Origin of the sequence: Streptomyces sp. NPDC086147, assembly GCF_040702165.1 — a bacterium.
GTDB lineage: Bacteria > Actinomycetota > Actinomycetes > Streptomycetales > Streptomycetaceae > Streptomyces.
Window position 1 is genome coordinate 1 of record NZ_JBFBJO010000026.1, and the last position, 56,644, is coordinate 56,644.

General features: G+C 73.6%; 51 protein-coding genes and 1 pseudogene (1 of these 52 cut by a window edge). 19 read left to right on the forward strand and 33 right to left on the reverse strand.

Annotated features, from left to right (window positions below; translation table 11 throughout):
- Positions 1–317: 317 nt before the first annotated feature.
- The gene (locus AB0398_RS31165; RefSeq protein ID WP_366379013.1) at positions 318–1,322 is read right to left on the reverse strand and encodes a helix-turn-helix domain-containing protein; all 1,005 of its coding nucleotides are present in this window, start codon (positions 1,320–1,322) and stop codon (positions 318–320) included.
- Positions 1,323–1,397: 75 nt separating this feature from the next.
- On the opposite strand from AB0398_RS31165, the gene AB0398_RS31170 reads away from it, so the two are divergent.
- Positions 1,398–1,994: a cysteine hydrolase family protein gene (locus AB0398_RS31170; protein ID WP_366379014.1), complete on the forward strand. Its 597-nt coding sequence runs from the start codon at positions 1,398–1,400 to the stop codon at positions 1,992–1,994.
- Positions 1,995–2,012: 18 nt separating this feature from the next.
- On the opposite strand, the gene proC is transcribed toward AB0398_RS31170, so the two are convergent.
- The 5 genes from proC to AB0398_RS31195 all read right to left on the reverse strand — a co-directional run bounded on the left by proC (position 2,013) and on the right by AB0398_RS31195 (position 5,543).
- Complete coding sequence (gene proC / locus AB0398_RS31175; protein WP_366379015.1) at positions 2,013–2,822, reverse strand: pyrroline-5-carboxylate reductase; 810 nt, start codon at positions 2,820–2,822, stop codon at positions 2,013–2,015.
- A gap of 88 nt (positions 2,823–2,910) precedes the next feature.
- Positions 2,911–3,648 (reverse strand): ABC transporter permease, encoded by a 738-nt coding sequence (locus AB0398_RS31180; RefSeq protein WP_366379016.1) that lies wholly within the window; start codon positions 3,646–3,648, stop codon positions 2,911–2,913.
- Positions 3,645–4,526, reverse strand: a complete 882-nt coding sequence (locus tag AB0398_RS31185; protein ID WP_366379067.1) for an ABC transporter ATP-binding protein — start codon at positions 4,524–4,526, stop codon at positions 3,645–3,647. The genes AB0398_RS31180 and AB0398_RS31185 overlap by 4 nt, the downstream gene beginning before the upstream one ends.
- 101 nt (positions 4,527–4,627) lie before the next feature.
- The gene (locus AB0398_RS31190; protein ID WP_366379068.1) at positions 4,628–5,080 is read right to left on the reverse strand and encodes a hypothetical protein; all 453 of its coding nucleotides are present in this window, start codon (positions 5,078–5,080) and stop codon (positions 4,628–4,630) included.
- A gap of 136 nt (positions 5,081–5,216) precedes the next feature.
- Positions 5,217–5,543 (reverse strand): SH3 domain-containing protein, encoded by a 327-nt coding sequence (locus AB0398_RS31195; RefSeq protein ID WP_366379017.1) that lies wholly within the window; start codon positions 5,541–5,543, stop codon positions 5,217–5,219.
- Between the two features lie 166 nt (positions 5,544–5,709).
- On the opposite strand from AB0398_RS31195, the gene AB0398_RS31200 reads away from it, so the two are divergent.
- On the forward strand, positions 5,710–7,983 hold the full coding sequence (locus AB0398_RS31200) for a protein kinase (RefSeq protein ID WP_366379018.1): 2,274 nt from the start codon (positions 5,710–5,712) through the stop codon (positions 7,981–7,983).
- Positions 7,984–8,067: 84 nt separating this feature from the next.
- Here AB0398_RS31200 and ilvD read toward each other — a convergent pair whose 3' ends face one another.
- The 4 genes from ilvD to AB0398_RS31220 all read right to left on the reverse strand — a co-directional run bounded on the left by ilvD (position 8,068) and on the right by AB0398_RS31220 (position 12,762).
- Positions 8,068–9,921 carry a dihydroxy-acid dehydratase gene (gene ilvD, locus AB0398_RS31205; RefSeq protein ID WP_366379019.1) on the reverse strand — a complete coding sequence of 618 codons (1,854 nt, stop codon included), beginning with the start codon at positions 9,919–9,921 and terminating at the stop codon, positions 8,068–8,070.
- Between the two features lie 143 nt (positions 9,922–10,064).
- Positions 10,065–10,793 carry a TetR family transcriptional regulator gene (locus AB0398_RS31210; RefSeq protein ID WP_366379020.1) on the reverse strand — a complete coding sequence of 243 codons (729 nt, stop codon included), beginning with the start codon at positions 10,791–10,793 and terminating at the stop codon, positions 10,065–10,067.
- Between the two features lie 16 nt (positions 10,794–10,809).
- The gene (locus AB0398_RS31215; protein WP_366379021.1) at positions 10,810–11,643 is read right to left on the reverse strand and encodes a sugar phosphate isomerase/epimerase; all 834 of its coding nucleotides are present in this window, start codon (positions 11,641–11,643) and stop codon (positions 10,810–10,812) included.
- Between the two features lie 186 nt (positions 11,644–11,829).
- Positions 11,830–12,762: a Ppx/GppA phosphatase family protein gene (locus AB0398_RS31220; RefSeq protein ID WP_366379022.1), complete on the reverse strand. Its 933-nt coding sequence runs from the start codon at positions 12,760–12,762 to the stop codon at positions 11,830–11,832.
- A 94-nt stretch (positions 12,763–12,856) separates the two neighbouring features.
- Between AB0398_RS31220 and AB0398_RS31225 the strand changes: the two genes are divergently transcribed.
- Complete coding sequence (locus AB0398_RS31225; protein ID WP_366379069.1) at positions 12,857–13,663, forward strand: hypothetical protein; 807 nt, start codon at positions 12,857–12,859, stop codon at positions 13,661–13,663.
- 1 nt (position 13,664) lies between these two features.
- On the opposite strand, the gene AB0398_RS31230 is transcribed toward AB0398_RS31225, so the two are convergent.
- Positions 13,665–15,467: a hypothetical protein gene (locus AB0398_RS31230; protein WP_366379023.1), complete on the reverse strand. Its 1,803-nt coding sequence runs from the start codon at positions 15,465–15,467 to the stop codon at positions 13,665–13,667.
- A 186-nt stretch (positions 15,468–15,653) separates the two neighbouring features.
- Between AB0398_RS31230 and radA the strand changes: the two genes are divergently transcribed.
- Positions 15,654–17,057 carry a DNA repair protein RadA gene (gene radA / locus AB0398_RS31235; RefSeq protein WP_366379024.1) on the forward strand — a complete coding sequence of 468 codons (1,404 nt, stop codon included), beginning with the start codon at positions 15,654–15,656 and terminating at the stop codon, positions 17,055–17,057.
- A 370-nt stretch (positions 17,058–17,427) separates the two neighbouring features.
- The gene (gene disA / locus AB0398_RS31240; protein WP_366379025.1) at positions 17,428–18,552 is read left to right on the forward strand and encodes a DNA integrity scanning diadenylate cyclase DisA; all 1,125 of its coding nucleotides are present in this window, start codon (positions 17,428–17,430) and stop codon (positions 18,550–18,552) included.
- 36 nt (positions 18,553–18,588) lie between these two features.
- Here disA and AB0398_RS31245 read toward each other — a convergent pair whose 3' ends face one another.
- A complete protein-coding gene (locus AB0398_RS31245; protein ID WP_366379026.1) occupies positions 18,589–19,443 on the reverse strand; it encodes a hypothetical protein in 855 nt (284 codons plus the stop codon).
- 223 nt (positions 19,444–19,666) lie between these two features.
- Between AB0398_RS31245 and AB0398_RS31250 the strand changes: the two are divergent.
- From AB0398_RS31250 to cseC, 6 genes and pseudogenes are all read left to right on the forward strand, one after another.
- Positions 19,667–20,290 (forward strand): annotated as a pseudogene (locus AB0398_RS31250) (phosphatase PAP2 family protein); the annotation flags it as partial.
- A gap of 469 nt (positions 20,291–20,759) precedes the next feature.
- On the forward strand, positions 20,760–21,686 hold the full coding sequence (locus tag AB0398_RS31255) for an A/G-specific adenine glycosylase (RefSeq protein WP_366379027.1): 927 nt from the start codon (positions 20,760–20,762) through the stop codon (positions 21,684–21,686).
- Between the two features lie 202 nt (positions 21,687–21,888).
- Entirely contained in the window at positions 21,889–22,461 is a 573-nt protein-coding gene (locus AB0398_RS31260) for a SigE family RNA polymerase sigma factor (RefSeq protein ID WP_366379028.1), read from the forward strand.
- Entirely contained in the window at positions 22,449–23,201 is a 753-nt protein-coding gene (locus tag AB0398_RS31265; protein WP_366379029.1) for a hypothetical protein, read from the forward strand. Before AB0398_RS31260 ends, AB0398_RS31265 begins: the two co-directional genes overlap by 13 nt.
- A 102-nt stretch (positions 23,202–23,303) precedes the next feature.
- The gene (gene cseB / locus AB0398_RS31270; protein ID WP_366379030.1) at positions 23,304–24,005 is read left to right on the forward strand and encodes a two-component system response regulator CseB; all 702 of its coding nucleotides are present in this window, start codon (positions 23,304–23,306) and stop codon (positions 24,003–24,005) included.
- On the forward strand, positions 24,002–25,321 hold the full coding sequence (gene cseC / locus AB0398_RS31275; RefSeq protein ID WP_366379031.1) for a two-component system sensor histidine kinase CseC: 1,320 nt from the start codon (positions 24,002–24,004) through the stop codon (positions 25,319–25,321). Before cseB ends, cseC begins: the two co-directional genes overlap by 4 nt.
- Positions 25,322–25,430: 109 nt before the next feature.
- Here the strand turns inward: cseC and AB0398_RS31280 are convergent, their stop codons facing one another.
- Positions 25,431–27,008 (reverse strand): MDR family MFS transporter, encoded by a 1,578-nt coding sequence (locus AB0398_RS31280; RefSeq protein ID WP_366379032.1) that lies wholly within the window; start codon positions 27,006–27,008, stop codon positions 25,431–25,433.
- A 103-nt stretch (positions 27,009–27,111) separates the two neighbouring features.
- Here AB0398_RS31280 and AB0398_RS31285 point away from each other — a divergent pair, with 103 nt between their 5' ends.
- Positions 27,112–27,669, forward strand: coding sequence for a helix-turn-helix domain-containing protein (locus AB0398_RS31285; RefSeq protein ID WP_366379033.1), 558 nt, complete (start codon positions 27,112–27,114; stop codon positions 27,667–27,669).
- A 21-nt stretch (positions 27,670–27,690) separates the two neighbouring features.
- On the opposite strand, the gene AB0398_RS31290 is transcribed toward AB0398_RS31285, so the two are convergent.
- On the reverse strand, positions 27,691–28,395 hold the full coding sequence (locus AB0398_RS31290) for a M23 family metallopeptidase (RefSeq protein WP_366379034.1): 705 nt from the start codon (positions 28,393–28,395) through the stop codon (positions 27,691–27,693).
- 572 nt (positions 28,396–28,967) lie between these two features.
- On the opposite strand from AB0398_RS31290, the gene AB0398_RS31295 reads away from it, so the two are divergent.
- Positions 28,968–31,622 (forward strand): NACHT domain-containing protein, encoded by a 2,655-nt coding sequence (locus AB0398_RS31295; RefSeq protein WP_366379035.1) that lies wholly within the window; start codon positions 28,968–28,970, stop codon positions 31,620–31,622.
- A 76-nt stretch (positions 31,623–31,698) separates the two neighbouring features.
- On the opposite strand, the gene AB0398_RS31300 is transcribed toward AB0398_RS31295, so the two are convergent.
- Positions 31,699–34,221 (reverse strand): ATP-dependent Clp protease ATP-binding subunit, encoded by a 2,523-nt coding sequence (locus AB0398_RS31300; RefSeq protein ID WP_366379036.1) that lies wholly within the window; start codon positions 34,219–34,221, stop codon positions 31,699–31,701.
- Between the two features lie 486 nt (positions 34,222–34,707).
- On the opposite strand from AB0398_RS31300, the gene AB0398_RS31305 reads away from it, so the two are divergent.
- Positions 34,708–35,298, forward strand: a complete 591-nt coding sequence (locus AB0398_RS31305; protein ID WP_366379037.1) for an SCO3374 family protein — start codon at positions 34,708–34,710, stop codon at positions 35,296–35,298.
- Here AB0398_RS31305 and AB0398_RS31310 read toward each other — a convergent pair.
- From AB0398_RS31310 to AB0398_RS31355, 10 genes are all read right to left on the reverse strand, one after another.
- Complete coding sequence (locus tag AB0398_RS31310; RefSeq protein WP_366379038.1) at positions 35,277–35,612, reverse strand: Lsr2 family protein; 336 nt, start codon at positions 35,610–35,612, stop codon at positions 35,277–35,279. The two genes, AB0398_RS31305 and AB0398_RS31310, sit on opposite strands and share 22 nt — an antisense overlap.
- A gap of 212 nt (positions 35,613–35,824) precedes the next feature.
- Entirely contained in the window at positions 35,825–36,370 is a 546-nt protein-coding gene (locus AB0398_RS31315; protein WP_366379039.1) for an amino-acid N-acetyltransferase, read from the reverse strand.
- A gap of 9 nt (positions 36,371–36,379) precedes the next feature.
- The gene (locus AB0398_RS31320; RefSeq protein WP_366379040.1) at positions 36,380–36,811 is read right to left on the reverse strand and encodes a BlaI/MecI/CopY family transcriptional regulator; all 432 of its coding nucleotides are present in this window, start codon (positions 36,809–36,811) and stop codon (positions 36,380–36,382) included.
- A gap of 171 nt (positions 36,812–36,982) precedes the next feature.
- Entirely contained in the window at positions 36,983–37,162 is a 180-nt protein-coding gene (locus tag AB0398_RS31325; RefSeq protein WP_062754418.1) for a hypothetical protein, read from the reverse strand.
- A 14-nt stretch (positions 37,163–37,176) separates the two neighbouring features.
- Positions 37,177–37,749, reverse strand: a complete 573-nt coding sequence (locus AB0398_RS31330; RefSeq protein ID WP_366379070.1) for a hypothetical protein — start codon at positions 37,747–37,749, stop codon at positions 37,177–37,179.
- A 165-nt stretch (positions 37,750–37,914) separates the two neighbouring features.
- Positions 37,915–38,721: a type III pantothenate kinase gene (locus AB0398_RS31335; protein ID WP_366379041.1), complete on the reverse strand. Its 807-nt coding sequence runs from the start codon at positions 38,719–38,721 to the stop codon at positions 37,915–37,917.
- Positions 38,721–39,755, reverse strand: a complete 1,035-nt coding sequence (nadC, locus tag AB0398_RS31340) for a carboxylating nicotinate-nucleotide diphosphorylase (RefSeq protein ID WP_366379042.1) — start codon at positions 39,753–39,755, stop codon at positions 38,721–38,723. The genes AB0398_RS31335 and nadC overlap by 1 nt, the downstream gene beginning before the upstream one ends.
- A 61-nt stretch (positions 39,756–39,816) precedes the next feature.
- Entirely contained in the window at positions 39,817–41,493 is a 1,677-nt protein-coding gene (locus tag AB0398_RS31345) for an L-aspartate oxidase (protein WP_366379043.1), read from the reverse strand.
- Positions 41,490–42,770 carry a pantoate--beta-alanine ligase gene (gene panC, locus AB0398_RS31350; RefSeq protein ID WP_366379044.1) on the reverse strand — a complete coding sequence of 427 codons (1,281 nt, stop codon included), beginning with the start codon at positions 42,768–42,770 and terminating at the stop codon, positions 41,490–41,492. The genes AB0398_RS31345 and panC overlap by 4 nt, the downstream gene beginning before the upstream one ends.
- Complete coding sequence (locus AB0398_RS31355) at positions 42,767–43,741, reverse strand: DUF2520 domain-containing protein (RefSeq protein WP_366379045.1); 975 nt, start codon at positions 43,739–43,741, stop codon at positions 42,767–42,769. The genes panC and AB0398_RS31355 overlap by 4 nt, the downstream gene beginning before the upstream one ends.
- Positions 43,742–43,865: 124 nt before the next feature.
- Here AB0398_RS31355 and AB0398_RS31360 point away from each other — a divergent pair, with 124 nt between their 5' ends.
- Positions 43,866–45,053 carry a beta-eliminating lyase-related protein gene (locus AB0398_RS31360; protein ID WP_366379046.1) on the forward strand — a complete coding sequence of 396 codons (1,188 nt, stop codon included), beginning with the start codon at positions 43,866–43,868 and terminating at the stop codon, positions 45,051–45,053.
- 19 nt (positions 45,054–45,072) lie between these two features.
- On the opposite strand, the gene AB0398_RS31365 is transcribed toward AB0398_RS31360, so the two are convergent.
- Positions 45,073–45,750, reverse strand: coding sequence for a response regulator transcription factor (locus tag AB0398_RS31365; RefSeq protein ID WP_366379047.1), 678 nt, complete (start codon positions 45,748–45,750; stop codon positions 45,073–45,075).
- A 22-nt stretch (positions 45,751–45,772) separates the two neighbouring features.
- The gene (locus AB0398_RS31370; RefSeq protein ID WP_366379048.1) at positions 45,773–46,978 is read right to left on the reverse strand and encodes a sensor histidine kinase; all 1,206 of its coding nucleotides are present in this window, start codon (positions 46,976–46,978) and stop codon (positions 45,773–45,775) included.
- A gap of 96 nt (positions 46,979–47,074) precedes the next feature.
- On the opposite strand from AB0398_RS31370, the gene AB0398_RS31375 reads away from it, so the two are divergent.
- The gene (locus AB0398_RS31375; protein ID WP_366379049.1) at positions 47,075–48,076 is read left to right on the forward strand and encodes an SAM-dependent methyltransferase; all 1,002 of its coding nucleotides are present in this window, start codon (positions 47,075–47,077) and stop codon (positions 48,074–48,076) included.
- A gap of 66 nt (positions 48,077–48,142) precedes the next feature.
- Positions 48,143–49,285 (forward strand): NADH-quinone oxidoreductase subunit D, encoded by a 1,143-nt coding sequence (locus AB0398_RS31380; RefSeq protein WP_366379050.1) that lies wholly within the window; start codon positions 48,143–48,145, stop codon positions 49,283–49,285.
- A gap of 101 nt (positions 49,286–49,386) precedes the next feature.
- On the opposite strand, the gene AB0398_RS31385 is transcribed toward AB0398_RS31380, so the two are convergent.
- The 5 genes from AB0398_RS31385 to AB0398_RS31405 form a co-directional block, all read right to left on the reverse strand.
- Entirely contained in the window at positions 49,387–49,878 is a 492-nt protein-coding gene (locus AB0398_RS31385) for a GNAT family N-acetyltransferase (RefSeq protein WP_366379051.1), read from the reverse strand.
- Positions 49,875–50,918: a hypothetical protein gene (locus tag AB0398_RS31390; RefSeq protein ID WP_366379052.1), complete on the reverse strand. Its 1,044-nt coding sequence runs from the start codon at positions 50,916–50,918 to the stop codon at positions 49,875–49,877. Before AB0398_RS31390 ends, AB0398_RS31385 begins: the two co-directional genes overlap by 4 nt.
- A 130-nt stretch (positions 50,919–51,048) precedes the next feature.
- Positions 51,049–52,032: an ABC transporter substrate-binding protein gene (locus AB0398_RS31395; RefSeq protein ID WP_366379053.1), complete on the reverse strand. Its 984-nt coding sequence runs from the start codon at positions 52,030–52,032 to the stop codon at positions 51,049–51,051.
- A gap of 5 nt (positions 52,033–52,037) precedes the next feature.
- Entirely contained in the window at positions 52,038–52,736 is a 699-nt protein-coding gene (locus AB0398_RS31400; protein WP_366379054.1) for an ABC transporter permease, read from the reverse strand.
- 1 nt (position 52,737) lies between these two features.
- Positions 52,738–53,424: an ABC transporter permease gene (locus AB0398_RS31405; RefSeq protein WP_366379055.1), complete on the reverse strand. Its 687-nt coding sequence runs from the start codon at positions 53,422–53,424 to the stop codon at positions 52,738–52,740.
- A gap of 144 nt (positions 53,425–53,568) precedes the next feature.
- On the opposite strand from AB0398_RS31405, the gene AB0398_RS31410 reads away from it, so the two are divergent.
- Positions 53,569–54,534 (forward strand): ABC transporter ATP-binding protein, encoded by a 966-nt coding sequence (locus tag AB0398_RS31410; RefSeq protein WP_366379056.1) that lies wholly within the window; start codon positions 53,569–53,571, stop codon positions 54,532–54,534.
- An 18-nt stretch (positions 54,535–54,552) separates the two neighbouring features.
- Here AB0398_RS31410 and AB0398_RS31415 read toward each other — a convergent pair whose 3' ends face one another.
- On the reverse strand, positions 54,553–55,665 hold the full coding sequence (locus AB0398_RS31415; protein WP_366379057.1) for an alpha/beta hydrolase-fold protein: 1,113 nt from the start codon (positions 55,663–55,665) through the stop codon (positions 54,553–54,555).
- 165 nt (positions 55,666–55,830) lie between these two features.
- On the opposite strand from AB0398_RS31415, the gene AB0398_RS31420 reads away from it, so the two are divergent.
- Positions 55,831–56,644: the 5' portion of a phosphatidylglycerol lysyltransferase domain-containing protein gene (locus AB0398_RS31420; RefSeq protein WP_366379058.1), read on the forward strand. Its footprint extends 1,031 nt past the window's final position; the window shows 814 of its 1,845 coding nt (coding positions 1–814); the start codon lies at positions 55,831–55,833; the stop codon falls past the right edge of the window.

A 56,644-nucleotide genomic window follows, 5' to 3' on the forward strand; every position in this document is an offset into this window, starting at 1 on the left:
GGGCCCTTCCGGCGGTTCCGACTCTATCAGATCCTTTCGGCGTCTGATTCCCGGTCAGCGGGAGTTGTCTTTCCGGCTGTTGGGCCGTTCCGACGAGTGAGACTTTAGCGGATTCCCCGCCTCCGACGCTAATCGGGGGCCTGCGCTCAAACCTTCGAACGCGGATTCCTCATTTCGCAAAAACGCGCGGAAAGCACGACGGCACGGCAAAGCGCTGTCGGCTTCTGAGGTTCTTGCGGAATGGCTGTCCGGGGCCGACCGGGGTCGGTGCTCACGTCGGACAACTCGGAGAACACTACGGATCCGGTCAGGGCGTGTCAACCCCGGTCCGGGGCCCGGTGGCGGAAGGCGTTCCGGTAGGCGCGGGGGCTGGTGGAGAGGTGGGAGGCGAAGTGCTGGCGCATGGTGACCTCGCTGCCGAAGCCGGCGCGGCGGGCCACCTCGGGGAGGGGGTGGTCGGTGAGCTCCAGGAGCTTCTGGGCCGCGGCGACGCGCTGGGTGATGAGCCAGTGCAGGGGGGTGGTGCCGGTGGTGGCCTGGAAGTGACGGGCGAAGGAGCGGGGGGACATGCCGGCGACGGCGGCCAGGCTCGCGACCGTGTGGGGTTCGGAGAGGTGGGCCAGGGCGTGGGCGCGTACGGCGGCGAGGGCGTCGGCGTCGCGGTCGGCGCGGGGCGTCGGGTGCTCGATGAACTGGGCCTGGGTGCCCATGCGGAAGGGGGCCGTGACCATGGAGCGGGCCACGGTCGCCGCCGCTTCGGCACCGTGGGCCGTACGGACGAGGTGGAGGCAGAGGTCGATGCCCGCCGCGGTGCCGGCCGAGGTCCAGATGCCGGAGTCCTCGACGAAGAGGGCGTCGGGTTCGACCCGTACCGCCGGGTGGCGGGTGGCGAGGGTCCGGGCCAGGTGCCAGTGGGTGACGGCCCGGCGGCCGTCGAGGAGTCCGGCGCGGGCCAGGACGAAGGCGCCCGCGCAGAGGGAGGCGACCGGGACGCCGGCGGAGTGGGCGCGGCGCAGGGCGTCGAGGACCGGGGACGGTACGTCGGCGTCCGGGTCCTCGATGCCGGGGACGATGACGAGGTCCGTGGGCGTGAGGTCGTCCAGCCAGGTCAGGGGGCGGTCCGGGGTGAGGGTGAGGCCGCCTCGGAGGGGGACGGGGGCGTGCGGGTCGGCGGCCGCCCGGTGGAGTGCGAACCGGGGGACGCCCCGGAGGGTGCGGTCGCTGTCCCAGACCTCGGTGATGACGGAGACGTCGAAGGCGCGGACCCCCGGGAAGACGAGGAGCGCGATGCGCTGGGGGCGGGTTTCCGGGGGCGGCACCATGGTTGGCAGTAAACCATCGGTCGGTGGCATGCGGCCCTCTGGGACCGGGGGGTCCGCAGCGGAAGGATCGTGACCATGGAGATCGCGGAGAACGCAGCGCTCGTCGTCGTCGACGTACAGAAGGGCTTCGAGGAGGAGTACTGGGGGAAGCGGAACAATCCGGATGCGGAGCGGAACATCGCCGTGCTGGTCGATCTGTGGCAGGAGACCGGGCGGCCGGTCGTCTTCGTGCGGCACGACTCGGTGGAGGGGTCGCGGTCGCCGCTGCGGGCGGGGCACGTGGGGAACGACTTCAAGGACTTCGTGGAGGAGCGGCGGGGGAAGGGCTCCGGGCCCGAGCTGCTCGTGGTGAAGTCCGTGAACTCGGCGTTCTACGGGGAGCCGTCCCTGGACGCGTGGCTGCGGGGGCGGGGCGTCGGGCAGATCGTGGTCGTCGGGATCCAGACGAACATGTGCAACGAGACGACGGCCCGGATGGGCGGGAACCTCGGGTACGACGTGGTGTTCCCGCTGGACGCGATGCACACCTTCGACCTGGAGGGGCCGTACGGCTGGACGGCGAGCGCCGATGAGTTGACGCGGGCGACGGCCGTCTCCCTGCACGGGGGCGGGTTCGCGGAGGTGGTGGCCACGGAGGACGTGGTGCGCGGGGCCTCCGCCGGGGCTCGGTGACCCCGGCGGCGCGGGCCGTCAGCCGTTGCCGGAGGCCAGTTCGCGGCTGCGGTCGCGGGCCGCTTCGAGGGCGGCGATGAGGGCGGCCCGTACGCCGTGGTTCTCCAGCTCGCGGATGGCGCTGATGGTGGTGCCGGCCGGGGAGGTGACGGCCTCGCGGAGCTTGACCGGGTGCTCGCCGCTGTCGCGGAGCATCACGGCGGCGCCGATGGCGGCCTGGACGATGAGGTCGTGGGCCTGGGCGCGGGGCAGGCCGAGGAGGATGCCAGCGTCGGTCATGGCCTCGACGAGGAAGTAGAAGTACGCGGGGCCGGAGCCGGAGAGGGCGGTGGCGGCGTCCTGCTGCGACTCGGGGACGCGGAGGGTCTTGCCGACGCCGCCGAAGATCCCCTCGGTGTGGGCGAGGTGGTCGGGGGTGGCGTGGCTGCCGGCCGAGATGACGGACATGCCCTCGTCCACGAGGACGGGGGTGTTCGGCATGACGCGGACGACGGGGGTGCCGGTGGTGAGGCGCTCCTCGATGAAGGAGGTGGGGATGCCGGCCGCCGCGCTGATGACGAGGCGGTCGGCGGCGACGTGCGGGGCGAGCTCGTCGAGGAGGCGGCCCATGTCCTGGGGCTTGACGGCCAGGATGAGGGTGTCGGCGCGCTTGGCGGCCTCGGCGTTGGTGACGGTCTCGACCCCGTAGCGGGTGCGGAGCTCCTCGGCGCGCTCGGCGCGGCGGGCGGTGACCAGGAGGTCCGCGGGGCGCCAGCCGGCGCGGATCATGCCGCTGAGGAGCGCTTCACCGATCTTGCCGGTGCCGAGGACTGCGACGGTCTGGGTCATGGCTCTGTTCACCTCGCCGGAGGGGGGTACGTCGTGCGGTCATCCTCGCACCGGGGGCGCGGTGGTGCGGCGGGTGTCCGAGGGGCGGTCAGGCCGTGCGGCGGCGGAGGGTGGCGGCGCCGAGGGCGAGGACGAGGAGGGCGCTGCCGGCGACGACGAGCACGTCGCGGACGAAGTCGCCGGTGACCTCAGGGTGGCGGAGGACCTCGTTCATGCCGTCGACGGCGTACGACATGGGCAGGACGTTCGAGACGGCTTCGAGGGCGGGGGCCATGCGGTCGCGCGGGGTGAACAGGCCGCAGAGGAGGAGCTGCGGGAAGATCACGGCCGGCATGAACTGGACGGCCTGGAACTCGGACGCGGCGAAGGCGGAGACGAAGAGGCCGAGGGCGGTGCCGAGGAGGGCGTCGAGGAGGGCCACCAGGAGCAGGAGCCAGGGGGAGCCGACGACGTCGAGGCCGAGGAACCGGAGTGCGAGGCCGGTGGCCAGGGCGGACTGGACGACGGCGAGGAGTCCGAAGGCGAGGGCGTAGCCGGCGATGAGGTCGGCCTTGCCGAGGGGCAGGGCGAGCAGGCGTTCCAGGGTGCCGGAGGTGCGTTCGCGCAGGGTGGCGATGGAGGTCACCAGGAACATCGTGATGAGCGGGAAGATGCCGAGCAGCGAGGCGCCGATGGTGTCGAAGGTGCCGGGGCTGCCGTCGAAGACGTACCGGAGCAGGAAGAGCATCGCGCACGGCACGAGGAGCATGAGCGCGATCGAGCGCGGGTCGTGGCGCAGCTGGCGCAGGACGCGGGCGGCGGTGGCGAGGGTGCGGGCGCTGCTCATGGCCGGGGCTCCTGGTTCTGGTTCTCGTTCTGCTCCTGCTGCTCCTGCTGCTCCTGGTCCTGTTTCCGGTGGGCGTTTCCGGGGTGGTGCTCGTCGCGGGCCGCGGCCGCGTCGACGAGGTGGAGGAAGGCCTCTTCGACGGTGGGGGTGTCGTTGCGGCGGCGGAGGGCCTCGGGGGTGTCCTCGGCGAGGATCTCGCCCTCGCGCATCAGGAGGAGCCGGTGGCAGCGCTCGGCCTCGTCCATGACGTGGGAGGAGACGAGGAGCGTGGTGCCGCGGTCGGCGGCGATGCGGTGGAAGAGGTCCCACAGGTCGCGGCGGAGGACGGGGTCGAGGCCGACGGTGGGTTCGTCGAGGACGAGGAGTTCGGGGGTGCCGAGGAGGGCGACGGCGAGGGAGACCCGGCTGCGCTGGCCGCCGGAGAGCCGGCCGGCGAGGGCGTCGGCGCGGGAGGTGAGGTCGACGTCGGCGACGGCCCGGTCGACGGCGGCGCGGCGCTCGTGGCGGCGGGCGCGGCCGGGGAGGAGGACGGCGGCGAAGTGGTCGAGGTTCTGGCGGACGGTGAGGTCGTCGTAGACGGAGGGGGCCTGGGTGACGTAGCCGATGCGGGAGCGGAGGGCGGGGTCGCCGGCGGGGCGGCCGAGGACGGTGAGGGTGCCGCCGACCTTGGCCTGGGTGCCGACGATCGCGCGCATGAGGGTGGTCTTGCCGCAGCCGGAGGGGCCGAGGAGTCCGGTGATGCGGCCGGCCGGGAGGGCGAAGTCGAGGCCGCGCAGGACGGTGCGGTCGCCGCGGACGGCGGTGAGGGCGCGGGCGGTGATCGCCGCGGGGGCGGCGGTGCCGCCTCGGTCCCCGTTCCCGTCCGCCGAGTAATTCATCATGTGATGAATAGTGCGCCTGGGGGTGCCGACCGTCAAGCCTCCGGAAGGTGTGGGGGTGCTCGCCGCGCCCGGGCTGCTCGCCTTGCTCGGGCTGCTTGTTACTTGCCGCGCTTGGGCTTCTTGCGGGCGGCCGGGTTGCCCGTACGGGAGCCTCGGCGCTTCTCGTAGCGGGCGAGGGCCGTCTCGTACTCGGCGCGGCGCAGCTTCTCGCCGGGCGCCTCGGTCAGGCAGCGGGCGGCGTACGCGAGGAGCGAGCCGATGAAGCCGATCGCCTTGAGGCTGCGCAGGGAGTCCTCGCGGCCCGGGTCGTCCGGGCGGCGCTGGAAGCCCTCCCAGGTCTTGCGGCAGGCGATGGCGCTGCAGACCGCGAACATGACGATCACCAGGCCGTTGACCAGGCCGCCGGTCTCCGCGATCTGGAGGCCCTGGAAGGCGAAGCGCAGCACGAAGCAGGCCGCGACGGCGGCGGCGAGCGAGCCGACGGCCAGGCCGGCGCGGCGCAGCGCGTAGTGGCCGGTGTGGTCGACCCAGGTCGTGCCGAAGAAACGGATCTCCTCGGGGCGGGGGCCGCCGACGGTGCCGTCGGCCCTGCCCGCGGTCCTGCCGTCCGCCGTGCCGCCTGCCGTACGCGGGGTCTGCTCGTCGTCGCTCACGAGGTCGATTATCCCCGGGCGACGACGGAGCGGGTCAGGCGCAGCGCGGTGCCACGAAGCCGTCGCTGCCCGTGCGCACGTAGGAGTCGGAGACGTACTCCCCCGGTCCGATGCTGTCCCAGACCCGGGTGGTGCCGTACGGGCCGGTGACCGACTCGCCGTACTTCTGGCAGGAGATCGCCACCGTGGCGCCCAGGGGCAGGGAGCGGACGATCGGGTACTGGGTGCTCGGGCCCGAGCGCACGTTGAGGCGGTGGCCCGGGGCGACCGGGTAGCGGGTGGCGTTCGCCGCCGTCACCGCCACCGCCGCCCGGCCCTCCGCCGCGGTGCCGTTCGCGTCCGGCGTCTCCGTCGTGTTCATGGTGTCCATCGTGTTTCCCCCCTTGGCGCACAAGCGCTCCGCCGAGATTCACTCTCCGCGACGCGCAGGCTAGCAAGCCCCACCGACATCGGAGGTGCCATCGACTAGGCTCCGTCGGGTCGCGCACGCGAGCGCGAGGTGACGGGGAATCACACGGGGGTGGGCGATGCCACCGTTGCGCGGTACCGGTGCCGACCGGGAGGCGGAGGGGCCCGAGTACGCGGGCGACTACCGCCTCCAGGCATGTCTGGGCGCGGGCGGGATGGGCGTCGTGCACCTCGCCTCCTCGGCCTCCGGGCTGCGGCTCGCGGTCAAGGTCGTGCACGCGCGGTACGCGGAGGATCCCGAGTTCAGGGCGCGTTTCCGCCAGGAGGTCGCGGCCGCCCGCCGGGTCAGCGGGGCCTTCACCGCCCCGGTCGTCGACGCCGACCCCGACGCCGTGCGCCCGTGGATGGCGACCCTCTACGTCCCCGGTCCCACCCTCGCCGACCAGGTGAAGCGGAACGGCCCGCTGTCCCCCGCCGAGCTGCGCCGGCTCACCGCCGGGCTCGCGGAGGCGCTGCGGGACATCCACCGCGCCGGGGTCGTGCACCGGGACCTCAAGCCCAGCAACGTCCTGCTGACCGACACCGGGCCCAAGGTCATCGACTTCGGCATCTCCCGGCCCGTCGACAGCGACCTGCGCACCGAGACGGGCAAGCTCATCGGCTCGCCGCCGTTCATGGCGCCCGAGCAGTTCCAGCGGCCGCGCGAGGTCGGGCCCGCGGCGGACGTCTTCGCGCTCGGCTCGGTCCTGGTGCACGCGGCGACCGGGCACGGCCCGTTCGACTCCGACAGCCCGTACGTCGTGGCGTACCAGGTCGTCCACGACGAGCCCGATCTGACGGGCGTCCCCGACGAGCTGGCGCCGCTCGTGGCGCGCTGCCTCGCCAAGGAGCCCGGGGAGCGGCCGACCCCGGGCCAGATCATGCGGGCGCTGCAGCCGCCCTCGTACGCGGCGGAGGCGTTCATACCGGCCCAGCGGCGGCGGCCCGCGCTGCCGGGCGGCGGGGACGACGGCTCGGGCGGTGCGGGCGGTGCCGGTGGCGGGTACGGCGGTGACGAGCCGGGCCACGCGCCCGCGTGGGACGCGGACACGCCGGTACGGGCTCCCGCTCCGGCCCCGGCCCGCCGGCGTCCCCGGGCCGGTGGCCGGATCGGCGGGCGGATCCGGCCGCGTCCGACGATCGCCGTCGTCGCCGCGCTCGCGCTCGCCGGGGCCGGTCTGTACGCGGCCCTCGGCTCCGCGCCGGGCGGCGGTCCCGAGACCGTGCCGCCGCGTCCGGACAAGGTGGCCACCGCCTTCGCGGGCTGGCGCACCGAGCTCCAGAAGCGGGGCCCGGAGGCGGCCCCCGCCTGCACCGCCGGCGGGGACGCGCTGTACTGCGCGGCCCGCGGCGTCGGTCTGGCCCGGCTCGATCCCGTGACAGGGAAGGTCCTGTGGTCGCGGGCCGGGACCGTCGAGGAGGAGGCGCCACGCGCGCCCGTGCTCCTTGGAGACGGCGGGAACGGTGGAAGCGGTGCTGCCGGCGCACCGGTCGGGGCCGCCGCGCCGACCGGTCCGCTGGGGGCGTACGCGGGCGGGGACGGCGCGCCGCTCTGGACCGCCCGCTCGGGCCTCCCCGAGGTCTACCGGCCGGCCGGTTCCGCCGTCGTCCTGACGGACGGGGTCGGCGGGGTCCGGGCGGTCGACGCGCTCGGCGGGAAGGAGCTGTGGCGGCGCGGCCTGTCCGGCTTCGAGGCGCCGCGCACGGGACCGTACGACGCCTCCTCCGGTCTGCTCGTGGTCTCCGAGATCTCGGCCGACGGGACGCACACGCGCGTGGGCGCGGTCGAGCCCCGGACCGGCCGGGTGGTCCGGCAGCGGAACCTGACGGGCGACCTCGAACCGCTGGGGCACGCCGGGGACGGGTCGCTGGTCCTCGCCTCCCGGTACGAGGGCGCCCTGACGGACTCGCTCGTCCTGCTCGGCCCCGGCGGCGGGAAGGCCGGTCCCGTGCGCGAGCTGGCCCTGCCGCACCGGTTCGACCTCCGGGGCGCCGTCGTGCGCGGCACCGTCGTGTACCTGCTCGACGTGGACGGACACGTGACCGCCTTCGACACCGCCGCGGAGAAGGGGCGGGTGCTGTGGGACCTGGAGACGGCCGCGAAGAACGTCTCCGAGCCGGTCCTCGGCCCCGGCGGCCGGCTCTACTTCTCCGTCCAGGACGGGCGGCTGCTCGCCGTCGACACCGCGCGCGGGGCGCTCGCGGGACAGACCCGGCCGCGCCTGGCGAACGGACGGCTCAGCGGGTACGTGTCCCTGGTGCCCGCGCCGGTGGCCGCCGGGGACCGGGTGTTCGGGACGGCTCCGGACGGTTCGGTCTTCGCGGTGGACGCGCGCGACCCGGCGTCCTGGTGAGCGCCCGGTAGGCCCTCGTACGCGCACGCGTGAGGGGGCCCGGGGCTTCGAAAGCCCCGGGCCCCCTCACGTACGTCTCCGGGCTCAGCCCAGCTTCGTCACGTCCCGGACCGCGCCCTTGTCGGCGCTCGTCGCCATCGCCGCGTACGCCCGCAGCGCCGCCGAGACCTTGCGCTCGCGGTTCTTCGGCGCGTACACCCCGCCGAGGGCCTCGCGGCGGGCGGCGAGGACGTCCTCGCCGACGAGGAGGTCGATCGAGCGGTTCGGGATGTCGATGCGGATGCGGTCGCCGTCCTCGACGAGGGCGATGACGCCGCCCGAGGCCGCCTCCGGGGAGGCGTGGCCGATGGAGAGGCCCGAGGTGCCGCCGGAGAAGCGCCCGTCGGTGACCAGGGCGCAGGTTTTGCCCAAGCCCCGGCCCTTGAGGAAGGAGGTCGGGTAGAGCATCTCCTGCATGCCGGGGCCGCCCTTGGGGCCCTCGTAGCGGATGACGACCACGTCGCCGTCCGTGACCTGCTTGTTGAGGATCTTCTCGACGGCCTCGTCCTGCGACTCGCAGACGACCGCCGGGCCCTCGAAGGTCCAGATGGACTCGTCGACGCCGGCCGTCTTCACGACGCAGCCGTCGGCGGCGAGGTTGCCGTGCAGGACCGCGAGGCCGCCGTCCTTGGAGTACGCGTGGGCCGCGTCGCGGATGCAGCCGTTCGCCGCGTCCGTGTCGAGGGCCTCCCAGCGCTCGGACTGGGAGAAGGCGGTCGCGGAGCGGACGCAGCCGGGGGCCGCGTGCCACAGCTCGACGGACTCCTCGGACGGGGAGCCGCCGCGCACGTCCCAGGTGTCCAGCCACTCCTTGATGGAGCGGGAGTGGACGGAGTGGACGTCCTCGTTGAGCAGGCCGGCGCGGTAGAGCTCGCCGAGGATGGCGGGGATGCCGCCGGCGCGGTGCACGTCCTCCATGTAGTACGTGCGGTCCTTGGCGACGTTCGGGGCGACCTTGGCCAGGCAGGGGACGCGGCGGGAGACCTCGTCCATGTCGGTCAGGCCGTAGTCGAGCTCGGCCTCCTGGGCGGCGGCGAGCAGGTGCAGGATCGTGTTGGTGGAGCCGCCCATGGCGATGTCGAGGGCCATGGCGTTCTCGAAGGCGGCGCGGGTCGCGATCGCGCGGGGCAGGACGGAGGCGTCGTCCTCGTCGTAGTACCGGCGGGTGATGTCGACGACGGTGCGGGCGGCGTTCTCGTACAGCGCCCTGCGGGCGGTGTGGGTGGCGAGGACCGAGCCGTTGCCGGGGAGGGAGAGGCCGATGGCCTCGGTCAGGCAGTTCATCGAGTTGGCGGTGAACATGCCGGAACAGGACCCGCAGGTCGGGCAGGCGTTCTCCTCGATGCGGAGGATGTCCTCGTCCGAGATCTTGGGGTTCACGGCGTCGGAGATCGCGTCGACCAGGTCGAGCGTGCGGACCGTGCCGTCGACGAGGGTGGCGCGGCCGGACTCCATGGGGCCGCCGGAGACGAAGACCGTCGGGATGTTCAGGCGCAGGGCGGCCATCAGCATGCCGGGGGTGATCTTGTCGCAGTTGGAGATGCAGATCAGGGCGTCGGCGCAGTGCGCCTCGACCATGTACTCCACGCTGTCCGCGATCAGGTCGCGGGAGGGCAGGCTGTAGAGCATGCCGCCGTGGCCCATCGCGATGCCGTCGTCGACGGCGATGGTGTTGAACTCGCGGGGGATGGCCCCGGCGGCCGTGATGGCCTCGGAGACGATCCGGCCGACCGGCTGGAGGTGGGTGTGGCCGGGGACGAACTCCGTGAAGGAGTTGGCAACCGCGATGATCGGCTTCCGGCCGATGTCCGCGCCGGGTACACCGGAGGCGCGCATAAGGGCGCGTGCGCCCGCCATGTTGCGGCCGTGGGTGACAGTGCGGGACCTCAGCTCGGGCATCGTCGCTCGCTCCTCGTGACGGGTGTGCTTGCTTTCGAGCGTACGCCGCCGGACCAAGATCTGGACAGCGCGTCCGCATGCCGGACGGGCTGTTCAGCTTTCGGTCAGGTGTCCGGCCGCTGCCCTCGGGGGGCCGGGCCCGGTCAGCTCTCGGTCAGGTAGCGCTGGAGGGACGGGGCCACCTGGGCGACGATCTCCTCCGGATCGGCGGAGGCCAGCGGCTCGACCCGGATCACGTACCGCAGGATCGCGATCCCGATCATGTGCGAGGCGGCCAGCTCGGCGCGGAACTTCGGGTCCGGCACGTCGAGCTCGGCGGCGATCCGCTCCAGGAGCCGCCGCAGCACGAAGGTGCGGAGGACCGCGGCCGCCGCCTCGTGGGTCAGGGCGGAGCGCACGATCGCGAGGAGCGGGGCGCGGCTGGCCGGGTTCTCCCAGACGCCGATGAAGAAGCGGGCGAGGCGCTCGCCGATGGCGTCGCGGGGGCCGGAGACGATCGCCGGGACGACGGTCGCGGGCTCGAAGGAGACCTCGACGGCGGCGGCGAAGACCTCGTCCTTCGACCCGAAGTAGTGGTGCACGAGGGCCGGGTCCACGCCGGCCGCGCGGGCGATGCCGCGCACCGAGGCCTTGTCGTAGCCGCGCTCGGCGAACTGATCGCGGGCCGCCTCCAGGATGCGGGCGCGCGCGCCCGGCCCGTTCTCCTCGGCGGCGCGGGAGGGGCGGCCGCGGCGGCGGGGGGCGGGCCCGGAGGGCGGGGCGGCCGGTCCGGTCGCGGAGTCCCGTCCGGCGGCGGGGGCAGGTTCGGCGGCGGGGGCCGGTTCGGCGGCCGGGTCCGGCTCCGTCACGGGGTCCTGCCCGGGCTCGGTCACGGGTGCTCCGGTTCCGTCACGGGCGCGGGGTCCGGGAGGGGCGGCCGGCGGCAGAGGCGAGGTGGAGCCGGGTGAAGGCGAGGGCCTCCGCGAGGTCGGCCTCGCGTTCGGCGGCCGACATCGCGCGGCGGGTGTTGACCTCGATGACGACGTGCCCGTCGAAGCCGGTGACCGCCAGCCGCTCCAGGAGCTCGGCGCAGGGCTGGGTGCCGCGCCCCGGGACCAGGTGCTCGTCCTTGGCGGACCCCCGGCCGTCGGCGAGGTGCACGTGGCCGAGCCGGTCGCCCATGCGGTCGATCATGGCGAGGGCGTCGGTGCGGGCGGTCGCGGTGTGCGAGAGGTCGACGGTGAAGTGCCGGTAGTCGTCCTTGGTGACGTCCCACTCGGGGGCGTACGCGAGCATCTCGCGGTCCTTGTACCGCCAGGGGTACATGTTCTCGACGGCGAACCGCACGTCGGTCTCGTCGGCCATCCGCCAGATGCCGCTCACGAAGTCCCTGGCGTACTGGCGCTGCCAGCGGAACGGCGGGTGCACGACGACCGTGGACGCGCCGAGCTTCTCGGCCGCCGCCCGGGCCCGCCGGAGCTTGGTCCACGGGTCGGTGGACCAGACGCGCTGGGTGATGAGGAGACAGGGGGCGTGGACGGCCAGGATCGGCACCCGGTGGTGGTCGGAGAGCCGGCGCAGGGCCTCGACGTCCTGGCTGACGGGGTCGGTCCACACCATGACCTCGACGCCGTCGTAGCCGAGGCGCGCGGCGATCTCGAAGGCCGTCGCCGTCGACTCCGGATAGACCGAGGCCGTCGACAGGGCGACCTTCGCATCCGGGACGCGCACCACTTCTGCCACGCAGAACAGGGTACGGGGCGGGCCGGGGGGCCGGAGGGTGGTTCCGGTCACGCCCGTTCCGGTGCCGGGACGCGGGGGCCGCGCCGGAGCCGTGGAGAGGCCCCGGACCGCCCCTTGTACGGGCCCCTCGGCCCCCGTACCTCTCCCTGCACGGGCCCCTCGGCTCCCCCGGCCCGATCCCCCCGCCTACTCCTCCGGCAGATGGTCCAGACGGCGCAGGATGACGCCCTCGCGCAGGGCCCAGGGGCAGATCTCCAGCTCCTCGACGCCGAGGAGGTCCATCGCGCCCTCCGCGACGAGCGCGCCCGCGAGGAGCTGGGCGGCGCGGCCCTCCGAGACGCCCGGCAGGGCCGCGCGCTCGACGACGGTCATCCCGGCGAGGCGCGGCACCCACTCCTCCAGGGACCTGCGGGTCAGGATCCGCTGGACGTGGAGGCCCTCGCTCGAACCGGGCGCCCCCGCGATCCTGGCCAGCTGCTTGAAGGTCTTGGAGGTGGCGACGACGTGGTCGGGGCGGCCGGAGCGGCTGAACTCGCCGACCGTACGGGCGATCTGCGCGCGCACGTGGCGGCGCAGGGCCTTCACGTCGGCGCCGTCGGCCGGGTCGCCCGGCAGCCAGCCGGCGGTCAGCCGGCCCGCGCCGAGTGGCAGGGAGACGGCCGTGTCGGGGTCCTCGTCGATGCCGTACGCGACTTCGAGGGAGCCGCCGCCGATGTCGAGGAGGAGCAGCTTGCCGGCGGACCAGCCGAACCAGCGGCGGGCGGCGAGGAAGGTGAGGCGGGCCTCCTCCTCTCCGGTGAGGACCTGGAGGTCGACGCCGGTCTCGTCCTTGACCCGGGCCAGGACGGCGTCGGCGTTGACGGCCTCGCGCACGGCGGAGGTCGCGAAGGGCAGCACCTCCTCGCAGCCCTTGTCCTCGGCGGCGTGGAGCGCGTCCCGGACGGTCGCGACGAGCCGCTCGACGCCGTCGGGGGCGATCGCGCCCCGCGCGTCGAGGAGTTCGGCGAGGCGCAGCTCCGCCTTGTGGGAGTGGGCGGGCTGGGGGCGGGCGCCGGGGTGCGCGTCCACCACCAGGAGGTGCACCGTGTTCGAACCGACGTCGAGGACTCCGAGTCTCATGGGCGGAACGCTACTGCGCGCGCCGCATACGCTTGACAGCGTGCCAAAGACGAAAAAGGCGAAGCAGGACAAAGACAGCGCCCCTGCCGCGGACGTGAGGGACGCCAAGGCGGTCAAGGGCGCCGGGAAGCGGGGCAAGGAGGTGGTGCCGGACGAGAAGGGCCTGGACTTCGCGCGCGCGTGGGTCGAGTTTCCCGATCCGGCCGACGAGGAGCAGGTCTTCCGCTGCGACCTGACCTGGCTGACCTCGCGCTGGACGTGCGTCTTCGGCAGCGGCTGCCAGGGCATCCAGGCGGGCCGGGCCGACGACGGCTGCTGCACGCTGGGCGCGCACTTCTCCGACGAGGACGACGAGAAGCGGGTCGCGGAGCACGTGGCCCGGCTCACACCGGAGCTGTGGCAGTTCCACGACGTCGGTACGGAGACGGGCTGGACGCAGCTCGACGAGGACGGCGACCGGCAGACCCGCCGCTGGGAGGGCTCCTGCATCTTCCAGAACCGTCCCGGGTTCGCGGGCGGCATGGGCTGCTCGCTGCACATCCTGGCCCTGAAGGAGGGCCGGGAGCCGCTGGAGACCAAGCCGGACGTGTGCTGGCAGCTGCCGGTGCGCCGGACGTACGACTGGATCGAACGGCCCGACGACACCCGGGTCCTCCAGGTGTCGATCGGGGAGTACGACCGCCGGGGCTGGGGCCCGGGCGGGCACGACCTGCACTGGTGGTGCACCTCGGCCACCTCGGCGCACGGCGCCGGGGAGCCGGTCTACGTCACGTACCGGCCCGAGCTCACCGAGATGATGGGCGAGGAGGCGTACGGGGTGCTGGCCGGGCTGTGCGAGGCGCGGCTCGCCTCGCAGCTGCCGCTGGTGGCCCCGCACCCGGCGGACCCGCCGGTCCGGTAGCTCAGGAGGACGGGGGCGGTTCCTCCGTCGCCGGCGGGGTCGTGCCCGGTTCCGTGGTCGGCGGCGGGGGCTCCTCCGTCGTCGGCGGCGGAGTGGTCGGCGGTTCCGTCGTGGGCGGCGGGGTCGCGGGCGGCTCCTCCGTGGGCGGCTCCTCCGTGGGCGGCGGCGGAGTGGTCGGCGGCTCGGTCGTCGGCGGCGGGGCCGTGGGCGGGGTGGTCGGGTCCGTCGTGGCCGGCGGGGGCGGCACCGGCTTCGGCGGCCGGGGGACGTCCGGGTCCGGGTGGAAGACGCCCCCCGGTCCGGTCCGGTTGATCCCGGCGATGCGCACCACCGCCCCGGAGGGGTCGACCCCGACCCGGGCGCTCCACACGCCCGCGGGTTCGCGCCCGTGGTCGACGTGGACGGCGATCGTGACCTGCTCGCCGGGGCGGAGCGTGCCGGAGGCCCGGCTCACGTAGATCCAGGGCGCGTCCGTCCACAGCGCCCACTCGACGGGCGAGCCGCCGGCGGCGGTGAGGGTCAGGAGGGTCAGCTCGCCCTGGCCGCGCGCGGTGACAGTGATCCAGCCGGGGGCGGGCTCGCCGGGCTTCGGGGGCGCCCCGGAGCCGACGGGGCCGCCGGGGCTGACCACCTCGACGGAGACGTCGGGCGCGCGGTCGCTCCGGGGGGAGCGGGGCTCGGGGGTGGCGCGGGCGCTGCCCGCGTTCTCGTACCGGTCGTAGGGGCGCCCGTCCGCGTCCGCCCCGTCGTCCGTCTCGCGCGCGCTGACCCGGCCCCCGTCGTGGGCGGTCGTGTCGGTGGTGCCCCGGTAGGAGGTCCACAGGGCGAGGACGGGGGCGGCGACGACGGCCGCGACGACGGTGGTGGTCACCGCGCGGGCCCGCATCCGGTCGCGGCGGGCCGTGTGGTCCTTCGGGTCCACGGGGAAGCCGGTGGGCGCGAAGCGCGGGGCCCCGGCACGCGCGCGGGGCACGTGCAGCATCGCCATGTACGCGGCGGCCCGGGGCGCCTCGACGAGCGGCAGCCGGTCCGGGGGGAGGGTTCCGGCGCCGGGCCAGGGGCCGCCGGCGCCCACGCGCTCGGCGGCGCGGCGGCAGCGGGGGCAGTCGTCGACGTGCCGGACGAGTTCGGCGCGCAGGGCCGTCGAGAGGAGCACCCGGTGATCGCCGGCGAGCCGGGCGACGGTGGGGCAGCTCCCGGTCTCGACGACGGCGAGGGCGGCGCGGGTGCGCTCGACCTCGCAGCCGGCGGTGGCGAGGAGTTCGCGGGCGGCGAGCGGGTCGAGGGAGAGGACGGCGGCGACCTGGCGGTGGTTGAGGCCGTGCCGGACGGCGAGCTCCAGGGCCTCGCGCTGCTCGGGCGTGGTGCCGGCCGCCTCGGGCCAGGCGAGGAGGGCGAGTTCGGCGCGGTGCCGCTCGGCGGTCCCGGCGGAGACCCGGGGCGGCTCGGGCGGGGTGACGGCGGGGCGGCCGGTGTGGGCGCCCCGGCGCTTGCGGCGCTGCTCGCCGAGGCTGCGCAGACAGGCCCAGCGGGCGAGGGCGTACAGCCAGGCCGTGCGCCCATCCTCGTCGGAGGGGCAGCGCCCCCGGTGGCGCTCGGCCGCGGCGAGGACGTCGCCGAGGACGGCGGTGGCCGTGTCGTGGTCGCAGAGCACGGAGAGGCAGTACGTGAAGAGGCCGTCGAGGGCGGCCTCGTAGCGGGCGGGGGGCCGGCGGCCGAGCGTGCGCGGTCCCTGGTCCGTGGCGCGGTGCGCCCGGTGTGCGCCGGTGGTGCGTGCGGGGGTTTCCAGCCTGCTGCTCGTCACTGGGCGACCGTAGGCAGGAGCGGGGGCATTCTTCGTACCGGTCGCCCGGTTGTCATCCCTAAGGGTGAAGCTATCGCTCGAAAGAGGACGGGAACCCGGCGCCCGGTGGACGCGCCGTGCGGGGTCCGGGGGTCCCGGTCGCGGGGCCGGGGCCCGTTGTCGGTGGCGGCGGCTACGGTGGGGCGCATGGCTGCCCGTACGAAATCCGCCAAGGATCGACCGTCCTACCGCTGCACCGAGTGCGGCTGGCAGACGGCCAAGTGGCTCGGCCGCTGTCCCGAGTGCCAGGCCTGGGGGACGGTGGAGGAGTACGGCGCGCCCGCCGTCCGGACGACCGCCGCGGGCCGGGTCTCCACCGCCGCCCTGCCCATCGGCCAGGTCGACGGCCGGCAGGCGACCGCCCGCTCGACCGGCGTCGACGAGCTGGACCGGGTGCTCGGCGGGGGGCTCGTGCCCGGTGCCGTGGTGCTGCTCGCGGGCGAGCCGGGCGTCGGCAAGTCGACGCTGCTGCTCGACGTGGCGGCGAAGGCGGCGAGCGACGAGCACCGCACGCTGTACGTCACGGGCGAGGAGTCCGCGAGCCAGGTCCGGCTGCGCGCCGACCGGATCGGCGCGATCGACGACCACCTGTACCTGGCTGCGGAGACCGATCTGTCGGCGGTCCTCGGGCACCTCGACGCGGTGAAGCCCTCGCTGCTGATCCTGGACTCGGTGCAGACGATCGCCTCGCCCGAGATCGACGGCGCGCCCGGCGGCATGGCGCAGGTCCGCGAGGTCGCGGGCGCGCTGATCCGGGCCTCCAAGGAGCGCGGGATGTCCACGCTCCTGGTCGGCCACGTCACCAAGGACGGGGCCATCGCGGGCCCCCGGCTCCTGGAGCACCTGGTCGACGTGGTGCTGAGCTTCGAGGGCGACCGGCACGCGCGCCTGCGGCTCGTCCGGGGCGTGAAGAACCGGTACGGGGCGACCGACGAGGTCGGCTGCTTCGAGCTGCACGACGAGGGGATCACGGGTCTCGCCGACCCGTCCGGGCTCTTCCTGACCCGGCGCGACGTGGCCGTGCCCGGCACGTGTCTGACGGTCACCCTGGAGGGCCGCCGGCCGCTCGTGGCCGAGGTCCAGTCGCTGACGGTGGACTCCCAGATCCCCTCCCCGCGCCGGACCGTCTCCGGTCTGGAGACCTCCCGGGTGTCGATGATGCTGGCAGTCCTGGAGCAGCGCGGCCGGATCAGCGCGCTCGGCAAGCGGGACATCTACAGCGCGACCGTGGGCGGCGTGAAGCTCTCCGAGCCGGCCGCCGACCTGGCGATCGCGCTCGCGCTGGCCTCCGCGGCGAGCGACACCCCGCTGCCGAAGAACCTGGTGGCGATCGGCGAGGTCGGGCTCGCGGGCGAGGTCAGGCGGGTGACGGGCGTGCAGCGCCGCCTCGCGGAGGCGCACCGCCTCGGCTTCACGCACGCGCTGGTCCCGACGGACCCGGGGAGGGTCCCGCCGGGCATGCGGGTGACGGAGGTCGCGGACATGGGCGACGCGCTGCGGGTGCTGCCGCGCGGACGACGCGCGAAGGCGCCGGAGGGCGCGGAGGGGTAAGTGGGAGCCCGCGCCCGGGGGCGAAGGGGAACACGGGGCCGCACCCGGGGGCGAAAGGGGAAGCGCGGAGGGAGCGCCCGCCCGGACCGGGCCCCGCGCCCGGGGGCGGGCTCCGGGTCCCGGGGGCGGTGGGTGGGTCCCGGAGGCGGTGGGCGGCTTTCGAAGAGGGTCCGGTAAGGGCTCGGCAAAGCTTCCGGCAAGGGCCGAGCACGGCGTCCGACAAGGCTTCCGGCAAGAGGAAGGGTTGGCTCCGCACCCAGGTGGGGACCCCTTTCGCACCACCCGCGTTCGGTCGGGGGCGGAAGGCGGCGGGGTGGTGTCGCTAGACTTTGCCCTGGTCTCGCCCATCCGTACGAGCCGGAGGAGTGCAGTGGCAGCCAAGGACGGGGCATCGGCTCCTGGGAAGTCCGGCGCGGGCTCCGGCAGTGAAGCGCTGATGCGCGCGGCCCTGAGCGCGGTCGCGCCGGGCACCGCCCTGCGCGACGGCCTGGAGCGGATCCTCCGGGGCAACACGGGCGGGCTCATCGTGCTCGGCCTGGACAAAGCGGTCGATTCGATGTGCACCGGCGGCTTCGTGCTGGACGTCGAGTTCACCGCCACCCGCCTGCGCGAGCTGTGCAAGCTCGACGGCGCGATCGTCCTCGACAAGGACATCACCAAGATCCACCGGGCGGGCGTGCAGCTCGTCCCGGACGCCTCCATCCCCACCGAGGAGACCGGCACCCGCCACCGCACCGCGGACCGGGTCTCCAAGCAGTGCAACTTCCCGGTCGTCTCCGTCTCCCAGTCGATGCGTCTGATCGCGCTGTACGTGCACGGCGAGCGCCGGGTCCTGGAGGAGTCGGCCGCGATCCTGTCCCGCGCCAACCAGGCGCTCGCGACCCTGGAGCGGTACAAGCTCCGGCTCGACGAGGTGGCGGGCACGCTCTCCGCCCTGGAGATCGAGGACCTGGTCACGGTCCGGGACGTCACCGCCGTCGCGCAGCGCCTGGAGATGGTCCGCCGGATCGCCACCGAGATCGCGGAGTACGTGGTCGAGCTCGGCACCGACGGGCGCCTCCTCTCGCTCCAGCTCGACGAGTTGATCGCGGGCGTGGAGCCGGAGCGCGAGCTGGTGATCCGGGACTACGTGCCGGAGCCGACGGCGAAGCGCTCGCGGACGGTCGCGGAGGCGCTCACCGAGCTGGACGCGCTCACCCACACCGAGCTGCTCGAACTCCCGGTCGTGGCGAGGGCGCTGGGCTACAGCGGTTCGCCCGAGACCCTCGACTCGGCCGTCTCGCCGCGCGGCTACCGGCTCCTCGCGAAGGTGCCGCGGCTGCCCGGCGCGATCATCGAGCGGCTCGTGGAGCACTTCGGCGGGCTGCAGAAGCTCCTCGCGGCCAGCGTCGACGACCTCCAGGCCGTCGACGGCGTCGGCGAGGCCCGCGCCCGCAGCGTCCGCGAGGGCCTGTCCCGGCTCGCGGAGTCCTCGATCCTGGAGCGGTACGTCTAGGAGCCGTACCGCTCCGGCGGGTTCGCCGGGCCCCGCTCAGTCCTTGGCGAGCGTGAACGGGGCCGGGAGGACCTTCGCGCCCGGCATCGCGGCCTCCACCAGATAGGTGCCGGGGCCGGCCTTGCCCGCCGGGGCGGTGGCGCACTGCGGGGCGCTGCGCCCGCGGTCCCACTCCACGGTGTGGACGACGGTCGCCCCCGCCGGGAGGCTCAGCAGGAGCGGGGTGCCGGGACGCGGGCAGTGGTCGGACGACCAGACCTCGTCGTCCTTGGCGCCGGTGATCGTCAGGACCGCGTTGCGGGGCCCGAAGTCGGCCTTGCAGTCGACGGACGAGGTGTTCTTCGCGACGAGCTGGAAGCGGGGCCTCTCCCCCGTCTCGTAGGTGACCTTGACGGACTTGAGCGTCAACTGGAGCGATCCGGCGGGGCAGTTGGGGATCGGTGAGTCGGCCGGGAGCTGCCGGCCCGCGCCGGTGCCCGCGCCTCCGTCGCCCCCGGCGCCGGTGCCGTCACCGTTCTTGCCGCCGCCGGGGCCGGCCGTGTCCGCGCCGCCGGAGCCCGCGCCCGTACCCCCGGAGCCCGTACCGGCCGATCCCGCGCCGCCGTCGCCTCCGTTGCCGCCCGAGGTCTCGTCGCCCTCGTCCGACTCGTCGCGCCCGCCCGGCTGTTGGCTGATCGCGGGGCCCGAGCCGGAGGGTCCGGGCGTGATCGAGGGCGGGGTGGGCGACGAGCCGTTGGCGGAGTCGTCCGGCTTCTTCCCGCCCCCGCCGCCGGACGTCACGGCCCACACGGCGAGCAGGGCGAGGAGTGCGATCAGGCACAGCGCAACCGCCCTCCGTCGCCAGTAGATGGTGGAGGGAAGCGGCCCGACCGGATTGCGCAAAGATCCCACGAGCCGAACCTTACGAGAGATCGCGCCCAACTCCCGCCCCACCCGCCGCCCGAGACCTCAAGTTTTGCCGATGATCACATCCTTCTTTCAGGGAACTTTTTTCGGGCCCGCGAGTGAAAACGGGTCCAACCGGAGCGAATCGGCGCCCCCCACTTTCGTCGGGGGTCGTTCTGGCCGATGGGCCGGGGCGGGACGCCCGGGATTCCGGTTAGCGTCATTCCCCATGGACACCCTCCTCGACCTCTCCGACCGTCTGTATCTCGACGTCGCCGACCTCGCCCACGCCACGCCGCACTGGTTCCAGCTGCTCGCCGAGGTCTGGACCGAGGCCGGACTGCTGCTCTTCGGCGTGCTCTTCCTGGCCGGCTGGTGGCGCACCCGCGACGGTTCGAGCCGGGCGATGTCGCTCGCGCTGCTCGCCCCGCTCGCCACCGCCTTCGGCTACGTGGTGAGCGAGTCGCTGAAGTCGCTGATCGACGAGGAACGTCCGTGCCGCGCGGTCGCCGGAGCGCCCGCCTCGCTGGTCACCTGCCCGCCCTACGGCGACTGGTCCTTCCCCAGCAACCACTCGGCCATCGCGGGCGCCGCCGCGATCGCCCTCGCCCTGTCCTGGCGCGGGACGGGCCGGTTCACCGTGCCGATGGCGCTGCTCATGGCCTTCTCCCGGGTCTTCGTCGGTGTCCACTACCCGCACGACGTGACCGCCGGCCTGCTCCTCGGCGGCCTGGTCGCCTTCCTGGTGCTGCGGTTCGCGGAGCCGCCGGTGCGGTCCCTGGTGGAGACGGCCCGGTCGAGCCGGAACACGCTGGTCGTGTGGTGCGCGGGCCAGGGGCCCCGTACGGCCGCTCCCGCCGCCGCCCCCTCCTCCTCGCTGTTCGAGCCCGCCCCCGCGCAGGGCTCCGCCCCGGCGTACGGCGCCCCCGCCCCTTCGTACGGCGCCCCGGCTCCCTCGTACGAGAGCCCCTCGTACGAGAACCCCGCCCCCGCGTACGGCGCCCCCACCCCGTACGGCTCCGCTCCCTCGTACGACCCTGCCGCTCCGTACGGCTCCGCGCCCGCCCACGACCCCTCCGGCCCGTACGGCTCCGCCGCCCCGCAGGGTTCCGCTTACCCGTACGGCCCGGCCTCCCCGTACGGGAACCCCGCCTCCCCCTACGGGGACCCGGCCCCCTCGTACGAGAACCCCGCCGCCCCGTACGAGGCCCCCGCTCCCCCGTACTCCACCGACCCCGGCGCCCCGCCCTCCGGGCAGGGCGGGCGCACTCCGTACGACACGCACTGAAACGCCCCGGAGTCGTGTCAGGATCGGAGGTGCCATGACTTCCATCGACACGCCCTCCGCCTCCGGGATCCCCGGGGTCCCCGCCGACCCCGCCGAACTGCACCGGCCCGTCCTCGCCTGGTTCGACCGGCACGCCCGCGACCTGCCCTGGCGCCGCCCCGAGGCCGGCGCCTGGGGGGTCATGGTGAGCGAGTTCATGCTCCAGCAGACCCCGGTCGTCCGCGTCCTGCCCGTGTACGAGCAGTGGCTCGCGCGCTGGCCCCGCCCGGCCGACCTGGCCGCCGACGCCCCCGGCGAGGCGGTCCGCGCCTGGGGCCGGCTCGGCTACCCGCGCCGGGCGCTGCGGCTGCACGGGGCCGCCGTAGCCATGACGGAGCGGCACGGCGGGGAGGTGCCCAGCGACCACGGGCAGCTCCTCGCGCTGCCCGGCGTCGGGGAGTACACGGCCGCCGCGGTGGCCTCCTTCGCCCACGGGCAGCGGCACGCCGTCCTGGACACCAACGTGCGCCGGGTCTTCGCGCGGGCGGCGACCGGCGTCCAGTACCCGCCGAACGCGACCACGGCCGCCGAGCGGCGGCTCGCCCGCGCCCTGCTGCCGGAGGACGAGACGACGGCCGCCCGCTGGGCCGCCGCCTCCATGGAGCTGGGCGCGCTCGTGTGCACGGCGAAGAACGAGGACTGCGGGCGCTGCCCGATCTCCGGGCAGTGCGCCTGGCGGCTCGCGGGCAAGCCGGCGCACGACGGCCCGCCGCGGCGCGGCCAGACGTACGCCGGGACCGACCGGCAGGTCCGGGGGCGGCTCCTCGCCGTCCTGCGGGACTCGACGGACCCGGTGGCGCGCGAGGCCCTGGACGCGGTCTGGGACGAGCCGGTGCAGCGGGCCAGGGCGCTCGACGGCCTGGTCGCCGACGGCCTCGTCGAGCCGCTGGACGACGGCTTCTACCGCCTGCCGCTGGCCTGAGGCCCCCGCGCCCGCTGCTCCTCCGGGCCCCGCCGCCCTCCGGGGTCCCGCCTCCGAAACCCCTTCCTCCCCCGCTGTTACACAACCGATGGGTAGCCGTGCGTCCACCGACGGCTGCCCCGCACAGCCCCGTGACAACCGCTCCGTAGCGTCGTCCACGACACGAGGGAACAAGCAGGTCACGGGGATGGAGGCGGTTCGGATGAGGCACGGTGAGGTGCTCGACTTCGAGGAGTACGTACGCACGCGGCAGGACGCCCTGCTGCGCAGCGCGCGCCGTCTCGTGGCCGACCCCGTCGACGCCCAGGACCTCCTCCAGACGGCCCTGGCCCGTACGTACGGGCGCTGGGACGGCATCGCCGACAAGTCCCTCGCCGACGCCTACCTGCGCCGAGTCATGATCAACACCCGGACCGAGTGGTGGCGCTCCCGCAAGCTCGAAGAGGTGCCGACCGAGCAGCTCCCGGACGCGAGCGTGGCCGACGCGACCGAGCAGCACGCCGACCGGGCCCTCCTGATGGACGTCCTGAAGGTGCTCGCGCCGAAGCAGCGCAGCGTCGTCGTCCTGCGCCACTGGGAACAGATGAGCACGGAGGAGACGGCGGCGGCGCTCGGCATGTCGACCGGTACGGTGAAGTCCACGCTCCACCGCGCGCTCGCCCGGCTCCGGCAGGAGCTGGAGAGCCGCGACCTCGACGCCCGCGCCCTGGGGCGGACCGGGGAGCGGACGACCGTGCGAGGCGACGAAGGGGAGCGCGAGCGGTGCGCGGCATAGACGGCGGGCCCGACGGCGAGGCCGACGGCGAAAGACGTGGTGGCGGCCCCGGCGGCGGCGAACGGCTCACGGCCGGGCGCCGCCGCTCTCGGCGTACCGTCCGGGCGGCGGGCGCCACGGCGACGGCCGGGCTCGTCGCCGTCGGACTCTCCCTGGCGGCCTGTTCCACCGGCGGCACGGGCTCCCGCGACGAGGGCGCGGCCCGGACCGACGAGGTCGCCTCGGCCGCCTCCCCCACCCCCTCCCCGTCGGCCACCGCGGGCCCCCAGTCGGCGAAGCGGGTGGACCCGATCGAGCTGCTCAAGGCCGATCCGAAGCTCAGCGAGCGGGTCAAGGCCGACCTGAAGCCGTGCGCCGCGGACTCGTACCCGGTGGACGCCTCCTACGGCAACCTCACGAACGCCCCCGCGCCCGACGTCGTCGTCAACGTGATGACCTGCGGGGACGGCATCGGCATCGGCACGTACGTGTACCGGAACCTGAGCGACGGGTACGAGAACGTCTTCGCGGCCGAGGACGGGGCGGTGTACGCCACGATCGACCGGGGCGACCTGGTCGTCACCAAGCAGGTGTACGCGAAGGGCGACCCGGTCGCGTACCCCTCGGGCGAGGACGTGATCACGTACCGCTGGACGGGCGGCGGGTTCACCCAGCACGACTGGGTCCACAACGACTACAGCCGGTCGGTCGGCGAGGGCCAGGGCCTGGAGCCCGCGCCGAGCGAGCCCCACGCGGACTGAACCCCACGCGAACCGAGCCGTACACGAACCGAACCGCACGAACCGAACCGCACGCGCGGAAGACGCGCGGAGAAGGCACCGACCCCCGAAGGAACGCTCACGATGGCCGAAACCCATGTCCTGTTCGTCGAGGACGACGACGTCATCCGTGAGGCCACCCAGCTCGCCCTGGAGCGGGACGGCTTCCGGGTCACGGCCGTGCCCGACGGCCTCTCCGGCCTGGACTCCTTCCGGGCGCGGCGGCCGGACATCGCCCTGCTCGACGTGATGCTGCCGGGCATGGACGGCGTCAGCCTCTGCCGCCGCATCCGCGACGAGTCGACGGTCCCGGTGATCATGCTGTCGGCGCGCGCCGACTCCATCGACGTCGTCCTCGGCCTGGAGGCCGGGGCGGACGACTACGTCACCAAGCCCTTCGACGGCTCGGTCCTGATGGCCCGCATCCGGGCCGTGCTGCGCCGCTTCGGGCACGCCGGCGGCGGCGAGGCCGGGGGCGGGCCGGGGGACGGCGGGCTGCTCGTCTTCGGGGACCTGGAGGTCGACACCGAGGGCATGGAGGTCAGGAGGGGCGGGGTGCCGGTGGCGCTGACCCCGACCGAGATGCGGCTGCTCCTGGAGTTCTCGTCCGCGCCCGGCACCGTGCTGTCCCGGGACAAGCTCCTGGAGCGGGTCTGGGACTACGGCTGGGGCGGCGACACCCGGGTCGTGGACGTCCACGTGCAGCGGCTGCGGGCCAAGATCGGCCAGGACAGGATCGAGACCGTCCGCGGCTTCGGCTACAAGCTCCGGGGCCAGGGCGGGTGAGGCCGTTCCCCCTGCGCACCGGGGTCCGCTGGAAGATCGCCGTCGCCATCGCGGCGGTCGGCGCCCTCATCGCGGTCACCCTGAGCGTGGTCGTGCACAACGCCGCCCGCATCTCGATGCTCGACAACGCGCGCGAGGTGCAGATGGAGCGGCTGCTCTTCGCGCAGCGGCTGTACGAGACGTCGAAGCCGAAGGAGCCCCGCTTCGGCACCAAGATCAACGACCCGGCGCTGCCGCACCAGCTCGACCGGCTGATGGGGGACAACCGGCGCGGCACGTACGTGCAGGAGCACCGGCACGGCGGTCCGCCCGACGTGTGGGCGGCCGTGCCGCTCGCCAACGGCGACGTCCTCTCGCTGCACATCCCCTTCGCCGACCGCAGCGCGAAGATCATGAGCGATCTGGACCGGGCGCTCGTCATCGGCTCGGTCTCGGTGGTCTTCGGCGGCTGCGCGCTCGGCGTGCTCATCGGCGGCCGGCTCTCGCGGCGGCTGCGGAAGGCGGCCGTCGCGGCCGGCCGGGTCGCCCAGGGCAACACGGACGTACGGGTGCGGGAGGCCGTCGGCGGGGTCGTACGGGACGAGACCGACGATCTGGCGTGGGCGGTCGACGCCCTGACCGACGCCCTGAACGAGCGGATCGAGGCCGAGCGGCGGGTCACCGCGGACATCGCGCACGAGCTGCGGACCCCTGTCACGGGGCTGCTCACGGCGGCCGAGCTGCTGCCGCCGGGGCGTCCGACGGAGCTGGTGCGGGACCGGGCGCAGGCGATGCGGACGCTGGTCGAGGACGTCCTGGAGGTGGCCCGGCTGGACAGCGCGTCGGAGCGGGCCGAGCTCCAGGAGATCGCGCTCGGGGAGTTCGTGGAGCGGCGGGTGCGGGCCCTGGACCCGGAGGTCGTCGTCCGGGTCGTGCACGACTCCTGGGTGAACACCGATCCGCGCCGGCTCGAACGGGTCCTGGGCAACCTCCTCGCCAACGCGGCCAAGCACGGCAGGCCGCCGGTGGAGGTGACGGTCGAGGGCCGGGTGGTGCGCGTCCGCGACCACGGTCCGGGCTTCCCGGAGTCCCTCCTCAGGGAGGGCCCGAGCCGGTTCCGCACGGGGTCGAGCGACCGCGCGGGCCAGGGCCACGGCCTGGGCCTGACGATCGCGTCGGGCCAGGCCCGGGTCCTCGGCGCCCGGCTGACCTTCCGGAACGTGGCCTCCGAGGCGGCGCCGAACGGGGTGGGCGGGGCCATCGCGGTCCTGTGGCTCCCGGACCACGCGCCGACGACCACGGGCAGCTTCCCGATGCTGCGGCTGCCGGGGCAGTAGGGGCGGCCGGTACGGCGGTGGGGCCGGATCCTCTTACGAGGGCCGTTCGTCACGGCGATGGGGCCGGATCCTCTTCCGAGGGCCGGCCCCATCGTCGTACGCGCGTGTCTCAGACCTTCTCGGACACCTTCGCCGCGCCGCCGTCGGCGGGCTCCTCCGCGGGGTCCGGGCCCGCGCCGCGGAGCGCCACCTCCCTGACGAAGAAGGCGAGGACGAAGGAGAGGACGGCGACGGCCGCGGCGAGCAGGAAGGCGCTGTGGGTGCCGGCGGCGACCGCGTGCTGGTAGGCCTCGCGGAGCTGGGCCGGGAGCTTGGCGAGGCTGGCCGCGTCGAGCTGGGCGGTCCGCGCCGTCAGCTCCGAGCCGCCCCGGGCCGCCATCTCGTCCTGGACGCGGGTGGTGAAGAGCGCGCCCATGATCGCGACGCCGAAGGAGGAGCCGAGCGTCCGGAAGAGGGTGGTGGAGGAGGAGGCGACGCCCATGTCCTTCATCTCCACGCTGTTCTGGGCGACCAGCATGGTGATCTGCATGAGGAAGCCCATGCCGGCGCCGAGGACGGCCATCCAGACCCCGGAGACGAGCCGCGAGGTGCCGGTGTCCATGGTGGAGAGCAGGAAGAGGCCGGCCGTCATGAGGGCCCCGCCCGCGATGGGGAAGGCCTTGTACCTGCCGGTGCTGGTGGTGACCCGGCCCGCGACCAGCGAGACGACCATCATCGAGAGCAGCATGGGCAGGAGCAGCAGTCCGGAGTTGGTGGCGGAGGCGCCCTGGACGGACTGCTGGAAGAGCGGCAGGTAGAGGACCGCGCCGAACATCACGAAGCCGGCGATGAAGCCGATCAGGGACATCAGGGTGAAGTTGCGGCTGCGGAAGATGTGCAGCGGAACGATCGGGTCGCTCGCCCGGGTCTCCACCCACAGGAAGGCGAGGAGGGCGACGACGCCGCCGACCGCGAGGCCGACGATGGTGGCCGAGCCCCAGGCGTACTCGGTGCCGCCCCAGGTGGTGACCAGGACGATCGCGGTGATGCCGGCGGTCAGCAGCGCGGCTCCGGCGAAGTCGATCCGGGTGTCCGTGCTCCGCGGTTTCTTCGGCAGGTGCAGGACGGTGGTGACCATGGCGAGGGCGACGGCGCCGAGCGGCAGGTTGATGTAGAAGGACCAGCGCCAGCCCCAGTGGTCGGTGATGGTGCCGCCGACGAGGGGGCCGCCGATCATGGCGAGGGCCATCACGCCGGCCATCATGCCCTGGTACCGGCCGCGCTCGCGGGGCGGGATGAGGTCGCCGATGATCGCCATCACGCCGACCATGAGGCCGCCGGCGCCGAGGCCCTGGACCGCGCGGAAGCCGATGAGCTGGCCCATGTCCTGGGCCATGCCGCTGAGCGCCGAGCCGATCAGGAAGATCACGATCGAGGTGAGGAAGACGCCCTTGCGGCCGAACATGTCGCCGAGCTTGCCCCAGAGCGGGGTGGAGGCGGCGGTGGCCAGGGTGTAGGCGGTGACGACCCAGGAGAGGTGCTCCAGGCCGCCGAGCTCGCCGACGATCGTCGGCATCGCGGTGCCGATGATCATGTTGTCCAGCATCGCGAGGAGCATCGCGATCATGAGGGCGAGCAGGACGACCCGGACGCTGCGCGCCGGCGGTGCCTCTCCCTCTGCCGTTCGAACGTTCTGTTGCGTCGCCATGCCATTCCCTTACTTGCCGCCCGGCTAGTTACTACACTGAGGGACGGTAGGCCCGTAACTAGCCGGTCGTCAAGTAAGTTCTTTGGAAAGTGGAGGGCATCCCATGGCCCGAGGCAACACCCGTCAGCGCATCCAGGACGTGGCCCTCGAACTCTTCGCGGAGCAGGGCTACGAGAAGACCTCCCTGCGCGAGATCGCGGAACGCCTCGACGTGACCAAGGCGGCGCTCTACTACCACTTCAAGACCAAGGAGGACATCCTGGTCGGGATCTTCGAGGACCTGACCAGGCCCATGGACGAACTGATCGCCTGGGCCGGGGAGCAGCCCCGCACGGTCGAGACCAAGCGGGAGGTCGTGCGCCGCTACCAGGTGGCGCTGCGCGCGGCGGCGCCGCTCTACCGCTTCATGCAGGAGAACCAGGCCACCGTGCGCGAGCTGAGCGTCGGGCTCACCTTCAAGGAGCGCATGATCACGCTGACCGGCCTGCTGTACGACGACGACTTCCCCGTCAAGGAGAAGGTGCGCTGCATCAGCGCGGTCTTCACGCTCCACGCGGGCACGTTCTTCATGCAGAACGTCGAGGGCGACCCCGAGGACAAGCACGAAGCCGTCCTCGAGGTCGCCCTCGATCTCATCGACGAGGCCCACCGGGCCTCATAGGTTCACAGCGGGTTCGGCGGATCAGATGCCGACGCCGTGGGCGCGCAGGAAGGCGGCCGGGTTCACGGCGGAGCCGTAGTTCGGGGTGGTGCGGATCTCGAAGTGCAGGTGGGGGCCGGAGGAGTTGCCGGTGTTGCCCGAGAGGGCGATGCGCTGACCGGCGCCGACCTTCTGGCCGATCTTGACCTGGATCTTCGACAGGTGGGCGTACTGCGAGTACTTGCCGTTGGCGTGCTTGACCACGATGGCGTTGCCGTACGCGGGGCCGTCGCCGCCGCCGTACGGGCCGGCCTTCACGACGGTGCCGGCGGCGGCGGCCTTGACCGGGGTGCCGACCGGAACGGCGAAGTCCTGGCCGGAGTGCTTGTGGGCCCACATGGCGCCGCCCTGGTTGAAGCTGGCGCTGAGGGTGTAGGAGCCGACCGGCTTCACCCAGGCCGGAGCCTTCTTGGCGGCGGCGGCCTTCTTGGTGGCGGTCGCCTTCACGGCGGTCGCCTTGACGGTGACGGTCTTCGCGGCGGCGGCCTTCACCTGGGCGGCGAGGTGCGCCTGGGTCTCGGCCTGGGCGGCGACGGCGGCGGACGCGGTCGCGGCGGTCGGGACGACGGCCTTGCCCTCGGCGGCGAAGGCGGACCCTGCTCCGGCCACCAGCGACGCCCCCAGGCCGGCGGTGGCGAGAGCGACGGCGGCAACACGGGTGGCGGGGTTCATAACGCGCTTCGACATACGGGGGAAAACCTCCGGGGAGTACGGGACCCGACGCGCTTTCGCTGCGGCGTCGGGCTTGCTCATCCTTGGTAACCCGACCCCCCGGCCAACCCAAAACACCCCATCTACGACATAGCGTCGTAGCGATCACGGAGGAAGTTCAGGTCTTGACGACCGGGAACGGGGGCTTCGAAATCGGACATATCGGCCCAAGAAAACCGGTTTAACCGCATGTCTCGGGGTCCCGGACCGCCCAGGAGGCCGGTCCTGGCCCGGTCCGGGACCCGACGGGCCCTCCGACCCGCCGCTTCGTACCCGTACGTCCGAAATAAACGCCAATGTTCACCACTATTCCGGTTAGTACCCCTCGAAACCCCTGTGCGCCTTGTCACCAGGGGGCCCGTTCGGATGGGATCTGGGTCACGCGAAAAGGCATTCCGCATGGGACCTGGGTCACGTGACGGGGGCCACTGAAAGGGGTTCCGAGTGCGTGAAAAGGCCCCGGAAAGCGGCCCGGGTCACACCGCAGGACCCCGCCCCGTCCCCTCCCCCACTACGCTGACCGCTTCGGGGAGACACAGGGGGTCACCATGGAACCGGCACTCATCGGCACGCGCCTCGCCTCGGCCGCGATCGGCCCGCTCCTGAAGAAGCTGCTGGCGAGCGAGGGCCCCGGGGCGGGCCTCGTCCGCAAGGACGCCGAGGTCCGGCTCTCCGGCCTCGTCTCCTTCCGGGGCGAGAAACGCACCCTCACCGAGAAGGACGTCCGCAAGCTCGCCGCCACCCTGGTCGAACGCTCCCGGCAGGGGGCCGGGGAGCCGCCGTTCCCCGCCGACGAGACCGAGGCCGTCACCGACGCCCTCGCCGCGAACCTGCTGGCCCTCGGCGACCTCGACATGGACGACGTCCAGGCCGTGCGCCTCGGCCACCGCGACCTCGCCCGCCGGCTGCGGGCCGCCGCCCCGGCCCCCGACGGCCTCTCCACCGACTCGGTCCTCTACCTGGAGACCATGACCGAGTGGGCCTGCCTCCACATCCTGGAGTTCTTCACCCGGCGCTCCACCTTCATCGCCCGCAGCCTCGTCGAGCAGACCCGCGCCCAGGCCGAGCTCCTCGCCGGGGTCGACGCCGTCCTGACCCGCCTCCCGGCGGCCGAGAGCCGGGACGCCGCCTTCGAACGCCGCTACCTGGCCCACCTCGCGAAGAAGCACGGCCGCCTGACGATCTACGGCGTCGACCTGCACCACTCGCCGGACGAGTGGCCGCTGGACATGGCGTACCTGTCCCTGGAGGCGACGGGCGGGGAGGGCGCGCCCGAGGCGCCCGGCCGGCAGCGGGAACAGGCCTCCGTCCGTGCCGACCTCGCCCTCGCCCGCCACGAGAGGGTCCTCCTTCGCGGCCTGGCGGGCTCCGGCAAGACCACGCTCGTCCAGTGGCTCACGGTCTCGGCGGCGGCGACCGAGGACCGGCCCGAGGGCATGGCGTACCTCCGGGGCCGCGTCCCCTTCGTCCTGCCCCTGCGCGCCCTCACCCGCCACGGCGAGCGGCTCCCCTCCCCCGACCGCTTCCTGTCCGCCGCCGGCTGCCCGCTCACCCCGCCCGACGGCTGGACCGACCGGGTCCTCGCGGCCGGCCGGGGCCTGGTCCTGGTCGACGGCATCGACGAGATCCCCGAGGCCGAGCGCGGCCGGGCCCGGGACTGGCTGCGCGACCTCCTCGGCGCGTACGAGGGCAACCGCTGGCTCGTCACCTCGCGCCCCACCGCCGTACGGGACGACTGGCTGGCCCCGGAAGGCTTCGCCGAACTGGCCCTCGCGCCCATGGCCCGCACGGAAGTCACCACCTTCGTCCGCCGCTGGCACAAGGCCGCAGGGCCGGACGCGGCGGTCTACGAGCAGCCGCTCCTGGACGCGCTGCGGACCGCCGAGCACGTGGCCCAGCTCGCCACCAACCCCCTGATGTGCGGTCTGATCTGCGCTCTCCACCGCGACCGGCGCGGCTTCCTGCCCCGGGGCCGCAAGGCGCTCTACGAGGCGGCCCTGTCCATGCTCCTGTCCCGGCGGGACCGGGAGCGGGACATGGGCGCCCCGACCGGCCTCGTCCTCGACGAGGCCCCGCAGATCCAGCTGATCCAGCGCCTGGCGTACTGGCTGACGCTGAACGGGCGCACGCAGCTGGACCGCGCGCACGCCGCGTCGATCGTCACCGAGGCCGTCCCGGCGGTCCCGGACGCCTCGGCGTACCCCCCGGACCGGGTCTTCACCCACCTCCTCCACCGCAGCGGCCTCCTGCGCGAGCCCACGGCCGACACGGTCGAGTTCGTCCACCGCACCTTCCAGGACCACCTGGCCGCGAAGGCCCTCGTGGACCACTGGGACATCGGCGTCCTCGTCCGCCACGCGGCCGACGACCAGTGGGAGGACGTGATCCGCATGGCGGTGGGCCACGCGAGGCCGCGCGAGTGCGCGCAGATCCTGCGGGAGCTGCTGTCGGCGGCGGACGCGACCGAGGACCGCCGAACCCGACTGCGCCTGACGCTGCTGGCGGCGACGGCGCTGGACCATGCGACGGAGCTGTCGCCGGAGGTCCGGGGGGAGGTGCTGCGGCGGACGGGGGAGGTGATTCCGCCCCGCGACCCCGAGGAGGCCCGGCAACTGGCGGAGGTCGGCCCGTTGGTACTGGAGCTGCTGGGCGGGCCGGAGGAGCTGACCGACGAGGAAGCGTTCACCTCGGTGGTCGCAGCGACCCACGTCGGGACCGACGCGGCCCTCCTCTATCTGGCCCGTTTCATACAGCACCCGTCGTTGGCAGTCCGTTCACAGCTCATCTGGTCGTGGTTCCGCTTCGATCCGCGCTCCTACGCCGATGAGATCGTGGCGCGCATCGACCGAAGCGACCTTATTTTCACCGTTCACTTGGACCCCCAAGCCGATGAACTGATCCGTCTCGGCCTCAGCCACCCGTTGCTGGACATTGGCGGGCGGGTCTCCGCTGACCGGGTGGCAGCACTCCTGTCTCTGTGCGACCCGGTATACCTGCGTCTGGAACGTTCCGACGAGCAGGACGGGCTGCCCGTACCGCTGCCTGCCCGGCTGGAGGAACTCGAACTGGATTGGCACGGCTCCGAGACCCCCGTGGACCTGGCGCCGCTCGCCGCCTCGCCCCACCTGCACTCGGTGGAGGCCTACGGACCTGTGATCGGCACCGAACACCTTCCACCCCGTATCCGCTTCCAAAGCCTCTGACGGCAAAAGGGGCGGCCCCGGAACCGTTCAGGTTCCGGGGCCGCCCCTCACTACGCGCTACAGGCTCAGCGCAGCGTCACGCGTCCTTCGAGAGGTTCGGGCCCGGGCCGCCCGCCGCCTCGATCGGCGGGGCGTCCGGCAGGGCCGACTTCTCCTCGCCGCGGAAGGTGAACTTGCGCTCCTCGCCCTCGCCCTCCGTGTCCACGACCACGATGTGACCGGGGCGCAGCTCGCCGAAGAGGATCTTCTCCGAGAGCGTGTCCTCGATCTCGCGCTGGATCGTCCGGCGCAGCGGCCGGGCGCCCATCACCGGGTCGTAACCCTTCTTGGCGAGCAGCTCCTTCGCGGACTGGGAGAGCTCGATGCCCATGTCCCGGTCCTTCAGGCGCTCGTCCACGCGGCCGACCATCAGGTCGACGATCTGGAGGATGTCGTCCTGGGTGAGCTGCGGGAAGACGATGATGTCGTCCACACGGTTGAGGAACTCCGGGCGGAAGTGCTGCTTCAGCTCGTCGCTGACCTTCGCCTTCATCCGCTCGTAGTTGGACTTCGTGTCGCCCTGGGCCGCGAAGCCCAGGTTGAAGCCCTTCGAGATGTCCCTGGTCCCGAGGTTGGTCGTCATGATGATGACCGTGTTCTTGAAGTCCACGACCCGGCCCTGGGAGTCGGTCAGGCGACCGTCCTCCAGGATCTGGAGAAGGGAATTGAAGATATCGGGGTGGGCCTTCTCGACCTCGTCGAAGAGGACGACGGAGAACGGCTTGCGGCGCACCTTCTCGGTGAGCTGGCCGCCCTCTTCGTAGCCGACGTAGCCGGGCGGCGAACCGAAGAGACGGGAAACCGTGTGCTTCTCGCTGAACTCCGACATGTCGAGGGAGATCATCGCGTCCTCGTCGCCGAAGAGGAATTCGGCGAGGGCCTTCGACAGCTCGGTCTTACCGACACCGGACGGGCCGGCGAAGATGAACGAGCCACCGGGGCGCTTCGGGTCCTTCAGACCGGCCCGCGTACGGCGGATCGCCCGCGAAAGACCGATGACGGCGTCCTTCTGGCCGATGACGCGCTTGTGGAGCTCGTCCTCCATGCGCAGCAGACGCGAGGACTCCTCCTCGGTCAGCTTGAAGACCGGAATGCCGGTGGCGGTCGCGAGGACCTCGGCGATCAGCTCGCCGTCGACCTCGGCGACGACGTCCATGTCGCCGGCCTTCCACTCCTTCTCGCGCTTGGCCTTCGCGGCGAGGAGCTGCTTCTCCTTGTCGCGCAGGGACGCGGCCTTCTCGAAGTCCTGCGAGTCGATCGCGGACTCCTTGTCGCGGCGGACGCCGGCGATCTTCTCGTCGAACTCGCGGAGGTCCGGCGGCGCGGTCATCCGGCGGATGCGCATCCGGGAGCCGGCCTCGTCGATCAGGTCGATCGCCTTGTCCGGGAGGAAGCGGTCCGAGATGTACCGGTCGGCCAGGGTCGCGGCCTGGACGAGGGCCTCGTCGGTGATGGAGACCCGGTGGTGGGCCTCGTACCGGTCGCGCAGACCCTTGAGGATCTCGATGGTGTGCGGCAGCGACGGCTCGGCGACCTGGATGGGCTGGAAGCGGCGCTCCAGGGCCGCGTCCTTCTCCAGGTACTTCCGGTACTCGTCGAGCGTGGTGGCGCCGATGGTCTGGAGCTCACCGCGGGCCAGCATCGGCTTGAGGATGCTGGCGGCGTCGATCGCGCCCTCGGCGGCGCCCGCACCCACGAGGGTGTGGAGCTCGTCGATGAACAGGATGATGTCGCCGCGGGTGCGGATCTCCTTGAGGACCTTCTTCAGGCGCTCCTCGAAGTCACCGCGGTAGCGGGAGCCGGCGACCAGCGCGCCGAGGTCCAGGGTGTAGAGGTGCTTGTCCTTGAGGGTCTCGGGCACCTCGCCCTTGACGATGGCCTGGGCCAGGCCCTCGACGACGGCGGTCTTGCCGACGCCGGGCTCGCCGATGAGCACCGGGTTGTTCTTGGTGCGGCGGGACAGCACCTGCATGACCCGCTCGATCTCCTTCTCGCGCCCGATGACCGGGTCGAGCTTGGATTCGCGGGCCGCCTGGGTGAGGTTGCGGCCGAACTGGTCAAGGACCAGGGACGTCGAGGGGGTGCCCTCGGCAGGACCGCCGGCCGTGGCGGCTTCCTTGCCCTGGTAGCCGGAGAGCAGCTGGATGACCTGCTGCCGGACCCGGTTGAGATCGGCGCCCAGCTTCACGAGGACCTGGGCGGCGACGCCCTCGCCCTCGCGGATCAGGCCGAGCAGGATGTGCTCGGTGCCGATGTAGTTGTGGCCGAGCTGGAGGGCCTCCCGGAGCGACAGCTCCAGGACCTTCTTGGCACGAGGGGTGAAGGGGATGTGCCCGGACGGGGCCTGCTGGCCCTGGCCGATGATCTCCTCCACCTGCTGGCGGACCGCCTCGAGCGAAATCCCGAGGCTCTCCAGGGCCTTAGCGGCGACACCCTCACCCTCGTGGATAAGGCCCAGAAGGATGTGCTCGGTGCCGATGTAGTTGTGGTTGAGCATCCGGGCTTCTTCCTGAGCCAGGACGACAACCCGCCGCGCGCGGTCGGTGAACCTCTCGAACATCGTTAATCGCTCCTCAGAGCGGTCAGTCAGTTAGGGGTCGATCCCCTCCCTGTCCTTCCGCAGCTTAGTCCCGCAAGCGGGGACCGCTCATTCCAACTGCCGACATCCGTCCGGATCACCCCCTTGTCCGTGGGGAGACCTGCTGCCGAACAGCCGACAAATGCTCCAACCCGATGGTGCGAGACGATGTTCCCGCAGGCCAAGTAGTTGGCCACGCCTTCAGTACGCCGATGGCGAACGTGAGACGCCGAAGCCCGCGGGGTCACCCCTCTCCACTAGGAATGTCTTACCCGTGGGCACCGACACTCCATGCCGCGCACCCCGGTTCCCTCCGCTACCAGCGAACACCCTTGCGCGCTCGAATGCACCCGTACACCTCATCCCGGACACTTCACGCGTCCGGTGGGGGACCGAGCGTCACCGCGCGGCGGGTGCGGGACCGCTCCGGGGGCGTAACCAAGAGGCCCCCGCGGGAGTTCCCCGGGCATGGCCCCCTTCCTGCCGTCCCCCCGCGCGCCGCTCGACGACGGTCCGGCGCGGTGGTACGAGGACGAGCTCGGCTGGGCGACGGTGGCGGGCCCGCCGTTGGCGCTGCTCACGGGGCTGCGCTTCGACGTCCTGGAGCTGCCCGCCGAGGCCGGCCGGGGCGTCCTGCGCCGGGTCGGTGCGGCGACCGGCCCCGTGGCCCTGGCGGGGCCCCGGATGCGGCTGCTCGTGGCCGCGGGGAGCGCGGAGGAGCTGCCGGGACTGCTCGACTGGCTGGAATGGGGCGGGATCGCCCTGGACCTCGCGGTGCTCGGCGCCGACGGCCGGATGACCGCGCCCCTCATCCCGGGGCGGGGCGGCTCCGGCGCGCCGGACGCCGCGGTGTGGCTGCGCGCGCCCGTGCCGGGCCGCGAGGTCGAGTCCTCGCTCCCGGCCCTGCGGGCCGCGCCGTGGGGCGGAGGGGGTGCCCCCTGCCTGGTGCGGCTCGTGTCCGCCGCCGCCGCCGAGTGCCATCGGGTGCGGCTGCTGAGCGCCCGGGCCCGCGGGCCGGCGGCTCAGCGGCGGTCGCCTCAGCGGTTCGCGTCCTCGTAGGCCGCCTTCACCGTGGCGGGCACGCGGCCGCGGTCGTTGACGTCGTAGCCGTTCTCCTTGGCCCACGCGCGGATCTTCGCGGTGTCGGGGCTGCCCGCCGCCACGGCGCGGCCCTTGCCGCGGCCACCGGTGGTGCGGCCACCGGTGCGCCGGCCGCTCTTGGTGTACGGATCGAGCAGACCGCGGAGCTTTTCCGCGTTCGCGGTGGTGAGGTCGATCTCGTAGGTCTTGCCGTCCAGCGCGAACGTCACGGTCTCGTCCGCCTCGACGCCGTCGAGGTCGTCGACAAGAAGGACCTGAACCTTCTGTGCCACCGGATTTCCTTTCATCGAAAATGCAGTACGCGGAAAGGAAACCGCTTTTCCCGGGAAAACACAAACCCCTGGGAGAGGTTCAGAACCCCGACGGCACGGGAAACGTGCGCGATTCGGACATAGGGTTCCGGGCAGGGTTCCCTTCGGGCTTCCGTACGGGTTCGGGGCGTCGTTCCGGGACTGGTTCGGGATCGCTTCGCACCGGTTCCGGGTCAGAGGTGCAGAAGCATCCGGCTGTTGCCCAAGGTGTTCGGCTTCACTCGTTCGAGACCGAGGAACTCCGCGACTCCCTCGTCATAGGAACGCAGGAGCTCGCTGTAGACATCTCCGCCGACCGGGGTCTCGCCGATCTCGACGAAGCCGTGCTTCGTGAAGAAGTCGACTTCGAAGGTCAGGCAGAATACCCGCCGCACCCCGAGCCATCGGGCGGTGTGCAACAACTTGTCGAGCACCTGATGTCCGACGCCGGCTCCCCTGAACTCGGGATCGACGGCGAGAGTGCGCACTTCGGCGAGGTCTTCCCACATCACGTGGAGCGCGCCGCAGCCGACGACGGCGCCGTCCTCGTCGCGTTCCGCCACCCAGAACTCCTGGATGGACTCGTAAAGCGTCACGGTCGCCTTGTCGAGCAGGATGCCGCGCCGGACGAAAGGATCGACGAGACGGCGGACGGCGGCGACGTCACCCGTGCGGGCCCTGCGCACGGTGACGGCTCTGGCGGGGGCCGGGTGGACGGCCGGGGAGTCAGACGGCGGCATGGGGGGACGCTATCGCTCCCGGGGCCCGGTTTCCCCGGCGCCCTCCTCGGGCGGGGCGGGCAGGGGCGCGGGGAGCGGGGTGTCCCGCTGGACGATCCGAATGGCGTCGTCGAGGGCTTCCCGCTGGTCCGACGACATCATGCCGAAGAAGGCGACGAGGGCGGCGGCGGGATTGTCGCTCCGGCTCCAGGCCTCGTTCATGAGCGCGGCCGCGTAGGCGGCGCGGGTGGAGACCGCCGTATAGCGATAGGCGCGGCCTTCGACTTCCCTGCGGACCCAGCCCTTCTGGTGGAGATTGTCCATGACGGTCATGACGGTGGTGTAGGCGATGGACCGTTCCTGCTGGAGGTCTTCCAGGACTTCCCGGACGGTCACCGGACGGTTCCATTGCCACACGCGCGTCATGACGGCGTCTTCGAGCTCTCCCAAAGGACGGGGCACAGCGCCACCATAGTGCGCAAAACGTCGATAAGGGTCTATTGACGTCATCCGACGCCGGAAACCCGAGGAGAATCGAACGCGGTCCGAGCGCGGGCGGGCGGAGTCGAACCGAAAAGGACGCACGGCCCCGTGGGGCCGTGCGTCCCCCGGTGGTGCGGAACCCCGGTGGGGTCAGGAGGCGGCGGAACCGTCCGGCTGGCGGGCCGCCTCGGCGCGGGCGAGGGCGGCGTCGACGGCCGCGTCCTCCTTGGCCTTGTTCGGGCCGCCCTGGCTCTTGACGATCGTGACGACGAGGGCGATGAAGAACGCGGCCATCACGACGGGCGGCAGGAGCGCGGATACGTATTCCATGGCGACCAGGGTAGCTATCCGGCGACCCGCTCCTCGGGCGGGGGCGGCGGAACGGGCCGCCGGCGCGGCGGGAAGACCTCGGAGGGCTTGGGCACCGGACGCTCCGCGGGGGCGGGCGGGTTCGGCTTGGGCTCGTCGGCCGCCGCACGTCCGCCGGGCAGGGCGAGCAGCCGGGCCCGGGGGGCGCGGTCGGCCGCGGGGGCGGTGGCCTGGACGACCCGGGCCAGGCGCGCGCGTACGGAGCGCTCGGCGAGGCCCTGGCAGCGGGCGAGCAGCTCGGCGGCGGCGGGGTTGCGGCGCAGTGCCCGCAGGGCGGCGAGGTCGTCGGCCCCGGGGTCGTACCCGGCGGCCAGCGCGTCCCGGAGGAGCTCCAGGTAGCCGCCGAGGGAGCCCGGCAGGGCCTCGCGGTAGCGGGCCAGGTCGGCGAGGAGGAAGGCGCGCAGCCGACCGGCCTCGCGGACCGCCTCGTCCACGGATTCGGCCAGGCGCAGGCAGTCCTGGACGTCCTCGTCCTGAAGGGGGGCGGGGTGGAGGGCGATGGCGAGGGCGCGACGGAGCACACGCAGCTCGTCCGCGCCGAACGCCATGCCGCCACGGGATCCGTATGGCGTGGGCATGGGCCGACGGTACGCGCTAATCGGACAATTTTCGCTTAGGGATCATTACGGCGCGCCGGGGGGCAGCCGTTCGGCGGCGCGGGGCCCTCCGTCCGTGTCGGCCGCCCCTCTCCGGGAGGGGCGGCCGTACGGGTCCTACATGCGCGAGACGTTCCGCTCGTACACCAGGCGCAGGCCGATCAGGGTCAGCCAGGGCTCGTGCTCGTCGATCTCCTTCGACTCGCCGAGGACCATCGGGGCCAGGCCGCCCGTCGCGATCACGGTGACGTCGTCCGGGTCGCCCTTCGGGCCGACCAGCTCGCGCTTCATCCGGGCCACCACGCCGTCGACCTGGCCCGCGTAGCCGTAGATGATGCCGGACTGCATCGCCTCGACCGTGTTCTTGCCGATCACGTTCCGCGGGCGGGCCAGCTCGATCTTGCGGAGCATCGCCCCGCGCACGCCGAGCGCCTCCACCGAGATCTCGATGCCCGGCGCGATCGCCCCGCCCGCGTACTCGCCGCGCGCGGTGACCGCGTCGTACGTCGTCGCCGTCCCGAAGTCCACGACGATCGCCGGACCGCCGTACAGCTCGACCGCCGCGGCCGCGTTGATGACGCGGTCCGCGCCGACCTCCTTCGGGTTGTCGGTGATGACCGGGACGCCCGTCTTGACGCCCGGCTCCACCAGGACCGCCGGCACGTCCCCGTAGTACCGGCGGGTGACCTCGCGCAGTTCGTGCAGGACCGAGGGGACCGTCGCGCAGATCGCGATGCCCTCGATGCCGTCGCTCAGCTCGACGCCGAGCAGCGGGTGCATGCCCATCAGGCCCTGGAGCAGGACCGCCATCTCGTCGGCGGTCCGGCGCGGATCCGTGGAGATCCGCCAGTGCTCGACGATCTCGTCCCCGTCGAAGAGGCCGAGGACCGTGTGCGTGTTGCCGACGTCGATGGTGAGCAGCATCAGGCCCGCACCTCGCGCAGGTCGAGGCCGATGTCGAGGATCGGGGAGGAGTGGGTGAGGCCGCCCACCGCCAGGTAGTCGACGCCGGTCGCCGCGTACGCCGCCGCGTTCTCCAGGGTGAGGCGGCCCGAGGACTCCAGGACGGCGCGGCCCGCGACCAGCGCCACGGCCTCCTCGGTCTCGCCCGGGGTGAAGTTGTCGAGCAGGATCAGGTCGGCGCCCGCGTCCAGGACCTCGCGGACCTGGTGCATCGTGTCGACCTCGACCTCGATCGGCACGTCCGGGAACAGCTCGCGCACGGCCTTGAAGGCCTCGGCCACGCCGCCGGCCGCCACCACGTGGTTGTCCTTCACCAGGGCCGCGTCGGACAGCGACATGCGGTGGTTGACGCCGCCGCCGCAGCGCACCGCGTACTTCTCCAGGGCGCGCAGGCCCGGCGTCGTCTTGCGGGTGTCGCGGACCTTGGCCCCCGTGCCCTCCAGGGCGTCCGCCCACGCGCGCGTGGCGGTGGCGATGCCGGAGAGGCGGCACAGGATGTTGAGCGCGCTGCGCTCGCCGGTGAGCAGGTCGCGGGTGCGGGCGGTGACGCTCAGGAGCTTCTGCCCGGCCTCGACGCGCTCGCCGTCCTCGACGTGCCGCTCGACCTCGAACTCGTCGGTGCAGACGATCGACAGGACCGCCTCCGCGACCCGCAGGCCGGCCACCACGCCGGCCTCGCGGGCGGTGAAGTCGGCGGTCGCCACGGCCTCCTCGGGGACGGTCGCCACGGTCGTCACGTCGACCCCGCCGTCGAGGTCCTCCGCGATCGCCAGGTGCGCGACGTCCTCCACCTGGACCGGGTCGAGACCGGCGTCGGCCAGCAGCTCGGCGAGCGCCGGGTCGAGCCCGCACTCGAACTCCTCGCCGCCGCCGCAACCGCAGCCGTCGCCGCAGCCGCCGGCCTCCTCGGCGTCCCCGGGGGCCGACTCGAAGGCGCTGATCTGGATGAGGGGGACGTCCACGGGCTCGGGACGGGATTCCTCGGGCGTGCTCACTTTCGGCTCCCTGGGGGCATCGACGGTGGGGGGAAGGAGGGTCGGGCGGTGACGGCGGGGGTCAGACGGTGGGCGGCAGGTCGTGCGCGGCGGTCGTGCGGACGTCGAGCTCCCGCTCCGGCGTCAGGCGTACGACGAGGTGCCGGCGCCAGTGCGCGTCGTCGCGCTCCGGGCGGTCCTCGCGCCAGTGGCAGCCGCGGGTCTCCTCGCGGCGGCGGGCGGCGGCGACCAGGACCCGGGCGACGCACAGCAGGTTGGTGGTCTCCCAGGAGTCCACGCCGGGCTCGGCTGCCTTGCTGTCGTCGGTGCCGCCCGCCACGGCCTCCTCGTGCAGCGCGTCGAGCGCGTCGGCGGCCTCCCGCAGGCTGGCCTCCGAGCGCAGCACCCCGGCGCCGCCCGTCATGATCCGCTGGATGCGGGTCCGGGCGTCCGTCGCGGGCAGCGGCAGGACCACCGGGACCGGGTGCGGCACCGGGGCGCCCGCCGCGCGCGGGGCCGCCGCCACGATGTCCTCCACGATCCGCTCGGCGAAGACCAGGCCCTCCAGGAGCGAGTTCGAGGCGAGCCGGTTGGCGCCGTGGACGCCCGTGCAGGCCACCTCCCCGCACGCGTACAGGCCGGGGACGGTGGTCCGGCCCCGCAGGTCCGTGCGGACGCCGCCGGAGGCGTAGTGGGCGGCCGGGGCCACCGGGATCGGCTCGGTCACCGGGTCGATGCCGTGGGCGCGGCAGGCGGCCAGGATCGTCGGGAAGCGCCGCTCCCACATCTCCGCCCCGAAGTGCCGGGCGTCGAGGTACATGTGCTCGGTGCCGTGCTCCAGCATCCGGCGCGTGATCGCCTTGGCGACGATGTCCCGGGGCGCCAGCTCGGCCAGTTCGTGCTGCCCCAGCATGAAGCGGACCCCGTCCGCGTCGACCAGGTGCGCGCCCTCGCCCCGCACCGCCTCGGAGACCAGCGGCTGCTGGCCCTCGGCGCCCGCGCCCAGGAAGAGCACGGTCGGGTGGAACTGGACGAACTCCAGGTCGGAGACCTCGGCCCCGGCCCGCAGCGCGAGGGCCACGCCGTCGCCGGTCGAGACCGCCGGGTTGGTGGTGGCCGAGAAGACCTGTCCCATGCCGCCGGTGGCGAGGACCACCGCGGGCGCGTGGACCGCGCCGACGCCGTCGTGCCGGCCCTCGCCCATGACGTGCAGGGTCACGCCCGCCGTGCGCCCCTCGGCGTCCGTGAGGAGGTCCAGGACGAGGGCGTGCTCGATCGTGCGCACGCCCCGGTCGCGTATCGCCTCGACCAGGGCGCGGGAGATCTCGGCTCCGGTCGCGTCGCCGCCCGCGTGGGCGATCCGGCGCCGGTGGTGGCCGCCCTCGCGGGTCAGCGCGATCTCGCCCTCGGAGGTCTTGTCGAAGTCGGCGCCGGTCTCGATCAGGCGGCGGACGGCGTCGGGGCCCTCGGTCACGAGGGTCCGCACGGCCCGCTCGTCGCAGAGCCCGGCGCCCGCGACGAGGGTGTCGTCGAGGTGCTGCTCGGGGGTGTCGCCCTCGCCGAGCGCGGCGGCGATGCCGCCCTGCGCCCAGCGGGTGGAGCCGTCGTCGAGCCGGGCCTTGGTGACCACGACCGCACGGAGCCCGGCGGCGGTGCAGCGCAGGGCGGCGGTGAGGCCGGCGACACCGGAGCCGACCACCACGACGTCGGCGTCGATGGCCCAGCCCGGCTCGGGGGCGTGCAGCCGTATTCCGGTCACTTGGTGGCTCCGAGGGTCGGGGTTTCGGGGCTCGGGGACCCGAAGCTCAGGGGGATGTTGTCGATGAGGCGCGTGGTCCCCACGCGCGCGGCGACGGCGAGGACCGCCTCCCCGTCGTGGTCGTCGGCGACCTCGGTGAAGTCCGCCGGGTCCACCAGGGCCAGGTAGTCGAGGGTGAGCGGCGGCTCCGCCCTGGCCGCCTCCTCCAGGACCGTGCGGGCGGCGGCGCGCACGGCGGCGGCGCAGCCGGTCTCGGCGGCCTGCGCGACCGCGTGGGCGTCGGCGGCGGCCCGCGCCTCGCCGAGCCGGGAGAGGGCCTCGGCCCGGTTCTCGGCCCGGTCCCGCCCGTTCGGCAGGGCGTCGGCCCGCGCGCGCAGCGCCTCCTGGGCGGCGAGCCGCTCCCGGCCGGCGAACAGCGCGCGGGACAGCGCGAGGGCGGTGCGGCGCTCCTCGGCCGACAGGTAGCGGTTGCGGCTGGAGAGGGCCAGGCCGTCGTCCTCGCGGACGGTCTCCACGCCGACGACCTCGACGGGGAAGTTCAGGTCGCGGACCATGCGCCGGATCAGGGCGAGCTGCTGGGCGTCCTTCTGGCCGAAGAAGGCCAGGTCGGGGGCGGTGAGGTGGAGCAGCTTGGCGACGACGGTCAGCATGCCGTCGAAGTGGCCGGGCCGGGAGGCGCCTTCGAGCCGCTCCCCCATGGGGCCGGCGGCGATCCGGACCTGCGGCTCGCCGCCCGGGTAGACCTCGTCCACGGAGGGCGCGAAGACGACGCTCGCGCCCGCGTCGAGGGCCAGCTCCAGGTCGGCGTCCAGGGTGCGCGGGTAGCGGTCGAGGTCCTCGCCCGCGCCGAACTGGAGCGGGTTGACGAAGACGGTGACGACGACGAAGCCGTCCGCCCCCACGCGCGCGCGTGCGGCGCGGATCAGGGTGGCGTGGCCCTGGTGGAGGGCGCCCATCGTCATGACCACGGCGTTGCGGCCGGGGGCGCCGTGCCGTGCCGCGGCGGCGCGGAGCTCTTGGGCGGTGGGGACCGGCTCGGCCTGCCGGCGGGGGGCGGGCCGGTTCGCGTCGGTACGGCCGGGGGCCCTGTCAGGAGCCGAGGCCCGCGTACGGGCAGGGGCCTGGTCCGGGGCGGAGGCCCGCGTACGGGCAGGGGCCTGGCCGGGAGCCGAGGCCCGCGTACGGGCAGGGGCCTGGCCGGAGGCGGAGGCCTGCGTACGGTCGGCCGGGGCCCGGTCCGGGGCAGGGTCGTGCTCGCGGGCGGACGGGCTGCTCATCGGTCGTCTCCTCGCGGCCCGTCGGCGGACCCGGTGGTGCCGTTCGGGCCGGTCGCGCCCGCCGGGGTCTCGGCGAGCACCCCCAGCAGGTCCTCGGCCAGCTCGGGCTTGAGCAGGCCGTGCGCGAGCGCCCGGTCGGCGGTCGTACGGGCCATCGCCAGGTACCCGGTGACGGTATCGGGCGCGTGCTTGCGCAGCTCGGCGACGTGGGCGGCGACCGTGCCGGCGTCACCGCGCGCGACGGGGCCGGTCAGGGCCGCGTCGCCGGACCGCAGGGCGTTGTCGAGGGCGGCGCCCAGGAGGGGCCCGAGCATCCGGTCGGGGGCGGCGACCCCGGCCTTGTGGAGCAGCTCCATCGACTGGGCCACCAGGGTGACCAGGTGGTTCGCCCCGAGGGCGAGGGCCGCGTGGTAGAGCGGGCGGGCCTCCTCGGCGATCCACTCGGGCTCGCCGCCCATCTCGATCACCAGGGCCTCGGCGGCGAGCCGCAGCTCCTCGGGCGCCGTCACCCCGAAGGAGCACCCGGCGAGCCGCTGCACGTCCACGGCGGTGCCGGTGAAGGTCATGGCGGGGTGCAGGGCGAGCGGCAGGGCGCCGGCCCGGCGGGCGGGGTCGAGCACCCCCGCCCCGTACCGCCCGGAGGTGTGCACGATCAGCTGACCCGGCCGTACGGCCCCGGTGTCCGCGAGGCCCTCGACCAGGCCGGGCAGGGCGTCGTCGGGGACGGTGAGCAGGACCAGGTCGGCGAGGGCGAGGACGCGCGCGGGCTCCACGACCGGCACGTCCGGCAGGAGTTCGGCGGCGCGGCGGCGCGAGGCGTCGGAGACCGCGGAGACGGCGACGGGGCGGTGTCCCGCGAGCCGGAGGGAGGCGGCGAGGGCGGGGCCCACCCGGCCGGCGCCGACGACTCCGACGGTGAGCCGGGCGGGTCGGTCCTCGGCTCGGGGCTCTGGCGCTGCTGGTGCGTTCACGGTGGGGACGGCCTTCCGTTCCAGTCCTCGGCGGGTACCGGACGATTTCTGGTCATGCTACGCCAGCGTCGGGGCCCGTCCGCGGCTGTCCACAGGGTGTGGGCGGTGGTGTGATGATCGACCCATGGAACCTGTGGAAACCGCTGACACGACGCGTCCCGGGGGCATCGCGGACGAGGAGGCCGCCCGGCTCCACCGGGCGGAGGTCTGGGGCGGGGCCGCGCGGAAGCTGTGGCGCTCCCCCGCGGACGGCACGGTCGGGGAGCGGCTGCGCGAGCTGGCCGGATGGGCGGAGGACGCCGGGTACGGCGGGGCCGCGCCCGACGCGTACGGCGACGGCCCGGTGGAGGTCCTGGAGCGGCGGGTCGCCGAGGAGCTGGGCCTGCCCGCCGCCGTCTTCTTCCCGACCGGCACCATGGCCCAGCAGGTGGCGCTGCGCTGCTGGGCCGGGCGCACCGGCAGCCCCGTCGTCGCCCTCCACCCGCTCGCCCACCCGGAGGTGCACGAGGGCGGGGCGCTCGGGGCCGTCTCCGGGCTCCGCACCACGCACCCCACCGACGCGCCCCGGCTGCCCACGGCCGAGGAGGTGCGGGACCACCCGGAGCCGTTCGGGACGCTGATGCTGGAACTGCCGCTGCGGGACGCCGGCTTCGTGCTGCCCTCCTGGGAGGAGCTGACCGAGGTCGTGGAGGCGGCCCGGGAGCGGGACGCGGTCGTCCACTTCGACGGGGCGCGCCTGTGGGAGTGCCCGCCGCGCCTCGGCCGGGGGCTCGCGGAGATCGCGGGGCTCGCCGACAGCGTGTACGTGTCCTTCTACAAGTCCCTCGGCGGCCAGTCGGGAGCCGCGCTCGCCGGGCCCGAGGACGTCGTGGAGGAGGCCCGGGTCTGGCGGCACCGGTACGGAGGGCAGGTCTTCCAGCAGTACCCGGCGGCGCTCTCCGCGCTCCGGGGCCTGGACGTCGAGCTGCCCCGGCTGCCCTCGTACGTGGCGCACGCGCGCGTGGTGGCCGCCGCGGTCCGGGAGGCGCTCGCGGAGGCGGGCACGGGCTGGTTCCGGGTGCACCCCGAGGTGCCGCACACCCACCAGTTCCGGGTCTGGCTGCCGTACTCCCCCGAGACCCTGACCGCCGCGGCCCTCGCCCAGACGGAGGCCACCGGCACCGTCCTCTTCCGCCGCTGGTCCGCCCCGGGCGCGGGCGGCCCGCCGGGGGTCGCCCTGACGGAGCTGACGGTGGCGGGACCGGGCCTGGAGTGGACGGCGGAGGACGTGAAGGAGGCGGTGCGGGACTTCCTGTCACGGGTGGAAGGCTGAGGGACGTGGCGGACAGGCCCTACGCCGCCCCGCCGCCCCCCGCCCGCACCAGGCCCGACTCGTACGCGAGGACCACGACCTGGACCCGGTCGCGCAGGCCCAGCTTGGTCAGGATGCGGCCCACGTGGGTCTTCACCGTCGCCTCGGAGAGGACGAGCCGGGCGGCGATCTCGCCGTTCGACAGGCCCTGCGCGACCAGCATCATCACCTCCCGCTCCCGGTCCGTCAGGCGCCCCAGCTCCTTGCGCTCGGGCTCCTTGCCCGTGGACGGCAGCATCGGCGAGAAGCGGTCGAGGAGGCGGCGGGTGGTCGAGGGCGCCACCACCGCGTCCCCGCTGTGCACCGAGCGGATCGCGCCCAGCAGCTCCGCCGGCGGCACGTCCTTCAGCATGAAGCCGCTGGCCCCCGCCTTGAGGCCGGAGAACGCGTACTCGTCGAGGTCGAAGGTGGTCAGGATCAGCACCTTCGGCGGGTCCGGCTGCGCGCAGATCCGCCGGGTCGCCTCCACCCCGTCGAGGCGCGGCATGCGCACGTCCATCAGGACGACGTCGACCGCCGTGGACCGCAGCACCTCCAGGGCCTCGGCGCCGTCGCCCGCCTCCGCCACGACCTCCATGTCCGGCTGGGCGGCCAGCACCATGCGGAAACCGGTGCGCAGCAGCACCTGGTCGTCGACGAGCATCACGCGAATGGCCATGGGGCTTGTTCCTTAGGGGTCGTCAGTGGGCGGGCTTGAGGGGGAGCAGGGCGCTGATCCGGAAGCCTCCGCCCGGACGCGGGCCCGCGTCCAGGGTGCCGCCGACCATGCCGACCCGCTCCCGCATGCCGATCAGACCGTGGCCCCGCCCGTCGGCGCCCCCGTCCTCGTACATCTCCTGCGGCGCTCCCCGGCCGTCGTCCTCGACGAGCAGCCCGAGGCCGTCGTCGAAGTAGACCAGGCGGACGCTGGCGCCCGCGTCGGGCCCGCCGTGCTTGCGGGTGTTGGTGAGGGCCTCCTGCACGATCCGGTACGCGGTGAGCTCGACGCCGCTGGGCAGCGGACGGGGGCTCCCCTCGATCGCGAAGTCGACGGTGAGGCCGGCGCCCCTGACCTGCTCGACGAGGTCCTCGATCTGGCCCACGTCGGGCTGCGGCACGTATTCCCCGGCCTCCTGGTGCTCGCCGGTGCGCAGGATGCCGAGGAGCCTGCGCATCTCGGCGAGCGCCTGCCGGCCGGTGCCGGAGATGGTCTCCAGGGCCTGTTTCGCGGTCTCCGGGGAGGAGTCCATGACGTAGGCGGCGCCGTCGGCCTGGACCACCATCACCGACACGTTGTGCGCGACGACGTCGTGCAGCTCGCGGGCGATCCTGGCCCGTTCGGCGGCGACCGCGACCTTGGCCTGGGCCTCGCGCTCCCGCTCCAGGCGGGAGGCGCGCTCCTCCAGCTGCGCGAAGTAGGCGCGGCGGGTGCGGAGGGAGTCGCCGAGGACCCAGGCGAGGGCGAACGGCACGGTCATGATGATCGTGAAGAAGATCCGGGCGGGGCCGGAGGTGGAGGGGTCGTCCAGCGGCCATCTGAGCTGGGAGAGCGTGGCGGCGCTCAGTCCGCCGGCGAGGGCGAGCCGGGACGCCCAGCGCGGCCCGTCGTGCGCCGCGACCGTGTAGACGATCACGAACATCGCGAAGTCGGCGAGGAACGGTTCCAGGTCGAGGGCGAGCTGGGCCACGCCGAGGGCGACGGTGAGCAGCAGCATCTTCTCGGGGACCCGCCGGCGCAGCGCCAGGACCAGGGAGAAGAGCGCGGCGACGACTCCGTACACGACGGGGTGGTCGACTCCGGGGTAGGCCGAGCCCACCCACAGCAGGGAGAACCCGAGGAGGACGAGGGCCCAGAAGCCGTCGACGCCCGTCGGGTGTCTGCGGAGGAAGTCGTAGAGGCGCTGCACGTCACCCAGCGTAGGGAAGGGGAAAGGTTCAGGGATCAACCGTGGGGTCGATCCTCGGCCCGGGGACCGTACTCCCCGAGGTGGACACTATGGCCTGTGACGGATGAGACGCGGCGGTGGCGGGGGTGGCGGGAGGCCACGGAGCGGGCGCTGTACGGCCCCGGGGGCTTCTATCTGCGGCCCGAGGGCCCCGCGGGGCACTTCCGCACCTCGGTGCACGCCTCCCCGCTCTTCGCGGGGGCCGTGGCCCGGCTCCTGGGCGAGGTCGCGGAGGAGCTGGGCACGGACGGGGTCGACCTCGTGGACGTGGGCGCGGGGCGCGGGGAGCTGCTGGCGGGGGTGCTCGCGGCGACCGCCGGGAGCGGTCTCGCGGTGCGGGCGTACGCGGTCGAGCGCGCCGCGCGTCCGGACGGGCTCGATCCCCGGGTGGAATGGACGGACCGGCCGCCGCGCGGGGCGCGGGGGCTGCTCTTCGCGAACGAGTGGCTGGACAACGTGCCGGTGGACGTGGCCGAGGCGGACGCGACGGGCACGGCCCGGTACGTGGAGGTGTCCCCGGAGGGCGCCGAGCGGCTCGGCGCGCCCGTCTCCGGCGCGGACGCGGAGTGGCTGGAGCGCTGGTGGCCGCTGCGGGAGCCCGGCGCGCGGGCCGAGATCGGGCGGCCCCGCGACGAGGCCTGGGCGGCGGCGGTGTCCTGCCTGGCGGCGGGCCGGGCGGTGGCCGTGGACTACGCGCACGTACGGGGCTCCCGGCCGCCCTTCGGCTCGCTGACCGGCTTCCGCGCGGGCCGCGAGGTCCCGCCGGTGCCGGACGGCTCCCGCGACCTGACGTCCCACGTGGCGCTCGACGCGTGCGCGGCGGCCTGCGGAGGGGCGTCCTCCGGAGGGGCGGACACCGAGCTGGTCACGCAGCGGGAGGCGCTGGGGCGGCTCGGGGTGACCGGGGGCCGGCCGCCCCTCGCGCTCGCCTCGACCGACCCCGCCGGGTACGTCAGGGCCCTGTCCTCGGCCGGCGAGGCGGCCGAGCTGACCGCCCGCGGCGGCCTCGGCGACTTCCTCTGGCTGACCCGGCGGGTGTCGCCGGCGGACGGGCCGTAGGGGTGCGGGGGCTCCAAGGGTGCGGGGGGCCTCAGGAGTGTGTCCCGTACGGGAGATACTGGCCGCATGACGGAGACGACGGTCGGCATCGGCGGCGCGGCGGAGAGCACCGACATGGTGCTGAACATCGGGCCGCAGCACCCCTCGACCCACGGCGTGCTCCGGCTGCGGCTCGTCCTGGACGGTGAGGTGATCCGGTCGGCCGAGCCGGTGGTCGGCTACATGCACCGGGGGGCCGAGAAGCTCTTCGAGGCGCGGGACTACCGGCAGATCGTCATGCTGGCCAACCGCCACGACTGGCTGTCCGCCTTCTCCAGCGAGCTGGGCGTGGTGATGGCCGTCGAGCGGATGCTGGGCATGGAGGTCCCGGAGCGCGCGGTGTGGGCCCGTACGCTCCTCGCCGAGCTGAACCGGGTCCTCAACCACCTCATGTTCCTCGGCTCGTACCCGCTCGAACTCGGCGGGATCACCCCGGTCTTCCACGCCTTCCGGGAGCGCGAGGAGCTCCAGGCGGTGATGGAGGAGGCGTCCGGCGGCCGGATGCACTACATGTTCAACCGCGTCGGCGGCCTCAAGGAGGACCTGCCCGCCGGGTGGACGGGCCGGGTGCGGCAGGCCGTCGCGGACGTGCGCTCGCGGATGGACGTGTACGACCGGCTCGTCCTCGGCAACGAGATCTTCCGGGGCCGTACGCGCGGGATCGGGGTCCTGTCGCGGGAGGCGGTCCACGGGTACGGGGTGTCGGGGCCGATCGCCCGCGCCTCGGGCGTCGACTTCGACCTGCGCCGCGACGAGCCGTACCTCGCTTACGGGGAGCTGGCGGACGTCCTGCGGGTGGCGGTGCGGGAGGAGGGCGACTGCCTCGCCCGGTTCGAGTGCCTGCTCGACCAGACGCACAACTCCCTGGACCTGGCGGACGCCTGTCTGGACCGGATGGAGGAGCTGCCGCCGGGGCCGGTCAACCAGCGGCTGCCGAAGGTCCTGAAGGCGCCGGAGGGCCACACGTACGCGTGGACCGAGAACCCGCTCGGCGTGAACGGCTACTACCTGGTGTCGAAGGGCGAGAAGACCCCATACCGGCTGAAGCTGCGCTCGGCCTCCTTCAACAACATCCAGGCCCTCGCCGAGCTGCTGCCGGGGACGCTGGTCGCCGACATGGTGGCGATCCTGGGCTCGCTCTTCTTCGTCGTGGGCGACATCGACAAGTAGGAACCGGCGCTGCCCGTATCGGCGAGTGGAGCCCGCCGCTGCCCGTATCGACCGGTAGAACCCGCCGCTGCCCGTATCGACTCAACGAGGAGAACCCGCCGCTATCCGTCCTCGCGGCGCATCACCGCGTACGCGCGTCCCGACGTGCCGGGCGTGCGCCGGTCGTACACGGTCCAGCCCCAGCCCTCGTACCGCTTGGTCAACTCCGCTACGTCGAGGGTCATCAGAAGGCGTGAGCCCGGGGCCAGGTCGGCGAGGAGCGCGTCGTGGAGGGCGCGGCCGAGGCCGAGGCCCTGGTGGGCGGGGGCGACGACGAGTTCGGCGAGTTCGAAGGCGGGCTCCCGGCCGGTCAGGACGGTGTCGGTCCAGCCGGCCGTGAAGCCCAGGAGCTCGTCGTCGGGGCCGAGGGCGGCGACGGCCCGGAAGTCGGGCCGCCCGGCCGCCGAGCCGAGCAGCCGCTCCACGGTCCGTACGGCGCCGAGCGGCGGTTCGTGCCAGGGCGCGCCGCAGAAGGCCTGGGCGCACAGGGCGAGCAGTTCGTCCCGGCGGCGGGCGGCCTCACCGGCGGGGAGGGCGGCGAGGCGGTGCGTCACGAGTTCACGGCCCCGCGCAGCTCCGCCACGTCGAGCTGTTCCGTCTCGTCGTGCGCGGTCAGGTCGATGACCTGGCCGATCGCCCGCGGCGGCACGGGGGTGCCGATGCCGGTGGCGGGGCCGTCGGCCGGGGTGGGGGCCGGGGTGCCGAGCGCGGCCCCGGCGGCCAGGACCTCCTCGCCCACGACGTCGGCGAGGTCGGTGTTCTGCACGGCCTCGATGGCGTCCGCCGTCTTCTGCGCGCCGAAGAAGTCGAAGCCGCCCTCGGGGCGCGGGACGGGCCGGCGGGCGGCGTACGGAACGATCGCGGCGGCCACCGGCACGGGGGCGGCGGCGGGCGGGAGCGCGAGGGCGGCCGGCCGGGTGTGCTGCTCGGTCCCGGCGGCCGCCGCGTGCTTCCCCTGCGGCTCCTCCGTCTCCCGGGCGCGCTCGGCGAGGTCGCGGGCGCGGGCGGCCTCGGCGGTGCGGCGGGCCTGCTGGGCGGCGGCGTTGCGCGGGAGGTCGCGCAGGGCCAGGGCGGCGCGGCGGAAGGCCTCCGGGGTGAGGGCGGAGCCGCCGGCCGGAAGGGCCTTGGCGTCGCCGCCCGCGTTCTCCAGGGCCAGGACGCGGCGGCCCTCCAGGGCGCTGGCGCGCTCGGTCTCGGCGGTGGCGTAGCGGCGGAGCAGGTCGGCGTGCTCGCCGCGCAGCCCGGCGAGTTCCACGCGCTTGGCGCGGAGCTTGGCGTCGAGCCGGGCGCGCAGGGCGCGGGACTCGTCGAGGTCGGACTCCAGTTCGGCGACCCGCTCCTCGGACTTCCACTGGTCGGCGGCGCGCGCCCGTTCGGTCTCGGCGACCCGCAGTCCGGCGCTCCGGTCCCAACTGCGCATGAGGACGGCGCCGGTGACGGCCGCGGCCGCCGCGGCGGCGGTCAGCAGCCGCACGACCACCAGGTCTCCGGGCAGCCAGGCGGCCGCGGCGCACACGACCGCGGCGCCGGCGACCGCGGAGGGCGGCAGCAGCTTGTGCAGAGGCGGGGAATGGCGGTGGCGTCCACGTGGCATGGCCTGAAATTTACCGTGCGTAGGCGCCATGTGGGGGGTCGGCCCGGCAATCTCTTGGCCACTTCTCGCCACCGGAAGTGGTTATCAACCGTTCCGGTTCCGTTTCGGGCCGACTCCCTCCCTCCCGCGCCTACTTCTTGAGCAGCCCCTTCGTCGTCAGATACTCCTTGGCGACGTCCTCCGGCTTCGCCCGCTCGGCATCCACCTTGCGGTTGAGTTCGGCGAGATCCGCTGTGGTCAGCACCTTGGTGATCCCGTCGAGGGCGGCGGCTATCTCGGGAGAACCGGCGTCCTCGGCGTTGACCACGGGCAGCACGTTGTCGGCGTTCTGCAGCTTCTTGTCGTCGGCGAGGAAGACCAGGCCGTAGTTCTCGATCGTGGCGTCCGTGGTGGTCGTCAGGACGAGCTGGTCCACCCCGTCCTTGACGGCCTGCTTGGCCTGCGGGGTGCCGACGCCCTTCGGGTCGATCCCGGCCACGTCGATCCCGTACGTCTTCTTCAGACCGGGGGCGCAGAAGGGGCGCACGGCGCATTCGTCACCGGCGGCGATCTTCACCTTGATCTTGGACGCGCCGAGATCGGAAAGCGTCTTCAGCTTGTTCTTCTCGGCGAATTCCTTCGACACCGCGAAGGCGTTCTGGTCGACCGCCTCTCCGACCGCGAGCACCTTCAGACCGCGCGGCTCGGCGAGCTTCCGCAGCGCCTCGACCGTGGCCGCCGCGTCACCGGAGGCGACCGGCTTCTCCTCGGGCGCCTTCGGCCCGTTCGCCTTCGCGTTGAGGAATTCCGCGATCGTCGCCGCGTATTCCGGGACGACGTCGATCTCGCCGCTCTCCAGGGAGGGCTCGTACAGCTCGCGGTTCTTCACCGTCGTGATGGAGACGGAGTATCCGGCGTCCTCCAGCGACTGCGCGTACAGCTCGGCGAGGACCTTGGCCTCGGTGAAGGCGGCCGCGCCGACCACCAGCGAGCCCTTCGACCCGCCGGAGCTCCCGGAGCCCTTCTTGCCGTCCTCCAGGCTGTCACCGCCACACGCCCCGAGGGTGGCGGTCAGCGCCGCCGCACCCAGCAGCGCGCCCGCGATACGCGAGACCCTGTTCACGAGATCACCCATCCAAGTCAGCTTCGTCGAGTCGTTCGGTCGTTCGTCCCGCGCGCGTGCCCCGGCCCCGACAGGAACCGGTCCGCGCCGACGAGCACGCCCTCCACCAGGAGGGCGAGCAGGGCCACGAGCACGGCACCCGCGACCACCTGCCCCGTGTCGTACGTGGCGAACCCGGCCGTGATGATCCGGCCGAGGCCGCCCTGGCCCACCATCGCCGCGACCGTGGCCGTGGCGACCACCTGCACCGCGGCCGAGCGGATCCCGGTCGTCACCACCGGCCGGGCGAGCGGCAGTTCCACCCGGAGGAAGACCTGCCCGCCCGTCATCCCCATGCCCCGCGCGGCCCGCACCGCGGCCCGGTCCACCTCCCGCACCCCCACGTAGGCGTTGGTGAGGAGCGGGGGCAGCGCGAACAGCACCAGGGCCACCACGGTCGGCACGTATCCGGCGTTCCGCAGCGGCGACACCATGAACAGGGCGAGGACCGCGAAGACGGGGACCGCCCGCCCCACGTTCGACACGTTCACCGCGAGCGCGCCGCCCCGGCCCAGGTGGCCCAGCCACAGGCCGAGCGGCAGCGCGAGCGCCGAGGCGATCAGGAGCGCGAGCCCGCTCACGTACACGTGCTCGGCGAGCCGCTGCCCGATGCCGCCGTCGCCCGTCCAGTGCGCGCCGGTGGTGAGCCAGCCCCAGGCGTCCGTCACGACCCCCACCTCACCCACCTCCCGGCGCGGTCCGTATGCGGGCCCAGGGCGTGAGGAGCCGCTGGAGACCCAGGAGCAGCAGGTCGGCGACGACGGCGAGCAGCACGCAAAGGACCGAGGCGGCGAGCACCTGCGCCTTGAAGAAGGTCGGCAACGCGTCCTCGATGAGGTTGCCCAGACCGCCGCGCCCGACGACCGAACCGATCGTCGTCAGCGCGATCGTGGACACCGTCGCCATCCGCACGCCGGCCATCAGGACCGGCAGCGCGAGCGGCAGTTCGACCGCCCACAGCATCCGCAGCGAGCCGTACCCCATGCCCCGGGCCGCCTCCCGCGTCTCGGCCGGCACGGCGGCGAGGCCCGCCAGCGCGTTCCGCACGAGGATCGTCAGGGCGTACAGCACGAGGCCGGTCACCACGAGCGCCGCCGAGAGCCCGAAGAACGGCAGCAGCAGCGAGAACATCGCCAGCGACGGGACCGTGTAGAGCAGGGTGGTCAGTCCGAGCACCGGCCCGGCGAACCGGGGCCTGGCCCGCACGAGCAGCGCCAGCGGCACCGCGACGACGAGCGCGATCAGCACCGAGGCCACCGTGATTCCCACATGCTGGAGCAGCGCGTCGGTCAGCTCCCCGCTGCGCGTGCGCAGGTACTCCCCGCAGATCCAGTCGTTCGTGACCAGACAGTTCGGCGCGCTCATCGTCCCTCCCCCCGGACTCTCCACCCACCCGAACGCATGTGTGGACGACCCTAACCCCCACCACCGACAATCCCCGAGAGTCGCCACAATGCGGCAACACGCCCTTCACACACCCCCGCCGCCCAGGGGCCAGAATGGGGAACCATGATCCGGTTCGAGCACGTGACCAAGCGGTACGACGACGGCACCACCGCCGTGGACGACCTCTCCTTCGAGGTCGCCGAGGGCGAACTCGTCACCCTGGTCGGCCCGTCCGGCTGCGGCAAGACGACCACGATGATGATGGTCAACCGGCTCGTCGAGCCGACCTCGGGCCGCGTCCTCGTCGACGGGAAGGACGTCGCGGACGTCGACCCGGTCGCCCTGCGCCGCAAGATCGGCTACGTCATCCAGCAGGTCGGCCTCTTCCCCCACCGCACCGTCCTCGACAACACCGCGACCGTCCCGTCCCTCCTGGGATGGAAGAAAGCGGCGGCACGCGCGCGTGCCGCCGAACTCCTCGACCTCGTCGGCCTCGACCCCGCCACCTACGGCCCCCGCTACCCCGCCCAGCTCTCCGGCGGCCAGCGCCAGCGCGTCGGCGTCGCCCGCGCCCTCGCCGCCGACCCGCCCGTCCTCCTCATGGACGAGCCCTTCGGCGCCGTCGACCCCGTCGTCCGCGAACGCCTCCAGAACGAGTTCCTCGCCCTCCAGGCCACCGTCCGCAAGACCGTCCTCCTCGTCACCCACGACATCGAGGAGGCCGTCCGCATGGGCGACCGCATGGCCGTCTACGGACAGGGCCGCATCGAGCAGTTCGACACCCCCGCCACCGTCCTCGCCGCCCCCGCCACCCCGTACGTCGCCGACTTCGTCGGCAGCGACCGCGGCCTCAAGCGGCTCGCCGTCACCCCCGTCACGGAGGCCGACCTCGACCCCGTGCCGGCCGGCGGACCCGGCAGCGCGGACGGCGCCCCCGTACCCCTCGGCACCTCCCTCAAGGAGGCGCTCGCCGTGCTCCTCCAGCACGACACCGGCCGCCTCACCGTCACCGGCGCCGACGGCGAACCCCTCGGCGTCCTCACCCCGGCCGGCGTCCACCGCGCCCTGCGCCGGGCCACGGCCGCGTGACGGCCGCGCGCCCCGGGCTCACCCCGCGCTGAGCTTCCCGCCCATCCACACGAGCCCCGGCGGGATCTCCCGGTTCCACGTGTTGAAGTTGTGGCCGCCGCTCTCCAGCGTGATCGACGAGACCTCCGCCGGGCTCTTCACCTTCCGGACGAACTCCCGCGTCCCCCTGAGGTTGTCCTCGCCCTTCAGCGACGTCGTCACCAGGAACGACGACCTCCCCTGCGGCAGGTGGTCCAGGCTCCACAGCAGGTCCGCCCGCTTGCGCAGCCGGTCGTCGCCCCGGAAGAGGTCACCGGTCGTCACGTCCTCCGCCGCCCGGTAGTACGCCGAGAAGCCCGCCCCCGCCGCGAACCGGTCCGGATGGTGCAGCGCGATCTTCAGCGCGCAGTACGCCCCCGTCGAGTTCCCCATGAAGCCCCAGTTCCGCGGCTCCTTCCCCACCCGGTACGCCTCCGAGACCGCCTTCGGCAGGTCCCGCGCGAAGAAGGTCTCCGTCTGCGGGCCCCCCGGCACGTCCACGCACTCGGTGTCCCTGGGCGGCGCCACCGTCGGACGCAGCATCACCAGCACCATCGGCTGCATCCGGCCCCGCTTCGCCTGCTCGTACGCCGTCCTCGGGTACTTCAGGCCCTTGATCAGGTTCTCCGCCGTCCCCGGATACCCCGTGAGCACCACCGACGCCGGGAACGTCCGCCCCGCGTGCTCCTTCTGGAAGTACTCCGGCGGCAGGTACACGTAGGCCGGCGAGACGATCCCCGACCGCTCCCCCGCCACCACGACCTTCTGGATCTGCCCGCCGACCTCCGGACGCCCGCCGCCCGGCACGTCCACCGCCTGCTCCCCCACCACCCGCAGGTCCTTCGAACCCGACCCGTGGTCGACGACCACGCCCATGTCCTGCTCCTGCCCGAACAGGTCCGCCCACGAGCCGTAGAAGAGGAACGACCGGTTCGCCGCCAGGCCCACCGCGGCGAACAGCGTCACCTGCGTCACGAGCAGCAGACCCACCCGCCCCACGACCGAACGCCACCCGCCGCGCGCGAGCCGCGGCCACAGCAGGACCGTGGCCAGGAACAGCGCCACGGCCGCCACGACCGCCAGCACGAGGACCTTGGTACCGGTGAGACCCATGAGTCGACCGAGCCTTCTTTCCGAGAATTTCCTGTGAACCGATGAACCCGGCCCCGTACGACGCCGTCCTAGAAGGCGCACCAGCCGGAACGGCCCGCCGAACGCGCCGCAGGGCCCGACCGGAGTCAAAGACCCTGCGCAGGACCACGGGAAGTACGGGAAGCCATGTCTGTCACGGTAGATGGGGACAAAAAGGGATTGGTTCCGGTTCGAGTACGCCGGATTCTCCGCGGCCCCGCGCCCGAGAAGGTGCCCTCCCTCGTCGGCACCGCCTGCACCCTCGTCGGACTCCTCGACATCGCCGCCGGAGTCTTCCCCCGCTTCCGCGCCAGCCGCGTCCACGCCGTCGCCGAAGTCCTCCCCGGCACCCTCGGCCCCCTCTCCGCCGCCCTCTCCCTGAGCGCCGGCGTCCTCCTGCTCCTCCTCGCCCACGGCCTCAAGCGCCACAAGCGCCGCGCCTGGCGCGCCGCCGTCGTCCTCCTCCCCCTCGGCGCCACCGCCCAGTTCGTCTGGCGCCACTCCGTCCTCGGCGCCCTCCTCTCCCTCGCCCTCCTCGCCCTCCTGATCCGCCACCGCGACCAGTTCGCCGCCCTCCCCGACCCCCGCAGCCGCTGGCGCGCCCTCGCCAACTTCGTCGTCATGGGCGCCGGCTCCATCGCCCTCGGCCTCGTCATCGTCAGCGCCCACCCGCGCCGCGTCATCGGCAGCCCCAGCCTCACCGACCGCCTCGAACACGTCCTGTACGGACTCCTCGGCTTCGAAGGCCCCGTCGGCTACACCAACGGCGTCGACTGGACCGTCGGCTACTCACTCGGCGCCCTCGGCATGCTCACCGCCCTCACCACCGTCTACCTGGCCTTCCGCCCCGAACACCCCGCCGCCCGACTCACCGACGACGACGAGACCCGGCTGCGCGCCCTCCTCGACCGGCACGGCGGCCGCGACTCCCTCGGCCACTTCGCCCTCCGCCGCGACAAGG

Coding starts and splice junctions, on each gene's coding strand:
- AB0398_RS31260 (WP_366379028.1), top strand. CDS start 21,889: ATGAGGCACGGTGAGGTGCTCGACTTCGAGGAGTACGTACGCACGCGG.
- ilvD (WP_366379019.1), bottom strand. CDS start 9,921: ATGCCCGAGCTGAGGTCCCGCACTGTCACCCACGGCCGCAACATGGCG.
- AB0398_RS31185 (WP_366379067.1), bottom strand. CDS start 4,526: ATGAATTACTCGGCGGACGGGAACGGGGACCGAGGCGGCACCGCCGCC.
- AB0398_RS31195 (WP_366379017.1), bottom strand. CDS start 5,543: ATGAACACGACGGAGACGCCGGACGCGAACGGCACCGCGGCGGAGGGC.
- AB0398_RS31380 (WP_366379050.1), top strand. CDS start 48,143: ATGACGGAGACGACGGTCGGCATCGGCGGCGCGGCGGAGAGCACCGAC.
- AB0398_RS31200 (WP_366379018.1), top strand. CDS start 5,710: ATGCCACCGTTGCGCGGTACCGGTGCCGACCGGGAGGCGGAGGGGCCC.
- AB0398_RS31180 (WP_366379016.1), bottom strand. CDS start 3,648: ATGAGCAGCGCCCGCACCCTCGCCACCGCCGCCCGCGTCCTGCGCCAG.
- AB0398_RS31295 (WP_366379035.1), top strand. CDS start 28,968: ATGGAACCGGCACTCATCGGCACGCGCCTCGCCTCGGCCGCGATCGGC.
- AB0398_RS31410 (WP_366379056.1), top strand. CDS start 53,569: ATGATCCGGTTCGAGCACGTGACCAAGCGGTACGACGACGGCACCACC.
- AB0398_RS31315 (WP_366379039.1), bottom strand. CDS start 36,370: ATGCCGCCGTCTGACTCCCCGGCCGTCCACCCGGCCCCCGCCAGAGCC.
- AB0398_RS31220 (WP_366379022.1), bottom strand. CDS start 12,762: ATGAGACTCGGAGTCCTCGACGTCGGTTCGAACACGGTGCACCTCCTG.
- AB0398_RS31395 (WP_366379053.1), bottom strand. CDS start 52,032: ATGGGTGATCTCGTGAACAGGGTCTCGCGTATCGCGGGCGCGCTGCTG.
- panC (WP_366379044.1), bottom strand. CDS start 42,770: ATGAGCAGCCCGTCCGCCCGCGAGCACGACCCTGCCCCGGACCGGGCC.
- proC (WP_366379015.1), bottom strand. CDS start 2,822: ATGACCCAGACCGTCGCAGTCCTCGGCACCGGCAAGATCGGTGAAGCG.
- AB0398_RS31255 (WP_366379027.1), top strand. CDS start 20,760: ATGACTTCCATCGACACGCCCTCCGCCTCCGGGATCCCCGGGGTCCCC.
- AB0398_RS31170 (WP_366379014.1), top strand. CDS start 1,398: ATGGAGATCGCGGAGAACGCAGCGCTCGTCGTCGTCGACGTACAGAAG.
- AB0398_RS31305 (WP_366379037.1), top strand. CDS start 34,708: ATGGCCCCCTTCCTGCCGTCCCCCCGCGCGCCGCTCGACGACGGTCCG.
- AB0398_RS31405 (WP_366379055.1), bottom strand. CDS start 53,424: ATGAGCGCGCCGAACTGTCTGGTCACGAACGACTGGATCTGCGGGGAG.
- AB0398_RS31165 (WP_366379013.1), bottom strand. CDS start 1,322: ATGGTGCCGCCCCCGGAAACCCGCCCCCAGCGCATCGCGCTCCTCGTC.
- AB0398_RS31390 (WP_366379052.1), bottom strand. CDS start 50,918: ATGCCACGTGGACGCCACCGCCATTCCCCGCCTCTGCACAAGCTGCTG.
- cseB (WP_366379030.1), top strand. CDS start 23,304: ATGGCCGAAACCCATGTCCTGTTCGTCGAGGACGACGACGTCATCCGT.
- AB0398_RS31360 (WP_366379046.1), top strand. CDS start 43,866: ATGGAACCTGTGGAAACCGCTGACACGACGCGTCCCGGGGGCATCGCG.
- AB0398_RS31300 (WP_366379036.1), bottom strand. CDS start 34,221: ATGTTCGAGAGGTTCACCGACCGCGCGCGGCGGGTTGTCGTCCTGGCT.
- AB0398_RS31280 (WP_366379032.1), bottom strand. CDS start 27,008: ATGGCGACGCAACAGAACGTTCGAACGGCAGAGGGAGAGGCACCGCCG.
- AB0398_RS31325 (WP_062754418.1), bottom strand. CDS start 37,162: ATGGAATACGTATCCGCGCTCCTGCCGCCCGTCGTGATGGCCGCGTTC.
- AB0398_RS31415 (WP_366379057.1), bottom strand. CDS start 55,665: ATGGGTCTCACCGGTACCAAGGTCCTCGTGCTGGCGGTCGTGGCGGCC.
- AB0398_RS31335 (WP_366379041.1), bottom strand. CDS start 38,721: ATGCTGCTCACCATCGACGTCGGCAACACGCACACGGTCCTCGGCCTC.
- AB0398_RS31285 (WP_366379033.1), top strand. CDS start 27,112: ATGGCCCGAGGCAACACCCGTCAGCGCATCCAGGACGTGGCCCTCGAA.
- AB0398_RS31365 (WP_366379047.1), bottom strand. CDS start 45,750: ATGGCCATTCGCGTGATGCTCGTCGACGACCAGGTGCTGCTGCGCACC.
- AB0398_RS31330 (WP_366379070.1), bottom strand. CDS start 37,749: ATGGCGTTCGGCGCGGACGAGCTGCGTGTGCTCCGTCGCGCCCTCGCC.
- AB0398_RS31290 (WP_366379034.1), bottom strand. CDS start 28,395: ATGTCGAAGCGCGTTATGAACCCCGCCACCCGTGTTGCCGCCGTCGCT.
- radA (WP_366379024.1), top strand. CDS start 15,654: ATGGCTGCCCGTACGAAATCCGCCAAGGATCGACCGTCCTACCGCTGC.